Source organism: Methylobacterium jeotgali, assembly GCF_022179345.1.
GTDB lineage: Bacteria > Pseudomonadota > Alphaproteobacteria > Rhizobiales > Beijerinckiaceae > Methylobacterium > Methylobacterium jeotgali.
Genome location: NZ_BPQR01000085.1, coordinates 1 through 55426 on the forward strand (window position 1 = coordinate 1; position 55426 = coordinate 55426).

Below are 55426 nucleotides of genomic sequence, written 5' to 3' on the forward strand. Positions count from 1 at the left end.
GGGGATGAGAGGCCGCCGAGCGAGACCCAGGCGATGGCGTCCTGGCTCTCGCGCTTGATGAAGGTGTAGCCGGTCTGGTGCCAGGGCAGGACGGCGCTGGTCTTGTTGTCGAGGACGAGGTCGCCGCGGTCGGTGAGCAGGGTGAGCACGGCGTGGCCCTCGCCCTTCTCGTCGATGACCACGGTCATGCGCATGGCGCGCCGCGGCAGCCCGGCCTTGGCGAGCAGGTGGCGCTTGAGGAGCTGGAAGTCCTCGCAGTCGCCCGAGCCGTCCTCGGCGAGGTCCCAGCGGTCGGCGACGCCCAGATGCTCCATGTCGGTCACGGCGCGGATGCTGCGGTTGACCCGGCGGTTGACCGAGACGACGCTCGCCCAGACCTGCGCGGTCAGCGCGATCCGCGCCGGCTCGGAAGGGTCCACCGCGCACTCCGCCGCATACGCCTCGCAGAACGCAACCCACGCCACCAGAGGCTTGGCGGACCCCGTCACGGTGGCGACGGGAGCGGGCGCGGGAAGCGCGGCGAGACGCGTCTCCGTGGCGCTCGCCGGACCGGCCGCGAGCAGCGCCGCCACGACCCACGGCAGCGGCCTCGACCACCTGCCTCCGATGCGACGACCCTGAACGCCACGCATTTGAACCGATCCGTTAAGCTTTCATTAACGAAGCTCTCACGGCCGGGGCCCCGCGGCAATCGCCTGGTTAAGATTGGGTTAACGCCTTGCCTCCGTGGCGCGCCAGCGGCGGCGGCTCTGTCCACAACCTGCGCGGGCCGCATCCGCGGATTCCCCTCTCGACCGGCGCTCCCCGATGCGCGACATGCTTGAGGCGTGAGCCTCATCCTCCGCGCCCCGCGGGGCACGGCCCTCGGACAGCGCATGGTCGGAACCGTCCAGCCCTTCGGACACCGCCGGTGACGGGCGTGAGACCGGGGCCGCTCGCCTTCAGCCTGCCGGGGGTCGCGAGCCGCTACCGCGCCATGGCGCTGCCGGCCGAGGCCTTCGAGCCCGATCAGGTGCTGTTCGGGGCCGACGCGCAGGCGGGGATCGTCCGGCGCCTCCTTACCGAGGCCGGCGCGCCGCCCGTGTTCCTGCCGGCGCCCGAGATGTTCCACGCGCCGGAGACCTTCGCCCGTATCGAGCGCCTGCTGCCCGCGCCTTCGCGCACAGGCGGCCCTCCGCCCCACCTGCGCTTCGGCCCGTTGCGGGACTGCCGGCTCCTGAAGTTCGCCCCGAACGCGCATCTCCTCGCTGAGGCGCCGAGCCGGCGGGAGATCCGGATCAGCGCCAACCCCTTCGCTGCCCGTGCCGCGGTGCCGGCGGCCCTCGGCCGGGTGCTGCGCTACGCCTCCGACGCGATCCTGACCGGCCTTCACGGCGAGCGGCCGGAGCACGCGGATCTGCCCGCCGGCTTCCCGGCCGCGGACATCGCCGCCTGGGCCAGGGGTGCGGACGGCCCTCGGGAGGCGCAGGCCGCCCTCGCGAGCGGGCGGATCGAGCGCCGCGCCTTCGCGGCGCTCCCGGGCGCGGACCCGACGCCCGGCGCGCCGGGCCCGACGGTGGCGCTCCCCTGGAACCTCGCCGATCCCGGCAGCGCCGTGCCCGACATCGTGCTCGCCTTCGCCCGCTTTCCGGGGCCGGCGGAGACCGGCCTCGGCCTCACGCTCCTGCCCTACAACGAGGACGCGCTGGAGCCGCGCCTGACCCGGCTCGTCGAGGAGGCCGGCGCGGTGCTGGCGCGGCGCGAGGGCGATCTCGCGCGCAAGGCCCTGTTCGTGGCGCGGGTGCGCCGGCCGGTGCCCGCCCCGGCGCTGCGCCATCTCTTCCCCGGCGTGATCCTCGACGGCGGCGATCCCGAGCGCGCCTTCGTGGAGGCGCGTCTCCGGGCGCTCGGCCTGCCCTTCGTCACGCACGATCCCGCGCCGGCGGAGGGACCCGTCGACCCGGACCGGCGCCTGGAGCGGTTCGAGGAGACGCGGGGCGTCCGCCTGATCGAGACGGCGCGGCCCTCGCGCCGGGCCTGCATGGAGCTTCTCGCCGCCGCGCAGGCCCTGTTCGGGGAGGTCGCGGCCCCCTTCGCGCCGCCGATGCCGCCTGCCATCGATCCCGCCCTGTTCACGGGCGTGCCGGGAGGCCGCGCATGAGCGCCGCGGGCAAGGCCGTCGCGGCGCTGGCCGCCCGGATGGAGGTGGCGGACGCGCATCTCTACGTCGAGGCGACGCCGCTTCTGGCAGATGTCTGGACCGGCATCCCCGTCGTCGCCGCGGCGCTCTCCGAGCGCTTCCTGGCGCGGATGCCCGAGCGGGTCTCGTTCTTCCGCGACGATACCCTGATCGGGCACGCCGACATCGCCGAGCTGCTGGCGCGGCGCACCGGCGCCCTCCTCGCGCCCGAGATCATGGGGCGGACGCGCCCCTTCGCGCCCCTCGACCTCTACCGGTGCAGCGGGCCGGCGCTCGGGTTCTACCCCTCCGTGAAGCCGGTGCCGGGGATGTTCGACCGGGAGGTCAGCGTCGTCCACGACCTCTCGACCCTGGTGACGCCGGAGTTCCACGCCGCCCGCAACATCCGCTTCCACCTGGAGACGCTCCACGCCGAGGTGGCGAGCAACGATCTCACCCTCTGCGTCTCCGACGCGACGCTGGAGGACGTGGCCCACTATCTCGGCCCGCCCCGCAGCCGCCTCGCGGCGATGCCGAACGCCGTCGAGTGGTCGCCGGACCTCGCCCTGCGCTTCGAGGCCGAGTTCGGCGGGAAGCCCGCCGAGCCCTTCGTGCTGGTGCTCGGCACCCGCGAGCCGCGCAAGAACCACGCGCTGATCTTCGCGCTGATCGAGGCGAGGCCGGAGCTTCTCGACGCCTATCGCTTCGTCTTCGCCGGCCCGCCCGGCTGGCTGGAGGACCGGCTCGCCCTGCCCGAGCCCGTGCGCCGGGGCTTCGAGCGCGGGCGCATCCTGCACACCGGCTTCCTCGACGAGTTCGCCAAGTACGCCCTGCTGCGCCGGGCGCGTTTCAGCGTCTACGCCTCGCTCTACGAGGGCTTCGGCCTGCCGGTGCTGGAGAGCCTCTCGCTCGGCACGCCCTGCCTCTCCTCGCTGAGCTCGAGCCTGCCCGAGGTCGGCCGCGATGCGGCGCTCCATTTCGATCCGCTCTCGGTCGAGGACCTCTCGGACCGGATCGCGGCCGTCGCGGCCCTCGACGCGTCCGGCCGCCGGGCGCTGTCCCGCCGCTGCATCGAGGCCGCAGCGCACTTCTCCTGGGACGCCTCCTTCGCGATCCTGTGCGGACACCTCGCCCGCCTCGTCTGAGCGCGGGCGGCATCCGGTCTCGGGCGGCGCGTTGACTTCCGGAGTCGCGGCTCCTTAACTCGGGCTCACGCCGATCGACAGGGAGCGGACGCGACATGGGTGGACTTCGGGTGACGGGTCACGGCATCGATCTCGGGGACGCCCTGCGGGGGCGGGTCGAGGAGCGGATGGCGGGAACGATCGCGAAGTATCTCGACACCCACATGAGCGACACCTGCTCCGGCCACGTCACCCTGCGCCGCGACGGCACAGCCTATCGCACGGACTGCGTGCTGCACCTCGTCTCGGGGCTGACCATCGAGGCGTCCTCGGCCGCGCACGACCCGCGGGCGAGCTTCGAGCAGACCGCCGACCGTCTTGAGAAGCGCCTGCGCCGCTACAAGCACAAGCTCAAGGACCACGGTGCGGCCGAGCATAACGGCGCCACCGTCGAGGCGGCCTACGCCGTGTTCGCCGCACCCGTCCACGACGACGAGGAGGAGGACGACGACGGCGAGGCCGAGGGCGAGGCGCATCCGCCGGTCGTCGCCGAGAGCACCAAGACCCTGCAGCGGCGCTCGGTGAGCGAGGCCGTCACCGCCCTCGACCTCACGGGCGCGCCGGTGATCGTCTTCGTTCACGCTGGCACCGGACGCATCAACGTCGTATACCGGCGCAGCGACGGGGCGATCGGTTGGGTCGACCCGCTCGCCGCGGGCGCCTGACGGGCGGCCCGCCGGAGAGGAACCGGTTCCAGGCACGGCGCTTGAATCCGGGACGGGCCCACACGGAACGGTCGGGGCCGGTCACGCTGCGGCGGATTCGAGAGGCGCTAAGCGCGCTCCCGGACCCGCTTCCCATGGGGCTGATCTCGTCCATGCCGGTGCTCGAGTTCCTCGATCCGACCTCCGTCGTGGCGTCGCTGCGCGCGCGGGCCAAGAAGCAGGTGCTCCAGGAGCTGAGCGCCGAGGCGGTCCGCCACCTGCCGGCCCTCGACGAGCGCGAGGTCTTCGAGACCCTGCTCCAGCGGGAGCGGCTCGGCTCCACCGGCATCGGCGACGGCGTCGCCATCCCCCACGGCAAGCTCGCCCGGCTCGACCGCCTGTTCGGCCTCGTCGCCCGCCTGGAGCGGCCGGTGGACTTCGAGGCGCTCGACGGGCAGCCCGTCGACATCGCCTTCCTGCTGCTCGCCCCCGAGGGGGCGGGTGCCGATCATCTCAAGGCGCTGGCCCAGGTCGCGCGCATTCTGCGCGAGCCCGGCATGCTGGAGCGCATCCGGGGGGCCCGCGACAGCGCCGCGCTCTACGCGCTGCTCACCCGCACCACGGCGCCCCAGGCCGCCTGAGGGAGTTCCGATGCGCCCTCCCGCGTCCCGCCTCGCGGCGGCCCTGACCCTCGCCCTGCTGCCGACCGGCGCCATGGCCCAGGCCGGTGCCGACGGGACCTGCGCCCGCGACGTGCTCGTCGCCCAGTCCATGCAGCGGGTGGCGATCGACCAGCTCGAGCAGACCGACGGCGACGAGGCCAAGAGCTGCCGCATCTGGCGCCGGCACGTCGACACGATGCGGCGGGTGGCGAGCGTCTACGGCCGCTGCCTCTCGGGCTCCGAGCGCAACGAGCGCCTCGCTCAGGTGCAGGCCTCGGAGAAGGAGTTCGCGAGCGCCCTCAGGGAGCGCTGCAAGGGGCGCTGAGCCCCCTCTAGCGGGCCGCGTTGGCGACGAGCGGGCCGGGCAGGCCGTTCACGGGCTTGCGGCCGCCGAGCAGCACCGCCGCGCGGGAATGCTCCGGGTCGTTCTCGACGCGGGTGCGCAGCCAGGCCGCCAGGAACTTCACGTACTCGGACGCGAGCAGGCGCGCGGTCGCCGGCTGGCGCCACCACTGGTCCGGGTCGACCCCCTCCGACACGACGGGATGGGGCAGCACGCGCTCGCCGGCCCAGATCGCGTCCTCGTCCTTCAAGGCGTGCCCGAACTCGATGAGCGTGCGGGGCATGTGATAGTTCGAGGTCACCACGGCGACGGTCTCGAAGCGGTTCGCCCGCATCCAGCGCCGGGTCTCGATGGCGTTGCCGATGGTGTTGCGGGCCCGGTAGTCGAGGTCGACGCAGCAGGCGATCCAGTGGCGCTGGGTCGGGTTGAGCCGGGCGATCTCCTCACGGGTGGTGCGCTCGTTGACGCCGCTGATCAGGAGCCGGCGCCCGTGGCCTGCGGCGAGCAGCGCGATCGCGTCCTCGATGCGTTGCGACCCTCCGGTGAGAGCGACGATGCCGTCGGCGCGATCCACGGGGAAGCGCTCGGCCCGTTCCAGGAGCGCGACGAAGGCAAGGAAGCCGGCGAGGAAGGCCGCCCCGGCGAGGCCGCCGAGACCGAGCGCCGCGAGCGCCAGGCTCCGCCGCACGGAGAGCCGGATCGCGGGCCGCGGAAGGGCAAGGCGCCGGGGCGCCTCCGGAGCCTTCCAGGCCCAGCCGAAGGCCTCCATGGGGTTGTCGGTTGCGCGAGGCATCCGCGGCGTCATCCTCCGAGGCTGCGCGGCGATTACGGCGGTCGAAGGGCCATTTGCGTCCCGCAAAGGTGCACAAATGGTTAACGCACCCGCCGACCCGCTCGGGCGAAGGGCAAATTTGTCTCTTCCCGGCCCGGTTCCGGCCCGACCGGGGTCAGGCGAGGAAGCGCCGCACGGTAAGCCGCGAGACCACCCCCGTCACCACCGAGGCGATGACGCCGATGAGCAGGACGCTGGCATAGCCCCGCCAGCCGACATGGAAGCTGCCGAAAAGCGCTTCGAGCTCCTGCCCCGCCGGTCCCGAGCGCCAGGCGCGGGCCATGAGCCCGGCGAGCGCGAAGGCGGCCACGGCGCAGGCCGCCCCGATGGCGCCGCCCCGCAGGCCGAGGCCGAAGAAGCGGCGCTGGAAGGCGCGGGCGATGAAGTCGTCGTCGGCGCCGACGAAGTGGAGCACCTCCACCACCTCGCGGTTGCCGGCCATGGCGCCGCGGGTGGCGAAGGCCACCGCGAGCCCCGTCGCGACGAGCACCAGGGCGACGACGGCGATCCCGACGCCGACGAAGGTGTTGGCCATGGTCGAGAGCCGCTGGAGCCAGAGGGCGTGGTCGTCGAGGCTCGCGACCCCCGGCAGCGCCTCGGCGAGCGCCGCGCGCAGGTGCTTGAGATCCGCGGACGGGCTTTCCGACAGGCGGAGCGTGACGAGGCGCGGCACCGGCAGGTCCGAGAGGTCGAGCCCGCTGCCGAGCCAGGGCTCCAGCAGGCGCTCGGCTTCGGCCTTCGAGAACACCCGCGTCCCGGCGACGCCGGGCTCGGCCCTGGCCAGCGCCTCGGCCCTGGCGATGTCGGCCTCGACGTCGCGGCCGGGGCCGGGCCGGATCTGGATCGTCACCTCGCGGGCGACCGAGCCCTGCCACTCGCTCGCGCTCGTCGCGGCGATCTCGGCAGCGCCCGCGCAGAGGGCGGCGAGGAAGGTGAGGATGGCGATGACGGCGGCCAGCGAGCGGCTCGCGGCCGAATCGGTCGGCACCAGGGGCGCGTTGCGCCGGAGCGTCGGCGGCAGGAACGGCTCGGCGGTCGCCGGCGCGGCGGGGGAGGGGCTGCTGGCCATCAGTCCTCGACGTGCAGCCGACCGTCGCCGAGCACCATGCGGCGCGCCTCGACGAGGTCCATGAGGCCGTAATCGTGGGTCGCGATGATCACGGAGGTGCCGAGCCGGTTCAGCTCCACGAACAGCCGCAGCAGGCGCCGGCCGAGGCCGGGGTCGACGTTGCCGGTGGGCTCGTCGGCGAGCAGCAGCTCGGGCCGGGCGATCAGGGCGCGGGCGATCGCCGCGCGCTGCTTCTCGCCGCCCGACAGGAGCGGGGGCAGCACGTGCATGCGCTCGCCGAGGCCGACCCAGCGCAGCAGCTCCACGACCTCCGCCCGGTAGCTCGTCTCCGCCCGGCCCTGGACGCGCAGGGGGAGCGCGACGTTCTCGTAGGTGGTGAGGTGATCGAGCAGCCGGAAATCCTGGAAGACCACGCCCATTCGGCGGCGCAGACCCGTCAGCTTGGCGCTCGAGATGCCGCTGACCTCCTCCCCGAACACCGAGACGAGCCCTCGCGTCGGGCGCACCGAGAGCAGGATGAGGCGTAGCAGCGTGGTCTTGCCCGCGCCCGAGGGGCCGGTGAGGAACTGGAAGGAGCGCGGCGCGATGCGGAAGCTCACGTCGCGCAGCACCTCCGGCCCGAGGCCGTAGCGCATGCCGACGTTCTCGAAGGCGACGACGGGCGCCTCGGCCCCCGCCAGGAGGCTGTCGCGGGGAGCCCGCGTGATCGTGCCGGTAGCGGATGTCACAGCGGTCGTCGCGCCCGATCCTCGCAAGCCGCCGGAATGGGCGGCCGGGCCCGGCATTGCAAGCCGGGCGCGTGCTTCACGCCAGATTAACCATGCGGGCGCACAGAAGGAATCCTGCCCCTCATGCCCGCGCGCGGTCCGGGGCCGGGACGTCCCGCCATGATGCTCACCTGCCCGAGCTGCGCCAGCTCCTTCCGCATCGATCCCGACAAGCTCGGGCCGGAGGGACGCTCCGTGCGCTGCGGGGCCTGCCGCGAGACCTGGTTCGTGTCGCCGGCCGAGGTGATCGCCGCCCAGGCCGAGGCTCTCGGCGCCGCGCCGGCCTCCGCCTCCCCGCCGAAGCCCGAGCCCGACGCGGATCTCGATACGGATCTCGATGCCTGGGGCCTCGCCGAGGCCGCCGTCGCCGAACCCGCGCAGGGGGACGCGGCGCCCGCACCGCCGCCCGAGGCCGCCCCGCCCGGTCCCGTCCTCGACAACGTTCCCCCCGCCCCGCGCCGCAAGGGAAAGCCGCGGGGCCGGCCCGCGAAGAAGGCGCCCAAGCGCAAGGGTCTGTCGCCCGCCGCCGCGGCGGTGCTGGCGCTGATAGCCGCGCTGCCGCTCGCCTGCCTCGCCCGGGTGCCGATCGTGCGGGCGATGCCGCAGACCGCGGGGCTCTACGCCCGCATCGGCCTGCCGGTGAACCTGCGCGGCATCGAGATCCGCGACGTCGACGCCTTCCGCAACCCGGGCGGCCCCGGCCAGCCGGCGGAGCTGGTGATCGAGGGCGACATCCTCGGGGTCGCACGCGGCGATGCCCCGGTGCCGCCGATGGAGGTCGAGATCCGCGACGGCGACGGCCGGACCCTGACCAGCCTGCCGGTGCCCGCGCCCCGGGCGGTGCTCGCCGAGGGCGAGCGGGCGCGGTTCCGGGCCCGCTTCCTGGACTCGCCGGAGGCCGGCCGCTCCATCGAGGTCCGCTTCGCCGACGCGGAGCCCGGCACGGACGCCCGACGCGCCCACTGAGGCATCGCGCCGCCCGCGATTCGGGCGCGCCGATCCCGCGGGCGCCTGCTATAAGCGTGGCATGACAGTCCCGAGCCACCGCGTCCGCGTCCTATTCGACGAGACCGCCATCGCTAGGCGCAACGAGGAGATCGCCGCGGCGGTGCGGGATGCCGCGCCGCGAGACCTGCTCGTGGTCGCGGTGCTGAAGGGCAGCTTCATGTTCGCCGCCGACCTGCTGCGGGCGCTGCACCGGGTCGGGCTCGCGCCGCAGGTCGAGTTCGTGCACCTGTCGAGCTACCGCGAGGCGACGGTCTCCTCCGGCCAGGTCGAGATCCTGCGCGATGTGCAGAGCGAGGTTCGCGGGCGCGACGTGCTGCTCGTGGACGACATCCTCGAATCCGGCCGTACCCTGGTCTTCGCCAAGGACCTGCTCGCGGCGCGCGGCGCGCGGCGGGTGCTGACCACCGTCCTCCTCGAGAAGCCGGGCAAGCGGGCAGTGAGCATCGAGGCCGACTTCGTCGGCTTCACCTGCCCCGACGTGTTCGTGGTCGGCTACGGCATGGACGCGGCCCACGCCTTCCGGCAGCTCCCGTTCGTGGGCGTGGTCGACTATGCGAGCCCCGATCCGGGCCTGTTCGACGGCGCCTGAACCGCCGCGCTGCAACCTTTCGCCGCGGCGAAGCTTGACAAGCGGCTGAAGGCATTGCGTGTTTCGCGCGATCGGATGGGTGACGACGGGACGATGGCGCGCATTCTCCTCGTGGACGACGAAGAGACGGTCCGGGGCTTCCTGAAGCGCGGCCTCGAGATCGACGGCCATGCCGTGATCACCGCCATCGACGGCAGCGACGGGCTCGACCGCCTCAACGAGGCCGACGGCGGCTTCGACCTTCTGCTCACCGACATCCGCATGCCGCTCATGGACGGCATCGCCCTGGCGCTCGCCGCCAAGCGCGACTTCCCGGACCTGACGATCCTGCTGATGACGGGCTTTGCCGACCAGCGCGAGCGGGCCCGCGGCCTCGACGCCATCGTCACCGACGTGCTGACGAAGCCCTTCTCGCTCTCCGACCTGCGCTCCACGGTGAAGCGGGCGCTCGCCGCCTAAGGCAGGCGCCAGTCGATCGGGTCGCGCCCGCGGGCGGCGAGCCAGTCGTTCGCTGCGGCGAACGGGCGACTGCCCGGAAAGTCGCGGGCCCGGTTGAGGGGCGAGGGGTGGCCGCTCTCGACGATCCCGTGTCGGGCAGCGTCGATCAGCACCGCCCGCGCCCGCGCCTGAGCGCCCCAGAGCAGGAACACCGCGGGCTCGGGCCGGGCGGAGACCGCCGCCACCGCCTCGTCCGCCAGTCGCGACCAGCCGAAGCGCAGGTGTGCGCCGGCCTTGCCCGCCTCGACGGTGAGCGCGGTGTTGAGGAGGAGCACGCCCCGCTCCGCCCAGAGCGTGAGGTCGCCGGTGCGGGGGCGCTCATCCGGCATCGCCTCGGCGAGGATCACCTTGAGCGAGGCCGGCAAGCGCCCGGCGCCGACATGGGAGAAGGCGAGCCCGTTGGCATCGCCCGGCGTGGGGTAGGGGTCCTGGCCGAGGATCACCGCCTTGACGGCGGGCAGCGGCGTCAGCGCGAAGGCCCGGAAGATTCTCTGGGGGTCCGGCAGGACCCGCGCGCCCTCGGCGATCCGGGCATCGACCCGCGCCGCGACGGCCTCGGCGGCGCCGTCCGCGAAGAAGGGCAGGCGCGCCCAGTCGGAGCCCGCCGCGCGGAAAGCGTCGAGTGCGGCGCGGACCGGTCCCGTCATGGTGTGCTCGATCGCTCCGGTGACGGCTCTGCGAGGATGCGCCCGCCCGCCTCGGAGGAGAGCGGCGCGTGCCGCCGGAGATAGGCCATGACCTCGTTGGCGAGGAGCCGCCCGTCGCTCGGCGCGATCAGGGTGCGGCCCTGCTTGAACCTGGCATAGCCGTTGCCGCCCTCGTAGAGGAAGGAGTTGGTGGCGACCCGGTAGGTACGGGCCGCGTCGAGGGGCGCGCCGCCGACCTCGACGGAGACGATCCGGCGGCCGGGCGCGGCGGCGGGATCGAGCCGCACGACGAGGCCGGAGACCTGCGCCATGCGGCCGGAGGGCCGCCCGTAATCGGCGAGCCCGTGCTCCAGGGCGGCGCGGAGCCCGGCGCCGGTCATCGCGACGAGGGCGGTGGTGTTGCCGAAGGGCAGCTCGGTGAGGATGTCCCGCCGCGTCAGAACGGTGCCCGCCGGGTAGAGCCGGTCGCCGCGGATGCCGCCGCCGTTGGTGAGCGCGACCTCGGCGCCGGTCGCCTCCCGCAGGGCGTCGGCCACGAGGTCGCCGAAGCTCGATTCCCGCGCCCGCACGGTGGCGATGCGGCTGTCGAGGGCGATTCCGGTCTCGCCGGCCGGCACGTCGAGCTCGCGGGAGAGCGCGTCCTCGTAGCCGCGCACGCGGGCCAGGGTCTCCGGGTCCGGCGTCACCGCGGCGGTGTCGTGGACGCGGAAGCTCGGGCGCCAGCTCACCCGGCGGTCCCGTCCCTTCCCGGCGATCTGCGCGAACACGTCGACGGAGGTGACGTAGTGGGCGTCGACGCTCGACTCCACGACGGCGCAGGTGCCGTCGTAGCGCAGGAACAGGTCGTGGTCGTGGCCCGACAGCAGGATGTCGACGAGCCCCGATTCGGCGATGGCGAGATCGGTGGGCCGGGCGGTGTGGGCCACCGCGACGACGACCTCTGCGCCCTCCTCGCGCAAGGCGGCGCACTGGTCGGCGAGGCTCGCCAGCTCGGGGGCGAAGCGCAGGGACCCGCTCTGCGACTTCTCCGGCGTGCTCGAAAGCGCGATGCCGACGATCCCGACGCGAAGGCCGCCGAGGGTGAGGACGATCCGGTCCCGCAGCCCCGGCAGCGTCCCGCCGCCGGTGTCGCGGAGGTTCGCCGCGAAGACCGGAAAGCTCGCCTCCCGCACCCGCTCGGCGAAGATCTCGGGGCCGAAATCGAACTCGTGGTTGCCGGGCACGAACACGTCCGGCGGCGCGAGGTTGAGCAGCGCCACGATATGCGCGCCCCGGTCGAAGCCCGACATCAGGGAGGGGGAGAGCGTGTCGCCGGCATGCGCGTAGAGCATCGGGACGCCCCGCGCCCGCTCGGCCTTCACCACCGCCGCGAGCCGGGCAAAGCCGCCGCGGCCCTCGGCCTCGGCCATCTGGTAGACGTCGTTGACGAGGAGCAGGCTGAAGGTCGGCTCGGGTGCCGGCGCCGCCGGACCGCCCTCCTGCGCCGGGGCGGCGGACGGCAGGCCCGCGGCGAGCGCGCCCGCTCCGAGGCCGAAGGTCTGGCGGCGGCTGGGGCGCGTCATCGGTGGTGTATCCGGGTCCGCCCGCTTCCCGGGCGGGACGCGTATAGCGCGCTACTTCGACACGAAGGTGTCGCGCACCGCCTTGGCGTTGCGGCGGACCATCGGCCAGATCCAGGCGCCGGAGGCGAGGTAGGCGGCAGGCGGCATCGGCTTCAATTCGGCGGCGAGCCGCTGCGCGAGGCCGGGATTGCTGAGCGCCGGCACGGGCGCGTCGGTTTTGGCGTAGACCACCGTCGTGTCCTCCCGCCAGTAGTCCGGATGGGGCACGAGCCCGGCCCGGCGCGCGGTGAGGTCGAAGGTGTCGCGCACGAAGCCGTGGACATGGGCGAAGTGGAAGCGCTCATGGGGCGGCTTGCCGGTGGCGGCCATGTTCGGCACCGCCGCGTAGAGCACGCCGTCGGGCTTCAGCCAGCGGGCGAGGCGCTCGATCACGTCGGCGGGGTCGCGCAGGTGCTCCATGACGTGGTGGGTCGAGATCACGTCGAAGGAGGCCGGGGCGAAGGTGGCGTCGTCCGCGTCGTCGAGGACCTCGACGCCGTGATGCGTGCGGGCGTAGGCCGCGTAGTCGCGGCCGGGCTCGACGCCGATCACCTCGCAGCCCCGCGCCCGCGCCGCGGCCAGGAACTCGCCGGAGCCGGAGCCGAAATCGAGGAGGCGGGCGCCCGCCGTCAGCTTCGGCGCCAGCAGGCTCGCGCGGAACTCCGCCTCCCTCGCCGAGCGCTTGAGGTGGTGGGGCGGCGGGCCACCGGCGAAGGCGAGCTGGTAGTCCGCCCGGTAGGCGGTGGCGTAGTAGTCGGCGAGCTCGGGCACCGTCGGCATCGGATCGGTGCGGATCAGCCCGCATTGCTCGCAGGCGATGGAGCGCAGCACCTTGAGGCGCCGGTCGCTCTCGGCGACGACGACGCTCTCGGTCGATCCGCACAGGTTGCAGGCCGAGGGCGCGCCCTTGTACGGGTAGCCCGTGAACGGCATGAAGTGGTTGATGAAGTAGCGGGGAGACGGCATGTCGCGCCCTTCGGATGCGGCTTCGATGGCTGACTCCGAGCCCTAGTTCGATATGACAGCGCCGACAACCGTGGGCCCCGGCGCGGCCGCGGTCTTGGAGAGGGCGGACGCCGCGGGCGCCGTGAGAGCGATGAACGAACGCGTCGAACCGACCCTCCTCGCCGGCGCCGCCGCGATGCCCGCGGACCACCCCGCCATCCGCTGCGGCCGGGTGGGCGTGCTGATCATGAATCTCGGTACGCCGGAAGCCACGAGCTACTGGCCGATGCGGGCCTACCTCAAGGAGTTCCTCTCCGACCGCCGGGTCATCGAGGTGCCGCGCCTGATCTGGTGGCCGCTTCTCAACCTCATCATCCTCACGAAGCGGCCGGGGCCGAAGGGCCGGGACTACGCGAGCATCTGGAACAAGGAGCGGGACGAGGGGCCGCTCAAGACCATCACGCGGGGCCAGTGCGAGAGGCTCCAGGCGGCGATGGGCGATTCCGTCGTGGTCGACTGGGCGATGCGCTACGGCAAGCCGGAGGTGTCGGCGCGCATCCAGGCGCTGCTCGACCGGGGCTGCGACCGCATCCTGCTGGTGCCGCTCTATCCGCAATACGCGGCGGCGACCTCGGCCACCGCCTGCGACCAGGCCTTCAAGGCGCTCATGAAGATGCGCTGGCAGCCGACGGTGCGGGTCTCGCCGCCCTACCACGACGATCCCGTCTACATCGAGGCCATCGCCCAATCGATCCGGGAGGGGTTGGCCAAGCTCGACTTCGAGCCCGAGGTGATCCTGACCTCGTTCCACGGAGTGCCGAAGAGCTACCTCCTGAAGGGCGACCCCTACCACTGCCAGTGCGTGAAGACGGGCCGCCTCATCCGCGAGGCGCTTGGCTTCTCGCCCGAGCGGATGCGCACGACCTTCCAGTCCCGCTTCGGCAACGAGGAGTGGCTGAAGCCCTACACCGACGAGACCGTGCAGGCGCTGGCGAAAAGCGGCGTCAAGCGCATGGCGATCGTGGCGCCGGGCTTCACCGCCGACTGCCTCGAGACCCTGGAGGAGCTCGACGGCGAGAACCGCCACTACTTCGAGGAGAACGGCGGCGAGCGCTTCGCCTACATCCCCTGCCTCAACGACGGCGACCTCGGGATGCGGGTGATCGAGCACGTCGTCGCCCGGGAGCTCAAGGGCTGGGTGTAGGGGGGGCAGGCGCGACGCCCCCTCTCCCCGCGGGCGGGGAGAAAGGGACGCACCGCCGAGGCCCGCGTCAGGGCTTCTTCGGCTCGTCCGGCTTCGCGGGGGTGGCTGCGGCGCCGACGCGCTCGACCTTGGCGCCCTCGCGCAGCTTCAGGATGATGTCCTGCTGGGCCTTGCGGGTCAGGTACTGGTCGACCTGGTCCTTCATCTCGGAGAAGCTCGGCACCGGCTTGGTGCGCTTCTCCTCGACCTTGATGACGTGCCAGCCGAACTGGGTCTTCACCGGGTCCGAGACCTGGCCCACCGGCAGGGCGAAGGCGGCCTCCGCGAAGGGGGCGACCATGCGCTCCTTGGTGAAGAAGCCGAGATCGCCGCCCTCCGTCTTGGAGCCCGGATCCTTGGAGACCTCGGCGGCGACCTTGGCGAAGTCCTCGCCGCCCTTGAGGCGCTGGGCGATGGCCTTCGCGTCGGCCTCGTTGTCGACGAGGATGTGGCGGGCGCGCACCTCCTCCTCGGGCTTCATCGCCTTGGCGGTCTGGTCGTAGAGGGCCTTGGCAGCCTCGGGCGTCGCCGCCTTCTTCGACTCCCGCTCCAGGTACTCGTCGAGGAGGAGCTTGTCGCGGAAATAGGCGAGCTTGCGCTTGAACTCGGGGGTGTCGCCGACCTTGGCGGCCTCGGCCGCCTGCGCGCCGACCCGGAGGTCGACCATGTAGTCGACAAGGAGGTTCTTCTTCTGCTCCTCGTCCACCCCCGGCAGGGACAGGGCCGGATCGTCCGCCGCGACCGCGAGATCGCCCTGGGTGATCTTCGCGCCGTTGACGGTCGCCACCACGGTATCCGGCGCGGCCGGGGTCGGAGCCTGGGCGAAGGCCACGCCGCCCGGCAGGCTCAGCGCGAGGGCGAGCGCGCTGGCGCGCAGGGAGAGGACGGGCTTCGGCATGGCGTGGCGGTTTCCTCGGGTCGTCTTCGGGCCCCGCCCGTCGAGCGCGCGGGGTGAGCCGGCCCGCGCGACGCGGGCCAGGGGCGGCGAAAGAGGTGGCGTGCGCGGTCGCCGAACGCAAGTCGCGACCCGGCGAGCGCGATCGGTGCATTGCGAGCGATCGCCGCGAGCCTTCGTTAAGGCGGCCCCGCTAGCCTCGGCCCGGGTTCCATCGAGGGAGAGGGCGCATGCGCAGGCTGTCTATCGTCGCGGTCGTGGCCCTTGTCGGGCTCGCCGGCACCGCCGAGGCGAAGGGGCGCCGCTCCTTCGGCGGGATCTGGACCGCGACGCCGCCCCTGACCCTGCGCACCGGCCCGAGCCCCGCTGGCCTGAACGGTCCGGTGCCGGTGGCGGCGACGCCCGGCGCCATCGAGCTGCTGCCCCGCCGCGCCTCGGCCGATCCGGCTCCGGAGTCCCGCCCCGCGCCCGCCGTGGCGAAGCCGGAGGCGCCCTGGTGCGCCAGCGGCCGCATCACCGGCTCCGGCGCCGGCTTCTGCGAGATCAACTGAAGCGGCGCGGGCTCCGCGGGCCCGCGCTCTCCGACCCGAGCGCTGCGACATCGAGGCCGTCCGACCGCCCTTCCGGGGCGGCGCGGACGGCCCTTTCGCATGGACGCGCGCCGCGCCGGTCGAGCTGGCCGCAGGCCCGGCTCTTTCAGGTGCGCCCCCCGATATATACCTCTATAAGCGCGCCCAAACGCCGGCCGGTACGGCCCATCTCGACCACAGGTTCCCTTCGATGCTCGGTGCCCTCGCCAAGAAGATTTTCGGCTCGTCCAACGACCGGCGGGTCAAGGGCTACCGCCCGCGCGTCGCCGCGATCAACGCGCTCGAGCCGGAGATCCAGGCGCTTTCCGACGATCAGCTCCGCGCCCGCACCGAGGAGCTGAAGGCGGAGCTCGCGGCGGGCAAGAGCCTCGACGACATCCTGGTACCGGCTTTCGCCACCGTGCGCGAGGCGGCCAAGCGGGTGCTCGGCCAGCGCCATTTCGACGTGCAGATGATCGGCGGCATGGTGCTCCACGAGAGCGGCATCGCCGAGATGAAGACCGGCGAGGGCAAGACGCTCGTCGCCACGCTCGCCGTCTATCTCAACGCGCTGGAAGGCAAGGGCGTCCACGTCGTCACCGTCAACGACTACCTCGCCTCCCGCGACGCGGAGTGGATGGGCCGGGTCTACCGCTTCCTGGGGCTCTCGGTCGGCACCATCGTCCACGGGCTCGACGACGGGCAGCGCCGCGAGGCCTATGCCTGCGACATCACCTACGGCACCAACAACGAGTTCGGCTTCGACTATCTGCGCGACAACATGAAGTACGAGCTGGGGCAGATGTCCCAGCGCGGGCACAACTTCGCCATCGTCGACGAGGTCGACTCGATCCTCATCGACGAGGCGCGCACGCCGCTCATCATCTCCGGGCCCGTCGACGACCGCTCGGAGCTCTACGTCGCCGTCGACGCGATCATGCCGATGCTCGTGCCCGAGCACTACGACCTCGACGAGAAGCAGCGCACCGTCTCGCTCACCGAGGCCGGCAACGAGTTCGTGGAGGAGGCGCTTCGCGAGGCCGGCCTTCTCAAGGAGGGCGACCTCTACGACGCCCACAACGTCACCCTCGTCCACCACGTCAACCAGGCGCTGCGCGCCAACACCCTCTTCACGCTGGACAAGGACTACATCGTCAAGAACGACGAGGTCGTCATCATCGACGAGTTCACCGGCCGCATGATGCAGGGCCGGCGCTATTCGGAGGGGCTTCATCAGGCACTGGAGGCCAAGGAGCGGGTCACGATCCAGCCCGAGAACCAGACGCTCGCCTCGATCACCTTCCAGAACTACTTCCGCCTCTACAAGAAGCTCGCCGGCATGACCGGCACAGCCGCAACCGAGGCCGACGAGTTCGCGGAGATCTACAAGCTCGAGGTGGTCGAGATCCCGACCAACAAGGAGGTCGAGCGCGTCGACGAGGACGATGAGGTCTACCGGACCGTCGAGGAGAAGTACGCCGGCATCATCGCCGAGATCGACAAGGCGCACGCCCGCCACCAGCCGATCCTCGTCGGCACCGGCTCGATCGAGAAGTCCGAGTACCTCGCCGAGCTGCTCAAGAAAGCCGGCTACAAGCTTCTCGACTACTCCGACCCGAACGCGCTCACCGACGTCTACGCCGCTGCGCGAGAGGGACGGGTGACGAAGCGCTTCGCGGTGCTCAACGCCCGCTTCCACGAGCAGGAGGCCTACATCGTGGCCGAGGCCGGCGTGCCCGGCGCCATCACCATCGCCACGAACATGGCCGGGCGCGGCACCGACATCAAGCTCGGCGGCAACCTCGAGATGCGCATCGAGAAGGAGCTGGGCTCCGTGGCCGAGGGGCCGGAGCGCGAGGCCGCCATCGAGGCGCTCAAGGCCGAGATCGCCGAGAACCGCACCCGGGTGCTGGCCTCGGGCGAGCCCGCCGACCCGGAGGCGGGGCGCAAGCGCGACCTGCCCGGCGGCCTCTACATCATCGGCACCGAGCGCCACGAATCCCGCCGCATCGACAACCAGCTCCGCGGCCGCTCCGGCCGCCAGGGCGATCCCGGCCGCTCGAAGTTCTACCTGTCGCTTCAGGACGACCTGATGCGCATCTTCGGCTCCGACCGCATGGACGGGATGCTGACCCGGCTCGGCCTGGAGCAGGGCGAGGCGATCATCCACCCCTGGATCAACAAGGCCATCGAGAAGGCGCAGCAGAAGGTCGAGGCGCGCAACTTCGACATGCGCAAGAACGTGCTCAAGTACGACAACGTCATGAACGATCAGCGCAAGGTCGTGTTCGAGCAGCGCCGGGACTTCATGGCCCAGGAGAGCGTGCGCGACACCGTCGACGAGATGCGCCACGGCACCGTGGACGACCTCGTGGCCGTGCACATCCCCGAGAACGCCTACGCCGAGCAGTGGGACACGGAAGGCCTCAAGGCCCGCGTCGCGGAGGTGCTGAACCTCGATGAGCCCGTCGACGCCTGGGCCAAGGAGGAGGGCATCGCCGACGAGGAGATCCGCGAGCGCCTGCGCAAGGCCGCCGACGAGGCCTACGCGGCCCGCGTCGAGAAGAACACGCCCGAGCTGATGACCTATATCGAGAAGCAGGTCCTGCTCCAGACCCTCGACCATCTCTGGCGGGAGCACCTCGTCACCCTCGACCACCTGCGCCAGGTGATCGGCTGGCGCGGCTTCGCCCAGCGCGACCCGCTCAACGAGTACAAGTCCGAGGCCTTCGAGCTCTTCAACGGCCTCGTGGCATCCTTGCGCGAGCAGGTGACGGGCCAGCTCTCGCGCATCGAGATCATGTACCAGCAGCCGGAGGGCGAGGAGGGCGCGCCCGACGGCCTCGGAGCCCCGCCGAGCCTGCCGCCGATGTTCGCCCAGCATCTCGACCCGGTGACGGGCGAGAACGAGATGGCCCGCGCGCCCTTCGGCACGGGCAGCGACGGCGGGGGCGGTCCCGCCTACGGCTTTGCCGGCAGCGGGCTGGCGGCGGACGGTGCCGTGCTCGAGCGCGATCCCGAAGACGCCACCACCTGGGGTCGCGTCGGACGCAACGAGCCCTGCCCCTGCGGCTCGGGCAAGAAGTACAAGCACTGCCACGGCCGCTACGCCGCGGAGGCGTGAGGCCGGCCGTGAGTGGTGCGGTCGCCTACGCGGTCGAACCGGATCTCGACGCGGCCTCCTTCCAGGAGGTCCTCGTCGCATCCGGCCTCGCATCCCGGCGCCCGGCCGAGTTCCTCGAACGGCTCGGCCGCATGCTCGCCGGTGCCGACCTGGTCGTCACCGCCCGGATCGACGGGCGGCTCGTCGGGGTGGCGCGCACGCTCACGGACTTCTCCTTCTGCGCCTACCTCTCCGACCTCGCCGTCGCCCGCGACGTGCAGGGGCTCGGGATCGGGCAGGGGCTGATCGAGGCGACGCGGCAGGCGGCGGGGCCGGAGGTCTCCCTTCTTCTCACCGCCGCCCCCGGCGTCGAGGGCTACTACGCGCGCATCGGCATGCCGCGGGTGGCCCACGCCTTCCGCTACGACCGGGAGCGTTAGACCCCGCCTCGTCCCCACCGGCCGAAGCGGGCGCTGGCCGTTGCGATCGCGGCCCGGACGCACGTTGCCTCATCGTCCGAGGCGGTGGCGTGACGGTTCCGCGAGACACGCGGTGTCGGAGCGTGGCGGCCGGCATCCTTCGAAAGCGCTCGGCCGCGGGGGAACATTGCCGGCCCCCTGAGGTAGCCCGTCTGTGCGATCCCCGCGCAGACAGGAGACGACCGCCATGTTCATGAGGCTCGATCGCCTTCAGGCCGAACTGCCGATCCCGAAGAAGCCCGATCCGAACGCTGCCGCCGCGCTCCAAGAACTACTCGGGGGCAAGTACGGCGAGATGTCGACGCTCGGAAACTACATGTTCCAGAGCTTCAACTTCCGCAACAAGTCGAAGTTGCGTCCGTTCTACAGCCTTGTGTCGAGCATCTTCACCGAGGAGCTCGGCCACGTCGAGCTGGTCTCCAACGGCGTCGCGCTGCTCAACAACGGCCCCGGCGACGACACCGAGAACGTGGACGTCTCCCAGGCACCCTTCGAGGACATGAAGGACGTCCGTCTCGCCGGCGCGTTCTTCCAGAACGCCGGCGGCGCGACGCCGGTGAACTCGAACGCCCAGTCCTGGAACGTCGACATGGTGACGACGACGGGCAACCTGATCATCGACCTGCTGCACAACTTCCACCTCGAGTGCGGGGCGCGCCTGCACAAGCTGCGCGTCTACGAGACCCTGAAGGACCCGACCGGTCGCGAGGTCTGCGGCTACCTGCTCGTGCGCGGATCGGTGCACGCCCACGCCTACGCGCTGGCGATCAAGAAGCTCACCGGCGTCGAGATCGAGAAGATGCTGCCGACGCCCAACATCGTCCTCGACAAGATCCCCGAGTGCCAGAAATATCTGCAGGAGGGCTCGCACCGGCGCCTCTACACCTTCGGCTCGCCGGACTATCCGGAGATGGCCGGCGTCTGGTCGAACGACGAGGTGGCGCTGCCGGGCGATCCGCCGGGCAACCTCGAGATCGTCGACGGGGCGCCGGAGGGCGGCAAGATGGCCGAGCTCGACGGCAACTACGGCGCCTTCGTGCCCGACTACGCTCCCCAGGAGATCTTCGAGATCGCAAGCAAGCTCTACAAGAAGAGCCGCTAAGGCGCCCTCCGAAGATGATCAACCCGAGGCGCGGCATCCCTGCCGCGCCCGACACAGGCTGCCGCCGCGTCTGGACCGAGGTCTCGGCGGCCGACGGCTACGCTGGTTGCGTTCGCCCCTCGCCGCGCTCGATGCGATAGTGGATCGGCTTGAAGCGGCCGTTGTTCGATTGCAGGGCCGAGCACGCCGTGAGGCCGATGACGAGGTCCCTCTCGGCGACGAAGCTGATGTGATCGCCCGCCCGGCTCAGGGGCGGCTCGACCCTCAGCGCGCCGGTTGCGGCGTCCACCGGCACGTTCATGAAGCAGTTGAAGGCGACCGGAATCCGATCCGGCGCGATGCCGTAGGGCTGGAGAGCCGCGGCCAGGTTGCCGAAGCATCCCCGATGCGGATGGGCGTCGCCGTAGATGATGCGGAACGTGTCGGACGAGCAGGGCGTCAGCAGGAAGTCGTGGCGCCCGACGGTGTCCTCGACGATGCGCAGCAGCACGTTCGAGCGGTTCGAGTAGAGGGGGTCGCCCGTCGTCAGGTAGATCCGGCTCGCGTAGTCGAGGGTGCGCCCCGACGAGATCACCTCGTCGAGGTCGTGACGGTTGAAGGCCAGGAGGTCGGCCACCTGCTCGCCGCGCGGATCGATGACGGTGAGGCGATCGCCGCGATCGAGGGTGAAGGCCACGCCCGACCGGGGCTCGATCTCGTGGATGCCGCCCTCAGCGCACATCGGCTGCCCCCGCTTCGCTCCTGCGCGGCCGGAAGGGGCAGCGCCAATCCTCGTCCACGGCGCGACCGCTATACTGACGCGCCTCGGAGGCTTCGCCGTGGCGGGCCAGCATCGGATTGGTCGATCCGGCCAGAGCCTCGTCCCGCTGGAGGATGGACGCGCGCAGCTTCTCGTAGCGGCCGGCCTCGCGCAGCTGCTCGAACTGGGCGTGAAGGTTGAACACCAGGGCCGGCGAGGAGAACCGCCGCGCCGGCCGGCTGGCATGCGGGTGCAGGCCGACCACGAAGAACGCTTCGCCGGCAAAGCTCAGCGAGAAGTGCGGGTTGTCCGGCTCGCGCGCCACGCGCCCATCCCAGGGATGGCCGAGCCAGGCGTCCTTGTCGGCGAGCGACTGGATCCTGTCCCAGAGGTGCCGCTCGAAGCCCTCCTCGTCGAGGTCCGCGGGTCCTTCGAACACGACGGCGAAGCTCTGGAACAGGTCGGGCTGCCGGCGATAGCGAGCCGCGAAGGCGAGGAGGGCCGGGTAGATGCGCAGATCGTCCCAGGCGGATGTGATGTCGCGGGCGACCACGATCCGCATCTGGCCCTTCGACAGCGCCGATTTCGCGCCGACGCAGGGGAACCCGGCCTCTCGTATGAACGCGTGAAAAGCCTCCGTCTTGGGATGGCCTCGATCGTCGCGGGGAAACTGCATGGACACTCGGCACGCTGACGGGATGCTCCCGCCGGGCGGCGGGGAGTCTGCCAATCCCACCTCGCCCGAGTTGTTCCGACGCAATCCGAGAAGGCGGCATTTGCCCACAGGCGGGCGCCGGGTGAGCGTCGCGGGCTCGGCGTTCGAGGCTCGCGCTCTCTTCGGTGCCAACCTGGGCGGCGTTGGGGCCGCCGACGTTGAACGACATCATCACCCCGGAGACGGCGCCCGCGCCGATCAGGCCGGCGGTCCCGTAGTCACCCGTCAGGCCGGATGACCAGTTCATGTCGAAGCTGTTCAGCGAGATCGGGCCGGCCACCGACCCGGATGCCGGGCCGGTCTGGACGACGTCGAGCGCGCGGTTCGTGATAGCCATCTTCGGCAGGATGGTCACGCCGCTCTGCGCGTTCAGCACGAGGCGGTCCGAAAGGATCTCAAGGTTCCTCGAAACGCTGAAGGCGGTGTCGGCGCTGAAGTAAGGTCACGCCATTCTCGATGTTGATGCCGGGGCGCACGAAGCCCGCCGCGGACCGGACGGGGCTAACCGCTACGATTCATCTTTCGAGTATAAGACGGAGGTGCGGAAGGTCCGAGGGTTCGCCTCGACGGAACACCCCACCGTCCGGCGGACGCCACTAGGGCCAACACCGCGGCGTCGCCACAGGACCGAAAGAATTATTCCGAAAAATCAATATCTTGCGAGTGGTTTCTGGCGGAGGGAGCGGGATTCGAACCCGCGATACCGTTTCCGGTATACACACTTTCCAGGCGTGCGCCTTCAACCACTCGGCCACCCCTCCGACCTTTCCAGCCACGAGGGCCAAAGGTGGCGCTGGCCTTATCCATGCCGCGCCCGCGTGCTGTAACGGGCCGCTTCATGCGGCGCAAGGCTGTACACTGCACCGAATCACGCGAAGGACCGTGATGGTCTGCCGACAGAAGCGCGGTGCCGGCATCATCTCGTCCTTAAGCCCGAACAAGAGAACCGCCCCGCCCCGATCACGTAGCGGCTGCGTTGCATCGCCATGATTGACGTCGCTCAGATCGCACCCTAAAGGGTCACCAACGCAGGCCCTCGCGGCTGCGGGCCCAGGTGGCGGAATTGGTAGACGCGCTGGTTTCAGGTACCAGTCTCGCAAGAGGTGAAGGTTCGAGTCCTTTCCTGGGCACCATCAAGCAGCTAAGCGCTTGATTCGTCGGTAAGTTCAGTCAGATCATGTGGTTGGGGTCGCCCGAGTGATGCACACGGGTGATGCACATGGTCCTCGCGATGTCCCGTCCGCATAAGCACCCGACGACCGGCTTTTTTTTTATGTGCGCAAGCGCGTCCCGAAAGCGGTTGCCGCCGCCTATGGCCGGAAAACCGTTTCCTTCAGCCTTGGAACGCGTGACCCGGAGGAGGCACGACGGCTTCATGCCGCCGAGATAGCCAAGCTTGAGCAGGAGTGGGCTCGGCTTCGTAGCACGGAGGTCGACCCAGCGGGTGACGCGACTCAGCCCGGCGGAGACGGCGAGGGGATCCTTCGCAGCTTAAGCGAACGCGAAGCCGCCGTACGCGCGCAGTGGATGGCCGTTTCGACCTGATCTATGCTGCGGGCCGCAGCAGAGCGGATCGAGCATGAACGCGCCGGCCATCGCGGCACCTGAGAAGACGCCCTTCTGGTCGGCGCTCTTCACTGACCGGCGGATCGCCCCGGCCCTCGGGCTCGGCTTCACCTCCGGCATCCCGTTCCTGCTAGTCTACGCCACGCAGTCGGCTTGGCTATGCCTTCGCCTCGGTCGTGCTGATCACCTACATGTCGACGCTGGCGTCCACGGAGCACGCGGCGAGCCAATTCGGTCTGCTGACCTCGCTCTGTGCCTTCCCCAGCAGCGTGCTGGCAGGCTTCTCCGGCTTCATCGTCGAGCGGACGGGCTTCTCGTGGTTCTATCGTCCTGACCTCGTTGATCGGCCTGCCCGTGGCGCTGCTCGCGGTCTACGTCTGGGTCAAGGTCGGCATCTCCGACGAGACCGCGCCGCAGGCTGGCGCGAACTCCTGGCGCGAAGCGGCGGTACTGCCTTCACCTACTGCACCGCCGCTTTCCACCCGAAGCCCACGCTCCGAATGTCCTCTTAGACCGTGACGAGCCAAAATATGCGGAACTTAATTAGAGAATGCTCCTGAATGGACGATCGATTCCTAACGGTACTAAGTATGTATGTTGCGTGCTGCTCGCTATGACATCCAGCTTGGAAGTCGAAATGCACCGGTGCGATAAGGGTCAGGAGCAATCAAGATCTGATCGGCGGTATGATCTTGAATCTGAAAGAAGAGGTGGGGCATTCCAAGTGATGGATCGCCGACGACATTCGGATACGGAATAGCGGATTGGGTCGCGACATCGTATTGGATCGTGCCGACGACGCTGCGATAGATCGTGCGCCGGAGGCGCGCGGCCACGCGGCGGTTCTGCTCGAAATGGCCGGGAGGAGCGGTTCCTCCTTCGAGCGCCGCGGCGATCGCGTAATGGTGCAGAGCGACATAGGTCTGCGCGCCGACGCTCGGCGTCGAGCTGGCACCGAAGCGTGCTCGATAACGGTGCGCAAAGGCGTTGCCTATGGCATCGGGCAGCAGGCCGACGACAGTGCCGACGATGATCCCCTCGGCCGAGCGGCCCGTCGCGGCCGTGAATGCCGCGTGCATGGCGCCGTACTGAAGATAGACGAGGGCCGGGACCGGCGCGCGCATGAACTGCTGGTGGAACGCCGCGAGATCGCCTGCGAAGAAGTGGGTGTTGGCGATCACGTTGGGACGGCTTTCCCGGATCAGGGAGAGGGCCTGCGACCAGTCGGTGCGCGGCGTTCGCACGACTTTCGGACCACAGCAGACCTCCCAGCCGAACTGGGGGGCCGCGGTCGCCATCGCGTTGGCGATGACGATGCTGTAGGGCGCCGATCCCGAGATGATGGCGATGCGGTTGCTTGCAGGGCGCCACTGCCCGGTCTCTCTTAGCCAGGAAATGAATTTGATGAAGCCTTGCCCGTACCAGTACTCCGCCGGATCGCTCATGAAACAGCCGAAGTACCGGTCCGGATTCGAGGTGATTGTGTCGTGGTGCTGAAGCAAGGTGTTGTGGTGGATGTAGAGGATACCGGCATCGGCGATCGGCTCGTATTCCGAGTTCTGCGGGCCGATGTTGTAACCGCAGATGATCGCATGGGCGCGATGGAGGTGGATCAACACCTGCGCGCCCGCCACGACCGCCTCGGCATTCTGGCGGCCGGTGTCGACGAACACCGGAGCGACCGGCCGGCCGAGGATGCCGCCGGCGGCGTTGATCTCCTCGCTGGCCAGGGTTAGCCCGTTGCGGAACTCGATGCCGTCGGCGGACGAGGCGCCGGTGAGCGGCACGAGGCTGCCGATGGGGATCGGAGCGGACTCGCTCATCACTCGCCTCCTTGATGGGATTGGGGCTCGGCGGGGAGCATCTCGGTGGTCTCGTAGAGGAGACGATGCATGAGGACCCTAAGGCCCGGCGGGCTGATCGGCTTCGTCAGCACCGGGAAGCCGAGATCCCGGATGCGGGCGTGGCTTTCCGGGTCGGCATCGGCCGTCACGATCACGCAGGGCAGGTCCGCCCCGAGATGGGCGCGCAGCCGGGCGCAGACCTCGGTGCCGCGCTCGTCGCCCGACAGCCGATAGTCCGAGAGGACGAGGAGCGGCTCCAGCGCCCCGCTTTCGATCGCCGCTTCGACCTCGGCGAGGCGGGCGCAGGCGGTCACTTCCATGCCCCAGCGCTGGAGCAGCCCGGTCAGCACGCGGCGCAGATCCGCGTCGTCTTCGATGACGAGCACCGGCAGGCCGGCGAACTGCCCGGCCAGCATCTCGCTGATCTCGGTCTCGGCCACCTCGCTCTGCCAGACGTCGCCGAGCGGCACCTGGATCGAGAAGGTCGAGCCTTCCCCGAGCCGGCTCTCCAGCAGGATGGGATGGCCGGCCAGCTCACTGATGCGCTTGGCGATGCTGAGCCCGAGACCGAGCCGCTTGCGCTGACCGTCCTCTGCCCGCCCGACCCGGTAGAACTCCTCGAAGATGCGCTCCTGCTCGTCCGGCGCGATGCCTGGACCGGTGTCGCGGACTTCGATCCGACAATGGGTTCCGTCGCCGACACAGGCAACGGTCACGCGACCGACGGGAGTGTAGGTGATCGCGTTCGCGACGAGGTTGGCGAGCACCCGCTCGAGCAGGGCCTTGTCGGTGACGATGGGCAGCGCGCAGGGCAATACGTCGAGGATCAGGCCCTTGTCGCGGGCGAGAGGCTCGAATTGTATGCGCAGGCGGTCCAATAGCGTAGCGGCGGGGAAGGTGGTCTTGCGCGGCACAATGTTGCCAGCGTCGAGCTGACCGATGTGCAGGAGCGCGCGGATGAGGTCTTCCATGACCTCGACCGACACGTCCATGGCGTGCAGCGCTTCGCGCCGCGCCGCCTCGTCGCTCAGTGATAGGCAGGTGTAGATCAGGATCTTGAGGGTCGCGAGCGGCTGACGCAGATCGTGGTTGGCGGCGCGCAGAAAGCGCGACTTCGTTAGATTGGCAGTCTCCGCAAGGTCCTTGGCGGCCTGCAACGCCCGCTCCCCGCGCTTCAGGCGCGTGATGTCCTGCACCGACAGGACGAGCCGCCCAACCTCGTCCCGGCTTGGCAGGAACTCCAAGACGCGTCCATCGGCCATCGCCACCTCGCGGGCTTCCTCGTGCCAGAGCGCGGCCGCGAGGTCCGCGGCCCAGCGCTGAGGCTTGGTCTCGACCACGGCCTCATGGGTGCGCGCCAGCGCCAACAGGAATGCGTCGAGAGCCTCTCCCGGCGACAGGGTCTTTGACGCCCGATCGAACAAGGCCTTGAGTCGACCATTGGCGGCAATCAGTCGCCGGTCGCTCGCGAACACCGCGAGACCGAAGTGAGCGCTCTGCAGCGCCTCCCAGATCGCGTCGAGGTCGAGCGGCGACGACCGAGCCGGGGCGGGGGGGAGGCTCACCGGACCTCGCCGTCCGGCGCGCGGACCCGTCCGTCGCGCAGTTGGGTCACCGCGTAATGCATCAGCGCGGAGCGATCTTCGACGCCGAGCTTCTTCATGATGCGCGTGACGTGGACGCGGACCGTGTGCGGGCTGAGCCCGAGATCGCCCGCGATGCGCGCGATCGAGCGTCCGCCGCCGAGGAGCGCGACGACCTCGACCTCACGCCGGGTAAGAGCGGTCTTCTCCGCCGCCGGGGCCTCACCGGCGGCGGGCGGCATCGGTCCGCCTTCCAAGATCCGGCGCGGAAACGAGACCTGTCCGGACAGGACAAGGGAGAGCGCCGTCACGATCTCCTCCGGCTTGGCGGATTTCGGGATGTAACCAACGGCGCCGAGCTGGATCGCCCGCATGATCCGCTCGCGGTCCTCATGCACCGAGATGACGACGATCGGCACGTCGGGATGGCGCCGCCGCAGGTGCTCGATCTCGCCGTCCCCCCGTATGCCGGGCATGACGAGGTCGATCAGGAGGAGGCCGATGTCGTCGCGGGCGCGCAGATGAGTCTCAACCTCGGTGAACGTTTCCGCCTCGATCACCTCGATGTCACCCTGCACGCCGCGCAGGACCTGCCTCAGGGTCTCCCGCACGATCCAGTGATCGTCGGCCACCACCACGCGCATTGTTCTGCGCCTCCCGTGCTGCGAAGCGTCCTTCAAGCGCGCCTCTCGGAACTGCCATAGACTGGATGCAGCGATCGGGCGACCGTGGTTCCGGCATCGGATCAGGCGACGGCATACGCCTCCGTCGAAGGCGATTCGTAAGTGAATAATCATTTTGATTATATCACTCCGCGGCTCTGATCCAGGTCAATCTGGAGGCACCGGTTCGGTCGCAGCAACAGTCCGGTATCGCATTCTCGCCAAACGTCAAACTATTTCAATATTTTAGCTCCGAGACTATCGCGACCCTGCAGGACCTCCGGGCGATGCGAGTTTTGGCATACTGCCTAATTAGTATCGGTAGAACTTTTTTCGCGAGAGGAATTGACACGTAGCCATAAAGATTATTCCATTTGTTGGTCAGGGGCGACTTTCCGGGGCGGATCCCGTCCGGAGGCGGCACCCTTTTCCCGGCGGCGCGCTGGATATGTCCGGAGGTTTTCGATGAAGGATCGTACCGTCGATCGCAGACAGGTGGTCCAGGGCTTGGCCGCGGGCGCCGCACTGGCCGCGGGTGGGGCGGGTCTCGCATCCGCCGTCTTCCCGACTCCCGCCATCGCCAAGCCGTCCGGGGAGCCGATCGTCCTTGGGCTGACGATCTCGCAGACCGCAGCCGCGGGCGTCGCCGACCATCAGGATCACTTCAACGGCTCGACGCTGGCGATGGAGGAGATCAACGCGGCCGGCGGCATCCTCGGCCGGCCCCTCCAGTTCAAGGTCGTCGATGTCGACCTTCTCAACGCCGAGAGCTGCCAAGCGGCGATCCGCAGCCTCGTGGACCAGAAGGTCCACGCCATCTCCTCGCCGTTCCTGTTCGTCCCGATTCCGGCCATGGACGCCTCGGTGGCGTATGGCTGTCCTTACGTGAACGGCAACACCCAGCGCGCCGCCACCGATCTCACTGCCGCGCACCCTGACAAGTACGGCCACATCTTCCAGATGGACCCGTCCGAGGTCTATTACGGCGAAACATTCCCGATATTTCTCCAGGATCTTGAGAAGAGCGGCGCTTGGAAGCCGAAGAACAACAAGGTACACATCGTCCAAGAGCAGATTGCCTACAATCAGACGATCTCACGCTCGTGTCAGGAGGCGCTCAAGAAGAGCCGCTTCGAGCTCGCCGCGGTCACCGACATCCAGTACCCCGTCCAGGATTGGGGGCCGGTCATCCAGAAGATCAAGGAGGTCGGCGCCGGCACGGTGATGATCGACCACTGGGTCGCCGCAGAGTACGCCGCCTTCGTCAAGCAGTTCCGCTCCAATCCTTTGAAGGACAGCCTCGTCTATCTCCAGTACGGCCCCTCGCAGCCGGAGTTCCTCGAACTCGCCGGGCGCGCCGCGGAAGGTTTCGTCTGGAGCACGGTGCTCGGCGTCTATGCGGACGAAAAGGGCAAAGCCTTCCGCGATAAGTACAAGAAGCGCTTCCCCGGCAAGGTCATGGGTCTGTGCTACACCGGCGCCGGCTACGACATCGTTCACATGATGAAGGACGTCTGGGAGAAGACCGGTAAGCCGGAGGATTTCAAAGCGAACTGCGCCGCGTTGCGCGAAGGCGCGTTCCGGGGCGTCTGCGGCTGGTCGATCATGGGCAACAAGCGCCAGGAGGCGGTGCAGTACCCGGTCGGGACGCAGGACGTCGAGAAGGGCATGAGCCAACTCTACTTCCAGGTCCAGAGCCGGGAGAGCAAGATCATCTATCCCTTCGCTCTTAAGGAGACCGAATACAAGACCGTGCCCTGGGCATGAGCGTGCTCGGCATCGGTACCTCCGAGGCTGGCGCACCGCTCTTCGCCTGCTCCGACATCGCGCTCGACCTCGGCGGTCGGGAGATCCTGAAGGGCATCTCGCTCGCCGTTGCACCGGGCGAGGTGCTCGGCATCATCGGCCCGAACGGAGCGGGCAAGACCAGCTTGTTCGAGGTGCTGAGCGGGCGTACCGCTCCGAAGCGCGGCCGCGTCACCTTCGAGGGCCGCGACATCACCGGGCTGAAGCTCTACGAGCGGGCGCGCATCGGCATCGGCCGCACCTATCAGACCCCCGTCGTGCCCGAGGATCTCACGGTCGGCGAGGTTCTGAAGGGCGCCCGGCAGGCCTACGCACCCTACCTGACCCGCCACCACGCCGAGTGGGGCCTGGAACTCGTCCATCTTGGCGTGGACGAGGCCCTACCGGCGAGCCGGCTGGAGACGCTGAACCGGCGCAAGCTGCTTCTCGCCTGTCTGCTCATGCGCCGGCCCAAGTTGCTGCTCCTCGACGAGCCGGCGGCCGGGCTCATCAACGCCGAGGTCGATGAACTCGATCACCTGATCCGCTTGCTCTCGAAGGAGATGGGCATGTCGATCGTGATCGTAGAGCACCGGATCGAACTCCTCGAGACCATCGCCGACCGCGTCATGGTGATGGATGCGGGCGAGAAGGTCGTCGAGGGAAGCCTCTCGACCGTGCTGGCCGATCCCCGCGTCCACGCCGCGTATTTCGAGCACATCGAGGAGGGCGAACTGGCATGATCGGCTTCCTGGCACGGCGACGTCCCCCCGAACCCGAATCGGACGGTTCGATCCTCGCGATCCGCGGCCTCTCGGCCGGCTACGGCCCGATGCGGGTGATTCACGATCTCGACCTGATCGTGCGGGCCGGCGAGCGCCTCGGCATCGTCGGCCTCAACGGCCACGGCAAGTCGACGCTGTTCCTCGCCATCGCCGGCTTGACCGGCTGGCAGCGGGGCTCGATCCGCCTCAACGGCCGCGAGGTCGGCGGTTCGCGCAGCCAGGGACCCGGCCGCTACACCCACCACGTCGTGCGCCAGGGCCTCGCCCTGATGCCGCAGGGCGACGAGATCTTCCACGGTCTCACGGTCGAGGAACACCTCGACAGCGGTGCTTTCACGCCGCGCTCCTGGCGCGAACGGGCCCCGCGCAAGGAGCGCGTGCTGGCGATCTTCCCGCCGCTGCGCAAGCTGATGGCAACGCCGGTCGGACGCCTCTCGGGAGGCGAGCGGCGCATGGTCTCCCTTGGGCGAGGACTGATGGCCGACGCCTCGCTGTTCCTCGTTGACGAGCCCTCCCTCGGCCTCGCCCCGAAGATCGGCAAGGGCGTGATGGACGCGCTGATGGGCCTGGAACTCGGCAACTCCGCCATGGTCATCGCCGAGCAGAACGTGGCCCTCCTCGAAGGCCGGGTCGACCGCATCCTCGGCATGCATGTCGGCCAACTCAAGGGCGAGGCCTCGACCTCGCTCGCATCGCAGACCAAGCGCGAGTTGTGAGGTCACCGTGGATATCGGGTTCGTCATCGTCTCGGCCGTCACGCTGGCTTGCGTCTATGGCACGCTGGCCATCGGCCTCTCTATCACTTGGTCGAGTCTCGGCCTCGTCAACATGGCCTACGGCGTCACCTTCGCGGCCGCCGGCTACGGTGCTTGGCTCGTCGCCGAGCAGTTGCAGGCGATCGATGCTCTCGCCGACATGACGCTCGTCGTCGGCCCCGTCGTCATCCTGGCCGGCATCCTCACCGGCGCCGTCTGCGGGCTGATCGTCTGCGCGATCGCGTTCATCCCGATCCACGACAAGCCGAACTTCACCGTTCGCGGACTGATCGCGAGCCTCGCGCTGAGCCTGATCGGCACGCAGTTCCTGCTTCAGGTCTTCGGCCCGCGCGCCAAGAATCTGCCGCCCCTGTTCGGGGATTGGGAACTGCCACTCGGCAATGTCGTCGTCACCGCCGACAAGGGCGGCGCCATGGTGACCTCCGTCGTCATGCTGGCCCTGGCACTCCGCTGGATGCGGTCGAGCCGGCGCGGTCTCGAGATCCGCGCCATGATGATGAACCCGCATGCCGCCTCCCTCGTCGGCATCGGCGTCCGGCGCACCGGTTTCTACGTCATGGCACTGACGGGCGGGCTGGCTGGGCTGGCCTCGGTGCTTCTGTCGCAGACCTACTTCATCAGCCCTTTCAGCGGCCTCACCCCACTCATCAAGGGTTTGAGCGTGGCGCTGCTGGGCGGCCTCGGCAGCGTCGGCGGGGCGATCGCCGCCGCGATCCTCCTCGGCATCAACGAGGCGCTGACCTCCGCCCTGCTCGGCGGACAATACGTCCTGATCACGCAGTTTCTGCTCATCATCCTCGTTCTGCTGGTCCGCCCCCGCGGGATCGCCGGCATCCTGGACAAGGCGCGGGAGGCGTGACCATGGGCGAAGTCTGGAAGAACCCGCTCACCCCCTGGCGGGGTGACGCGGAGCCCGCGGAAGCAGCGAGCGATCCCTGGCGGGATCCCGGTGAGGTCTGGCGCGCCAAGCGTGCCTCCTCCGTTCCGATGCACAAGGTCGGACGCCTGCGCTACTTCTGGAAGGCGCAGGGCCACGGCGAGCGGACCTGGAACCGTCTTCGCTACTGGCCGACCAGGCGGCGCGTGCTCGACATTCGCGGCGAGTACAACCCAAAGATCCTCCGGCGCGAGAAGACCATCCTCGACCGCCGCCCGATCTACTGGGCGCTCAGCTTCCTCGCCATCCTGCTCGCGCCGCTGATCGTTCCCGGCGATCTGCAATCGACGCTGATCAGCGCCGGGACGGTGTTCCTGATCTACGCCGCGATCAACCTGTGCTGGACGCTGATCATCGGCACAGCCGGCATCTTCTCGCTGGCGACGATGGCGGTCGTCGGCGCGGCGGCCTACGGCGCGGCGGCGATGTCGGTCTTCTACGGCTGGCCCTGGTGGACGCTGCCCTTCGTCGGGGCCGGCATCGGCCTCGTCTTCGGAGTGGTGATCGCACTGCCCGCGACCCGCCTCGACGGCTTCTACTACGCGCTTTTGACGCTCGGCCTGAACGAGCTGTGCCGGGTCTACGTGGTGCAGTCGCGCACCTTCGGCTCGGCGACCGGCGGCCTCTATGGAGCGGATTCCTTCATTCCCGCCGGGCTCTCCCCGTTCGGCGAGCTTGCCACCGGTTACTACGCGGCCTTCGCCCTGATGCTCGTCGCGCTCGCGCTGTTCCGGTTCGTTCATGGCAAGCGCCTCGGCCGCATCCTGCGGATGGCGCCGGAGAAGCGGGAGGCCTTCGCCCAGGCCGTCGGAATCAACTACCGGGCCGCACGCATCCAGGTCTTCATCCTGTCCTCTGCGGCGCTCGGGCTGATCGGCGGCTTCTATGCCTCCTACTTCCGAGGTGCCTCGCCATCGCTGTTCTCCTTCGACGCGGTGCTGCTCGGCCTCGCCATGCTGGTGATCGGCGGCATCGGCCGCTCGGAAGGGGCTGTCGCGGGCACCTTCATCGTCATCCTGATCGACAAGGTCTTCCTGTCCCTCGGGCCGATCCGCCTGATCGTCATCGGCCTGATCATGCTCGGCGTGGTGCTGTTCCTCAAGAATGGACTCTTCGGGATCAAGCAGCAGTTCCGCGCCTGGCGGAACAAGAAGAAGAGTGAGAACCGCTCTTCGCGAGCGGAGAAAGGTGGAGAGATGCTTCCGGAAGAGGCGACCGAGACCGAAGACAAGGACCTCATCTACGCGCGACGGTTCGACAAGATGCAGCGCGACTATCTGAAGACGATCGTCTCCGAGCGTCTGATCGAGGAGCACCAACGTAATCCGCTCGGACAGCACAGCGAGCCGCTCGAGCGCCTGCTCATGTACTTCCGGCGCCAGCCGCAGGTCGACAAGTACGCGATCACCGTGATCGAGCCGTTCAAGGCCTACCGGATCGTGGCCCTGTCCGGCCACCGCGGCGTCGCCCCCCGGCTCGTCGAAGAGAAGACCTACCCCACTGAGGCCGAGGCCTACCACGCCGTGTTCCTGCGCCGCGTGCAAGATCTGCTTGAGTACTAAAGTTGGACTCCTTTACAACTCGCGACAGGAAAGCCTGATGTCTCAAGTCAAGCTGTTCGGCTACACAGATCGCATCTCTGCAAAGCCTGGCGAGCGCATCGATGTTCACGTCAACGCCGATGGTACGGACACGGCGGAGGCCCAACTCGTGCGCCTCGTCCACGGCGACGCTCATCCCTCGGGGCCGGGCTATATCGAGGAGGAGGTCGCCTGCGAGGCGAACGGGCCGTGGAAGGTCTGGAAGCAGTACACGCAGGTCGGCTCTTTCCTGCGTGTCGCCGACCCGCACCAACGCCTCGCGCCGGACGGCAGCTTCACGGTCTTCACGTATCTCTGGTCGACGTTGCCGATGGTGGGCCTGCGCCAGTCCCTGGTCGGGCGTTGGGACATCCGCTCGAACAAGGGCTTCGGCTTCGGCATCAACCGCAAAGGCTTCCTCGAGTTCTGGGTCGGCGACGGAAGCGATGTCGACTACGTCGCCGCCGAGGCGCCCCTCATCGCACGTATCTGGTACTTCGTCGCCGTCTCCTACGATGCCCGCACGGGCCGCGCCGAGATCTTCCAGGAGCCCGTCGTCAACCGCTACAACTCTCTCCTCGGCAAGGTCGTGCCGATGGACTATCGCTCCCACGTCGCCGAGACTCTTCGGTTCCGGCCGCGGCACGATCCGCAGACCCCCTTCCTGATCGCCGGCGCGCAGGACTGGCACGAGGCGCGCGGCCATTTCGTCGGCCAGTGCTTTTGCGGCAAGCTCGACCGCCCCGGATTGTACGGACGGGCCCTGAGCCGTGAGGAGATGGCTGCCCTCCAGGCCGGGCAGCGCCCTGCCGATGGCCTCCTCGCGTTCTGGGATACGACCGCCGGCTACACCGAACGCGGCATCGGCGACACGGTGATCGACACCGGCCCGCACGGTCTCGACGCGGTCGGCTACAACCGACCGGTCCGCGCCCAGACCGGCTACAATTGGAACGGCCGCAACGACTGCTTCCGCCTCGCTCCTCAGGAATATGGCGGCGTCGAATTCCACGTCGATACGATGATCGACAGCAACTGGAGCGTGACGCGGACCCTAACGCTGCCCGACGGCCTCAAGAGCGGCGCATACGCGATCCGCCTGCGGGCTGGGCCCGGCCGGGGACTGGCCGAGGAATACGTCGTATTCTTCGTGCGCGCCAAGGTGCCGAAGGCGCCGGTCGCCTTTCTGGTCCCGACGGGCAGCTATCTCGCCTACGCTAACGAGCATCTGAGCTTCGACGCGCAGATCATCCAGCCGATGACCGGCCAGCCGCCGATCGTCGACGAGATCGACATCGAGATGTACAAGAACCCGGATTTCGGGCTCTCGACCTACGACAGTTACGAGGACGGCGCCGGCGTCTGCTTCAGCTCCTTCCGCCGACCGATCCTGAACATGCGGCCCAAGTATCGCATGTCGAGCATGGGCACGACGTGGCAGTTCCCGGCGGACCTCTCCGTCATCGCCTGGCTCGACCAGTCCGGCTTCGACTACGAGGTGCTGACCGAGCAGGACGTGCATCAGGAGGGGCTCGCCGCACTGAAGCCGTACCGCTGCGTCCTCTCGGGCACGCATCCCGAATACATCTCCGAGCGCGTCCTCGACGCCACCGAGGACTTCATCGCTGAGGGCGGCCGGTTCATCTACATGGGCGGCAACGGCTATTACTGGAACGTCGCCTACCGTGACGACGAGCCTTGGATCATGGAGGTCCGCAAGCTCGATTCCGGCATGCGCGCCTGGGCGGCGCGCCCCGGGGAGCACTACCTCCAGACGACCGGCGACAAGAGCGGCCTGTGGCGCAATCGCGGTCGCCCGCCCCAGAAGACGCTCGGCGTCGGCTTCATCGGCGAGGGGTTCGAGAGCGGCAAGCCGTTCCGCCGTATGCCGGACAGCTATCACCGCACCGTGTCCTGGATCACGGAGGGGATCGAGGGCGAGATCATCGGTGATTTCGGCCTCGCGCAGGGTGGCGCAGCGGGGCTGGAGCTCGACCGCTACGATCTCAAGCTCGGCACCCCGCCGCACGCCAAGATCATAGCGTCTTCCGGCGGGCACACCGACAATTACGTTCTATCGGTCGAAGAGGTGCTCTACGCCTATCCGGGCATGACCGGAACCCAGGATTACCGCATCCGGGCCGATATGGTGTTCTTCACCGCCCCGAACGGTGGTGCCGTGTTCTCGGCCAGCTCGATCGCCTTCGGCCAAGCTCTTCCGGTCGACGGCTTCAAGAACTCGGTTGCCAAGCTCCTTACGAACGTGGTCGGCGCCTTCGCGAAGAACGGCCCGGTTCCGGGTGAAGCCTGGATCTCCGACGAGAAGCAATGGCGATAGAATCGAGCCGGGATTAGGGCCCTTCCGATCTCTGTGCGAACAGTATCGAACATACGTCATCGATCTTGAGATGAACGCATTCAAGCATCCGTTCAATATTGATCTCTTGCAAGTGAGACTAGGAGTTTAACAATCATGAACACAATCACAGATGTCGCAAAATCTTTCTTCGATGCCTGTGAATCGGGCGGTGGATGGGAGGCCTGCAAAGCCTATTGTACGCCGGACGCGATCTTCTCGGCCCAGGCGGATGCCCTCGCAAACGTGACGACTTTGCAGGAATACACGGATTGGATGAAGGGTCTTCTGACCTTCGTTCCCGATGGATGCTTCTTGGATTGAAGCGGACTTGCCGATAAGTTCGGCCCTCGCCACCACGCCTAGACTATGGCGCTCATCGTCAGGGCGGGCAACGTCGTTCGCGCTCGGTCTACCGGCGGCTGAACTGATGTCGGGGCTCCGGCGGTCGTCCTCCGCCGCTCGCCGGCCCTGCGCCTCATCGCGGGCCATGCCGATCTTGAAGCGGAGCTCGCCCACCGCGGTGTCGATGACGCGAATCGCATCGCTACGATTGGCGGGGCCGATGCCCCCCCCAGTCCGGCCGCTGCTCCCTACAGGCGAGGAAGTAGCCTCGGAACTCGGCCAGATCCGCATCGGTCCAGTCGGCGAGCGCCTTGCCGTAGGGCCGCGGGGTGAACGGCGAGACCTCCTGCGAGAAGCTGTCCTGCAAACGAAAGATCCCGGACGATGAACGGTCCGCGTGAGTGCCGGGTGTCTCAGATGTAGGTAGAGGCGAGGGCTGGCGGGCCTTCGAGTGCGTGGGCGAGCACCTCTAAGCCGTGCGTAATCTGCTGCCGGGTCGACGGACCGCCGAGGCAGAGTCGCACAGCCTCCGGCGGGGTCCCAGCCACGCAGAAGGGGTCGCTGCCGACAACGCCGAGCCCCGCCGACCGTCCCTGGCTGGCGAAGGCCGAACGTGTCCAGCCTTCCGGCAGTGTGATCCAGACGTGGAAGCCGTGCGGATCGGCGATGTAGGTCTCGGCCGGAAGTAGTGAGGCGACGATGCGCTGGCGCGCGGCCGATTCCTCGCGGACGAACTGCACGACCGCATCCGCGGTGCCGTCCATGATCCAGCGCGTCGTCAGTGCCGTCGAGATCGGCGACGCCATGACGGTCGCGGCCCGCAGCGCACCCGCGAGCGGCAGGGCGGACCGGGCGCTCGGGGCGACCAGGAAGGCGAGGCGAAGCCCGGCGCCCAGGCACTTGGCCAAGCCTGCCACGTAGTACGTGATCTCGGGCGCGAGCTCGGCGAAGCTCGGCGGCGGGGCCGGGCAGATGCGCGCGTAGGCGTCGTCCTCGATGATGCTGACGGCATAGCGCCGCGCCACCGCGATGATAGCCTCCCGCCGCGTGCGGGACAGGGTCGCGGTCGTGGGATTCTGCAGCAGCGGATTCAGGTAGATGGCCTTCGGGGCGACACGGGTGCAGGCCGCCGCGAAGGCGTCCGGATCGACCCCATGGCGGTCCATGGGCAGGTCGACGAGGCGCAGCCCCAGATGTGCCGCGAGCGCGCGGATGCCTGGATAGGTGATGCGCTCGGCGCAGATGGCGTCACCCGGCCGGGCGACCTGACCCAGCACACTGGACAGAGCGCTGTGCGCACCGGGGCAGATCAGCAGGTGCTCCCGCGCCGTCTCGACCCCGCGGCCCTTCAGCCACCGCAGCGCCGCCTCCTTGTCGTCGTCGGTCCCGCCGAAGCCCTGGTAGCGCAGAAGGTTGGCGAGGTCGCCGGAGAGTTCCGCGAACGAGGCCTGCATGCGCGACCGCAGGGCCGGCGCGTCGGGCTCGGGCGGCAGGTTCATGGTGAAGTCGACCGGCCCGACCCGCGGCGCGCCTGCGGCGTTGCCCGAACGGGCGGAGAGCGACGGATCGACCACGAAGGTGCCCTGGCCGACACGTCCCTCGATCAGGCCGCGCTTATGCGCCTCGACATAGCCGCGGGACACCGTCGTGAAGTTCAGGTCGAGCGCCTCGGCGAGGGCGCGCTGTGTGGGCAGACGCGTGCTGGGCATAAGGCGCCCGGTCCGGATGTCGTCCGCCAGGGCCTCCGCGATGGCCAGATAGTGCGGCTTGCCCCAGCGCTTCAGGTCCGGCGTCCAGCCCCCGGCTATGACGTCGTGAGGGCTCGTCGTCCCTCCTATCTTCGTAGCCTTCATCCGCCCTGCGCCTGTACATCAGCATGCGATCAATGTTCGATTGTATGGCTAGCAAGCGTCGTACCGCAACGAGTCCTCGAAAAGCCTCCCCTCGCTTTCCATACAATGCCAGCAATCACTGCATCTTGAACGGGCAAGCGGTGTTTACGGAACGCGCACATGTTGATTTCGAAACAATCTTGGTCCAGCTCGATGCGCCACAACCGTAGCCAGGTCATTGATCATGTGATTGTACGCATACTACATCGGCACATTGATCGGCACATTGATCGGCAAGTCTCTGGCACGCCGCTTGCCATGAAGGCCTCGTGACCGCTCGCAGTCCTGCCTGCCGGGGTCCCATCCTTCAAGGAGAGAGCCATGCCTGCCGTGAACCGCGAACCCCACAAGAAGGGCGACTTCCTGGTCGATTACGAGGAGAAGGTCTTCGAGGACGTGAAGGCCGAGCCGGGGCAGAAGGCGCTCGTCACCTTTCACACGGTCGCTTTCGAAGGCTCCATCGGCCTCGTAAACCTGCTCCAGGCCACCCGCCTGCAGCGCAAGGGCTTCGACACCTCCATCCTGCTCTACGGCCCTGGCATCACGCTGGGCGTCCAGCGCGGCTTCCCGCGGCTGGGCGACGAGGCCTTCCCGGGGCACCTGAACTTCAACAACCAGCTTGAGAAGTTCATGGCCGAGGGCGGCAAGGTCTACGCCTGCCGCTTCTCGACCCAGGCCCTCTACGGCCACGGCGAGGCGGCCTTCATCGAGGGCATCCGCATGATCAACCCCCTCGACGTCCTCGACTGCATCCTCCTGCACAAGCGCGACAACGCGGTGATCATCGACACCTGGACCGTCTGAGCGCGCCTTCGGGTCCGTCGACCGGGACGTCGCATCCGGCGGCCGCACGCGACGCGGCCGCCGTCACAGCCGGAGGATCATCCATGTCAGAGAACCGGATCGTGCGGGCTGCCGCCGTCCAGATCGCGCCGGACCTCGACCGGCCGGACGGCACCCTGGAGCGCGTGCTCAACGCCATCGACGAGGCTGCCGCCAAGGGCGCGCGCTTCATGGTCTTCCCCGAGACCTTCGTGCCCTACTACCCCTACTTCTCCTTCGTGCTGCCGCCGGCCCTGCAGGGCGCGGAGCACCTGAAGCTCTACGAGCGGGCGCCCACGGTACCAGGCCCGCTGACCCAGGCAGTCGCGGCCGCCGCGCGCCGCCAGGGTGCCGTGATCGTGCTGGGGGTCAACGAGCGCGACCATGGCTCGCTCTACAACACGCAGCTCATCTTCGACGCGGACGGCAGCCTGAAGCTCAAGCGACGCAAGATCACGCCGACCTACCACGAGCGCATGATCTGGGGTCAGGGCGACGGCGCCGGCCTCGACGTGGTGGAGACCGCGGTCGGCCGCGTCGGGGCGCTCGCCTGCTGGGAGCACTACAACCCGCTCGCCCGCTACGCGCTCATGGCGCGTCACGAGGAGATCCACGCGGCCCAGTTCCCGGGCTCGCTCGTCGGCCAGATCTTCGCCGACCAGATGGAGGTGGCGATCCGCCACCACGCGCTGGAGGCGGCCTGCTTCGTGGTCAATGCCACCGGCTGGCTCACGGACGAGCAGGTGGCGCAGGTCTGCCCGGACGAGCGCCTGCGCGGCGCCTGCCGCGGCGGCAACTGCACCGCCATCGTCTCGCCCGAGGGCAAGCACCTCGCCGATCCTCTCGGACCCGGCGAGGGCATCCTGATCGCCGACATGGACCTCGCGCTCGTGACCAAGCGCAAGCGCATGATGGATTCCGTCGGCCACTACGCCCGCCCCGAGCTCCTCAGCCTCCTCCACGACGACCGTCCGGCTTCGTTCGTGCACCAGCCGATCCGTTCCCAGACCGTTTCCCGGAGCCTCGACCATGAGCAGCAGCCCGCTTCCGACGAGCCTTCCCACGCTCCCGCCGGTCGTGGCGGGCTTGATCGGGATGCCGACGGAGCGCCTGATCAACGCGTTGCAGTCCTACGGCGTTAGGCTCGCCGACAGCCGCGCCGGGGCGCCGAGCCGCCGCGGCGGGGCGGGTCCCTCCGACCACAAGGCGATGACCATCGCGGGCCGAACCGTAATGGTGCCGGTCCATACCGAGACCGCCTTCGTGTCGCCGTTCCTGGTGCGCCGCCCGGACGCCAACGGGGTCTCGGTAATCGAGCACGACGGCGTCGTGATCGGGCAAGCTACTTTCCCCGGGAAGCCCCGCTTCTACGCGCTCTCGACCTTCGACGGCGTGCCCTACTCGAAGATCGCCGTGCTGCACGGGCAGGACGTGCTCGCCACCACCGTGCTGCAGACCTGCATCCGCTACGCCAGCCGCACCAAGACCTGCCAGTTCTGCTCCATCGGCCAGTCGCTCGCCGCCGGCCGCACAGTGGCACGCAAGACGCCGGAGCAACTAGCCGAGGTCGCCCGCGCCGCCGTGCTGCTGGACGGCGTCAAGCACATGGTGATGACGACGGGGACGCCGAACGCCACCGACCGGGGCGCCGCCGTGCTCTGCGAGAGCGCCTTCGCCGTGAAGGCGGCCGTGGACCTCCCGATCCAAGCCCAGTGCGAGCCGCCCGACGACGACCGCTGGTTCGAGCGCATGAAGGCATCCGGGGTCGACGCGCTCGGCATGCACTTGGAGGCCGTCACTCCGGAGGTGCGTGCCCGCATCATGCCCGGCAAGGCGAGCGTGCCGCTCGAGCGCTACTACGAGGCCTTCGGGGCGGCCGTGCCGGTCTTCGGTCGCGGCCAGGTCTCGACCTACATTCTGGCCGGGCTCGGCGACGCGCCGGAAGCGATCCTCGGCATGGCCGAGCGCCTGATCGGGATGGGGGTCTACCCGTTCGTGGTGCCCTTCGTGCCGATCTCGGGCACGCCGCTGGAGAGCCACCCGGCGCCCGGCCCGGACTTCATGCACGCCATCCTGAAGCCGCTCGCGGACATGCTGGCCGGCGCGAACCTGCGCTCGACCGACATCAAGGCGGGCTGCGGGCGCTGCGGCGCCTGCTCGGCGCTTTCCACCTACGAGAGCGCGGGGGTGGCGGCATGATGTTCGACCCCGTCCCGCCGTTCCGGCCGAGCCACTTCCGCGTGAAGTTTGCGGTCGCGCCCTGGGAGCGGCGCGCCTGCGCCGCGCTTCGCCGGCGGGTGTTCTGCACCGAGCAGGGTATCTTCGAAGGTGACGACCGCGACGCCATCGATGCGCACGCCATCCCGATCTGCGCCCTGTCGACGCTCGGCGGCGACGCCGACGCCGTCGTCGGCACCGTCCGAATCCACGAGGTGGCCGAGCGGCCCGGCGAGTGGTGGGGCTCGCGCCTCGCCGTCGCCGAGGCCTCCCGCGGCACGGCCGCCCTTGGGGCCGGCCTCATCCAAGTCGCGGTCTCGTCCGCCCATGCGAGGGGTTGCACCCGCTTCCTCGCCCACGTGCAGGAGCAGAACGTGCCGCTGTTCGAGGCCCTGCACTGGGCAAGCCTTGACGCCGTCGACCTGCATGGGCGGCTGCATCACCTGATGCGGGCGGATCTTTCCGCCTACCCGCCGATGCACAACCCCGAGCACGGCCTCGTCACCTTCCGCCGGGCTGCGTGATGACGGCGGTCATCGACATCCAAGCCCTGGCCCGTCAGATCCGGGACGCACGCGGCGTTGCGCATAAGCGCGACATCGACTCGGTGGTCGCTCGCCTCGGGCTGGGCGGCCGGCACGCAAGGGTGCCGGTCGGCGACGACTGCGCGGCCATTCCCGATGGCGACGGCCACCTGCTGCTGGCCATCGAGGGCTTCCTCGACAGCTTCGTCGCCGCCGACCCGTACTTCGCGGGCTATTGCGGGATTATGGTCAACCTCAGCGACGTGGCCGCGATGGGCGGGCGCCCGCTCGCGGTGGTCGATGCCCTGTGGAGCCGGGACGCGGCTGAGGCGGGTCCGATCCTGGCCGGCCTTCGCGACGCCGCGACGCTCTACGGCGTGCCGGTGGTGGGCGGCCACACCAACACGCGCGCGGCTGCCGGCAACCTCGCGGTCGCCGTACTCGGCCGGGCGGGCCGGCGCCTGCTGACGAGCTTCGACGCGGCGCCGGGCGACGACCTCGTCGCGGCGATCGACCTGTGCGGCCGCTTCCGCGAGCCGCACCCGTACTGGGATGCCTCGACCGGCGCGGCGGGGGAGCGCCTGCGCGGCGACCTCGCTCTGCTGCCGGGGCTCGCCGAGGACGGCCTGGCCGAAGCTGCCAAGGACATCAGCATGGCGGGCGTCGTTGGCACGGCCCTGATGCTGCTCGAATGCTCGAACGTCGGCGGCGTCATCGACCTCGACGCGATCCCACGGCCCGAGCACGTCCCGCTCGCGCGCTGGCTGACCGCCTTCCCGAGCTTCGGCTACCTCCTCAGCGTCCGCCCCGACCGCACGCCGGCCGTGTGCGCGCGCTTCGCGGAGCGCAGCATCGCAGCCGCATCCATCGGCCGGCTCGACGCGAGCCGGGTCGTCCGGGTGTGCGATGCCACCGGTGCGGAGGCGGTGGTCTGGGACTTCGTGGCCAGCCCGCTGATCGGATGCGGCCAGGATAGCACGGGGGGCGCATCATGACGGCCCTGCGCATCGCTGTCCTGACCCATTCCACCAACCCGCGCGGCGGCGTCGCCCACTGCCTCGCCCTGGCCGAGGCCCTGTGCGCCCTGGGGCATGAGGCGGTGGTGCACGCGCCGGACCCTGCCGGCCGAGGCTTCTTCCGGGACGCAGCCTGCCCGACCGTGTCGGTCGCCGCTCAGTCCGTCGCGGGTTCCACGGTTGACCTCGTGCGGGCGCGCATCAACGACTATCTGCGTCACTTCTCGACGCCGGCCGCCTGCGAGTTCGACGTCTTCCATGCCCATGATGGCATCGGCGGCAACGCGCTCGCGACCCTCAAGCACCGGCGCCTGATCCCAGGCTTCGTGCGGACGGTCCACCACATCGACAGCTTCTCCGACCCGCGCCTCGCCGAGTGGCAGGACCGTTCCATCCGCGAGGCCGCGCGCCTGCTCTGCGTCAGCCGCGCCTGGGCCGACTGGATCCGGGACGACCTCGGCACCGAGGCCGATGTCGTCGGGAACGGGGTCGACCTCTCGGTCTATGGCGCCGAGCCCTCCGAGGCGGACGCGGCCGTTCGGGAGAGCTGGGGTCTCGGCCCTGGGCCGTTGATCCTTGCCGTCGGCGGCTTCGAGGAGCGCAAGAACACGCTCGGCATCATCGAGGGTTTCGCCCGGCTGCGCTCGCTCTACCCACAAGCGCAGCTCGTCGTCGCGGGCGGTGCTTCGCTTCTTGACCATGCCACCTACCGAGCCCGCTGCCGCGCGGCCCTGGTGGCGCACAGGCTTGCCGTCGGCCCCGGCGGGGCCGTGGTGGAGACGGGTCCCGTCCCGCAAGCCGAGATGCCGGCCCTCTACCGGGCCGCCGACGCACTGGCATTCCCCTCTTGGAATGAGGGGTTCGGGCTCTGCGTGCTGGAGGCGATGGCCTGCGGCACGCCCGCCATCGTGTCCCGGCAGCCGCCCTTCACCGAGTACCTGGCGGCGAGCGACGCCCTCTTCGTCGATCCAGCCGATCCCGGGGCCATCGCGGACGCGATGGCCGACGCCCTGGCGCCGGGCACCCGCGCGCGACTGCAAGCCGCCGCCCCTGCGCGGGTCGCGGCGCACTCCTGGCGGGCCTGCGCGGAGCGCCACCTCGACGCCTACGCGGCCTGTGTCCGCACCCGACAGGAGCCGATCCATGCCTGAGATGCGCTTCCACGTCCGCTGGCCCGACGGCCGGCAAGAGGCCTGCTACTCGCCCTCCCTCGTCGTGAAGGACTATCTCACGCCGGGCCAGAGCTACGCCCTCGACGACTTCGTCGAGAAGTCCCGCACGGCCCTCACCATCGCGAGCGAGCGGGTGCGCGAGAAGTACGGCTTCGCGTGCTCGTCCGCGATGGACCAGCTCGCCCGCATCGAGGCCGCCGCGAAGCGGCATGCCTCCGACGGTCGAGTCACCGTCGAGTCCTTCGAACCCTGACCGCCGCCCCCTTCCGGACCCTCACGGAGCCAGAGCCATGACCTCCACGACGCGTCACGTCCCCGTCGTCATCGTCGGCGGCGGCCAAGCCGGTCTCTCGGTCAGCTACCACCTCAAGCAGCGCGGCATCGAGCACCTCGTCTTCGAGAAGAAGACCGCCGCCCACACTTGGTCGACGCAGCGCTGGGACACGTTCTGCCTCGTCACGCCGAACTGGCAGTGCGACCTACCGGGTCACCGCTACGACGGGCCGGACCCGGACGGGTTCATGAAGAAGGACGAGATCGTCGCCTATCTCAAGGCCTTCGTGGCCAAGGTGAATCCGCCGATCCGCGAGGGCGTAGCGGTCACCCGAGTGGAGCGGCGCGAGGACGGCATCTTCTCGGTCCAGACCTCGGAGGGGGACTACACCGCCAACGAGGTCGTCGTCGCGTCGGGCGGCTACCACACGCCGATCATCCCGCGCATGGCCGAGAAGCTGCCGGGCTCGGTCACGCAGATCCACTCCAACCAGTACCGCAACCCGGACCAGCTGCCCGCGGGCGAGGTGCTGGTGGTGGGCTCGGGCCAGTCGGGCGCGCAGATCGCCGAAGATCTCCACCTCGCCGGCCGCAAGGTGCACCTCGCGGTGGGCGACGCGCCCCGGTGCGCCCGGTTCTACCGCGGCCGCGACGTCGTCACCTGGCTCGCCGACATGGGCTACTACGAGATGACCGTCGACAACCATCCGCTGCGCGACGGCGTCCGCGACAACACCAACCACTACGTGACCGGTCGCGACGGCGGGCGCGACATCGACCTGCGCCGCTTCGCTACCGAGGGCATGCGACTCTATGGCCTGATGGAGGATTACCACGACGGCGCCTTGCGTTTTCGCGACGACCTCAAGCGCTCGCTCGACGGGGCCGACCGGACCTACAACGGCATCAACGCGGCCATCGACAAGTACATCGCCGAGAAGGGCATCGATGCCCCGGTGCAGGAGCACTACACCCCGGTCTGGGAGCCGGGCGAGCCGGTCACAAGCCTTGCCCTCGACGGCTCCGGCATCACCAGCATCGTCTGGTGCATCGGCTTCACGCCGGACTTCCGCTGGCTCGACGCCTCGGTGTTTAACGGTGCGGGCAGCCCCAAGCACAGGCGCGGCGTCACCAATGAGGACGGCGTCTACTTCATCGGCTTGCCGTGGCTGAACACCTGGGGCTCCGGACGTTTCGGGGCGGTCGGCCGTGACGCCGAGCACGTCGTGCAGGTCATCCAGAAGCGCCTCGGCGCCGAGCGGTTCGCCCTGAAGTTCGCGATCTGACACAGCCAACACTTGCGCCTTGAACATCCCGCGACCGGCATCTGTACCCCAAGGCCCGCAAGTCTGATCCGCGGCCGGCACCGCCCCAAGGCTTTGGCAGGGCCGAAGCCGGGTTCGGGCCGGCGGGTGAGCCGCCCGTCTACGCGGCGTTCCAGAGGATCTCCCTGCAGGGCGGGAATCTCGGTGGCGTTTGCGAGAACGAGGCGTTGGACGTGCGCTCCACGGTCACGTACCTCTCGGAGGGGAAGCGCCTCGCCGCCACGAATATGATTGACGATGCCGCCGGCCATCACGACGGCGGGGAAAAGCGCTCCGCACGCGGCCTAGCCCCGAAACAAAAGCGCGGCCGCGCCGAGAAGCTGGGTAACGCCCACGGCGTACATGAACCAGGGTGCGTAGCCGAAACTTTCGGAGTTCGGGACCTCGAACTCGGACGCCGCGAGCTTCTTCCCGGCCGCGCCCACGAAGACCGCCGTAAGCAGGAGCCGGAGCGCACGCTCGCCGAGGCGCCACCCGTTGGGTGGCGTCTTCACAAGCGGCACGGTCAGCGCCTCGCGACCGCACCGGCGGCAGGCGCGAGCGGCAAAGGCGTCAAGGACTGCCGGTCGGCGGGGTCGTGAGGGAACATACGGCCTCGTGCGAAGGCAGCGGCATTGACCAGTCCCATTGTGATGAACCCGGCCGATAAGGCGGCGAAGGTGCCGACGAGGCCGAGCCCGAGGGCCGCCGCAGCCCATGCACCGCCCAGGGCCACACCCATACGCAGGAGGCTGGCTGCGAGCGGCCATCCGACGCGACCCGCGCCCTGGGCGGCGAAGTACAGGGCCAGTCCGGCTCCGAAGAAGCCGTAGAATGGACCCACGACCCGCAAGTAGAGGGAGCCGATGGCAAGCATCGCGGGATCGTGCCCGAAGAGGCCTAGCCAAGCTCCCGGATACACGGCGGACACCAGTCCGATGAGCTCAGTCAGGGCGCCGGCGAAGATGGCCCCGGTCAGGGCTGCCTGACGTGCGCGGGCGCGGTCGCCGGCTCCAAGCGCCGTGCCGACGATGGCGGCGATGGGCGAGCCCAGACCGAAGACCAGGGGCACCAGCAGGTACTCAAGCCGCGCGCTGGTCCCGTACCCGGCCACGGCTGCCGGCCCGGCCGCCCCGACGAAGGCGGTGGAGGCGATGACCGTGACGTTGGAAGTCATGCTCGCGATGCCCGAGAGCACGCCGATGCGAAGGATTTCACGAGAGGGTGCCCAGGTCAGTCTTGGCAGGCGTCGGCCTGGGCGCAGCACGCCTCGCCAGGACCACAGGTATCCCGCGAAGATCGCGGAGCCCACGGCGTAGTAGGCCACGAACGCCACGCCTCCACCCACGATCCCAAGCTTTGGGAGCGGTCCCCAGCCGGAGATCAAGGCGGGTGAGAGCGGGATCAGCACCACAGCCCCGACGCACGTGACCACGGCCGGGAGCGCCATGTTGCCGGTGCCGCGGATCACCGCCGCGAGCGCGTTGAACAACCAGACGAGGACGGCTCCGCCAAGCACGACGTTCGCGTATGCCGTCGCGGCCATCAGCGAACCGCCGGTGCCGCCCATCATCGCGTAGAGGGACGGTCCGAACGGCAAGGCGATGAGGCTCGTCAGCACCCCGAGGCCGATACCCAGAGCCGATGCATGCCATGCCAGTAGACCGGCTTCCTCCCTGCGCCCAGCGCCAAGCGTGCGCGAGACCGCGGATTGGATCCCGCCTCCCATGCCTCCGGCAGAGAACATCTGGACCAGCATTACCACCGGGAAGACGAGGGCCATGCCTGCGAGGGCGTCCGTCCCGAGCGTCGCGACGAAATACGTTTCGATCAGACCAATCGAGGTCTGGACTATCATGACGAGAATGTTCGGCGCCGCCAGCCGTACCAGGGTCGGCATGAGCGGCGCTTCCAGCAGCCGCCGCGTGCGCAGGTCCAGGACGCCCCGATCGGTATCGTCGGAAACATGGGGCCGGACCGATGCGGCCCCCGTCACAGGTCGCTCGCGCGATCCCGAGCCGGGACTGAAGCGAACTTCGCATCGACCTGAAGCGCGTTCACCTTCGCTTCGAGATTCGCCAGACGCCTGTCGAACAGATCGCCTTCCGTAATGGCCAGCGCAGCCTCTACCTCGCGCAGCCTGTCCCAGGCGCGGTGCCACGTCTCAGGCTCGAACAGACTACCGACCGTCATCGTGCCCATTGCCGAAACTCCGAGGTTGGAGTGATCCGCTGGCCATGGCGTCGGGCACCCGAGCCGAGCCTGCCGTCGCCTTGTAGTGAATATAGATTTTACATATAATATATTTTCTCGACAGGCAAGTGTTCCGGGAGACAGGATTGTGTCATCTCCAGCAATGGGGCGGGACCGCATCAGTCCCCTCTACGCACGGGCGGCTCCGACCCACCCCTGACCGACTCCCGAGCCGCCTGGATCAGTTCCTGCGCCACGGAGGGATTGTCGACCGCCCGTGCCAGCACGACCGCGCCGACCAAGGTCGAGAGGTGAGCCAATGACTTCTGCCTCCGGCGCTCCTTCGACGTGCGGGGCATCAGATCGGCGAGGAGTCCGGCGAGGTGCTCGACCCCTTGGGTGAAACGAGACCGCACTAGGCTGCCGGGCGGTTCGCGCGCGACGTCATTGGCCAGGGCGGCCAAGGGGCAGCCTCTGCCTGGGGACATCACGTGCCCGACGGACAAGTAATTCTCGATCAGGGCATCCAGCGTGCCGCGATGTTCCTCGGCCAGCGCGGCCTCGAACGCCTCGACCGCCAGAGCGTCCTTGTTGGCGAACTGGCCGTAGAATCCACCATGGGTCAGACCGGCAGCCGCCATGATGTCCACCACGCCGACACCGTTGAGGCCGCGCTCCCGGAAAAGGGAGGACGCGACCTCGACAACGCGCTCCCGGTTGAGCTTAGCCTGTTCCTGGGAAACCCTCGGCATGTCCCGCTTCCTCGACGTCAATGCCCCCGACATATATGCTTTGCATCATATATATATGAAGGGCGGGCCGACGACCAGTTTAAGATACGAAGATGGTCGGCAGAGGGATCAGCGACGGCCAGCAGATGCCGACCCAGCAAGCCTGATGCGTCCGAAATGACGGCCGGCGCCATCTCCTATGGAGGGGTCGGGCCACGGCGGATCAGATCAGCTTGTACCTCATCAGTTGCAGCACCGCTTCAATCTGCTTGGCGGGGCGCGGCCTCGCCTGGAAGCGAAGGATCTCGACGAGCGACCAGAGCGCGCCGCGGTTCGTCCTCAGCCCCGCGGCGTTCAGGGCATCGGCGAGCATACCCGGTTCGGTTATCCCGTCCGCCCGAAATCGGTCGATCATGATGCAGACGCGGGCAGAATTTTCGAGCTTTCTGTTGACGCGGCTGGACATGGCTTTCTTCTTCGACGTGTTGCTTTCGAGATGGCAACACCGCGCACCGATCCGGTACGGGTGAGCGCGCGGTGTGGCGCTCGATCTCGGGACGTCCCACGGACGGGACGTCGATGGCATTCATGTACGCCTCATGCCCCGGTTGGCGCCGGCGACGTGTCGGCTCCGGCGGCGCTCTTCCTTTCGCGCGGTTCCCGCGCCACCCTGAACCAGAGGGCATAGAGCGCGGGGAGGAACAGCAAGGTCATCAGCGTCCCGACGCCCACGCCGCCGATAAGCACGTAGGCGAGTGCCCCCCAGAACACCGAATGCGTCAGCGGGATGAAGGCGAGCATCGCGGCGGCCGCCGTCAGGATCACAGGGCGGGCCCGGCGAACCGTCGACTCGACGATGGCGTCGTAGTCCCTCAAGCCCGCCGCCTGGTCGTGGTGGATCTCGTCCACGAGGATCAGGGTGTTGCGCATCAGGATGCCCGACAGCGCGATCAGGCCGAGGATCGCGTTGAAGCCGAAGGGCTGGTGGAAGGCGAGCAGCGTCGGGACGGCGCCGACAAGGCCTAGCGGCGCCGTGGCGAACACCATGAACATCGTGGTGAACGAGCGTACCTGCAGCATAATGACCGTCAGCGTCACGATCAGCATGATCGGGAACACCGCAACGAGTGCGTTCATCGCCTTCGCGCTCTCCTCCACCGACCCGGCCGTGTCGATACGGTAGCCCGGCGGCAGTTTCGCCTTGATGGGGTCGAGCAGCGGGTAGACCTGCGCGTGGATGTCCGGCGGCTGGAGGCCGTCGAGCACGTCGCCCTGCACGCGGATGTAGGTCTCGCGGTTGTACCGCTTCAGTACGGCATCCTCGTTCCGGCTCTCCAGATGGGCGACCTGCGAGACCGGGACCTGGCGTCCGTCATGGGTGGTCAGCGTCAAGTCGCCGATGTCGCCGAGCGAGCGGCGCTCGGGACCGGGGCTGCGGAGGACGATGTCTACCGAGCGCAGGTTTTCGCGGACCTGGGTCGCCGGCGTCCCGTTGAGGTAGCTCTGCAACTGCTGGCCGGCCTCCTTGGGCGTCAAACCGATGAGGCGCAGGCGCTCCTGGTCGAGGGCGAGGCGCAGGGTCGGCGTCTTGTTGCCCCAGTCGAGATGCACGAGGCGCATGTTGGGATTGGATGTCATGACGTCGCGCACCTCGGCGGCGATGCCGCGGATGACGTTGAGGTCGGGCCCGACCACGCGGAAGGCGACGGGGAAGCGCACCGGCGGCCCGAACACGATCTGCAGCACGCGCACCCGTGCCTCGGGAAAGCGACCCTCGTCGACGAGCTTGCGGACCTTGACCCGAAGTGCGTCGCGGGCATGCGAGTCGGCGGTTTGCACGACGATCTGCGCGAAGGCAGGGTCGGGAAGCTCCGGGTCGAAGGACAGGACGAAGCGCGGCATCCCCTGGCCGATGTAGCTCGTGATCTCGCGTGCTTCGGACAACTGCCGGACGGCAGCCTCGACCTTCTTCACGCTGGCTTCGGTAGTGGCGAATGCGGAGCCGGTCGGCAGCGTCACCTCGACGATGAGTTCGGGGCGCTCCGAGTTGGGGAAGAACTGCTTCTCGACCTCGCCCATGCCGACGACGGCCGCCGCGAACAGCGCCACGGTGATGCCGGCGGCCATCCACTTGTGATCGACGGAGAGGCGCACGATCCGGCGCAGGCGCTCGTAGTTCCTGGTGGCGTAGATCGCTGCGTGGCCTCCTTCGACGCGTCTGATGTTGGGCAGTAGCTTGACGCCGAGGTACGGCGTGAACGTCACGGCCACGATCCACGAGACGATCAGCGAGAAGGCCACAACCCAGAAGATGTTGCCTGCGTACTCACCCGCGGTAGAGGCCGCGAATCCGACCGGCAGGAAGCCCGCGATGGTGACGATGGTGCCGGTCAGCATAGGCGCTGCGGTCGAGCGCCAGGCATGGGTCGCCGCCTCGATCCGGTCGTAGCCCTCCTCCATGCGCACGACCATCATCTCGATGGCGATGATGGCGTCGTCGACGAGCAGGCCGAGCGAGATGATGAGGGCGCCGAGCGTGATGCGGTCGAAGTCGCGGCCGGTGACCATCATCACGACGAACACGGCCGAGAGGGTCAGCGGCACGGCGAGCGCGACCACGATGCCGACGCGGAAGCCCAGCGCCACGAGGCTGACGAAGATCACCACGCCGAGCGCGGTGAAGAACTTCACCATGAACTCGTGGATGGCGTCGTCGATGACCTTCGCCTGGTCGGTGATCTTGGTGAAGGTGATGCCGGTCGGGAGTTCGTGATGGATCGAGACCTCCTCGGCGTTCAGCGCCGCGCCAAGGGTGAGGCCGTTGTAGCCGGGTTTCATCACGAGGCCGAGCACCAGCGCCGGTTCGCCGTCGTTGCGGATCGCGAAGGTCTTCGGGTCCTCGTAGCCGCGCTTCACCTCGGCGATGTCGCCGAGCTTGAGGCTGCGGTCGCCTGCCGCCACGGGAAGGTTGCGGATCGCGTCGAGACTGTCGATGGTGCCATCGAGGCGCAGGTAGACCCGCGGGCCGTCGGCCTCGACGAAGCCGGCCGGCGTGACGTCGTTCTGGTTGGCGAGCGCGGCCAGGAGCTGCTGGCCGGTGATACCGAGCGTGGCGAGGCGCTGGTAGGAGATCTCGACAAAGATCTTTTGCGCCTGCTCGCCGAGGATGTTGATCTTCTCTACGCCGGGTACGCGCAGCAGGCGCTGGCGCAGGTCCTCGGCGCGCAGCACCAACGCCCGGTGCGGCAGGCCTTGTGCTTGGAGCGCGTAGAGGGCGAAGTAGACGTCCGAGAACTCGTCGTTGAACAGTGGGCCGAGCACGCCGCGCGGCAGGCTGGAAGCTTGGTCGGATAGCTTCTTCCGGGTCTGGTAAAACTCGGACGGCAGCTTGGCCGGTGGCATGTTGTCCTTGAAGAACACCTTCATGAGCATCAGGCCCGGGCGGACGGTCGTCTCGACCCGGTCGTAGTAGACGAGTTCCTGGAGCCGCTTCTCCAGCGGGTCGGCAACCTGCCGCTGGATCTCGTCGGTGGTCGCACCGGGCCATGCGGCCGACACGACCATCGTCTTGACCGCGAAGGTCGGATCCTCGGCACGGCCGAGCTTCTCGAAGGCGAAGAAGCCGGCGCCGACGAGCGCGATCAGTAGGAATAGCGTGACGGCGCGCTCGCGCACCGCCAGGGCCGAGAGGTTGAAGCGGGAGGCGTTCATCGGCCGGCCTCCGCGACGCCGGCGCCGGCTTGGCGGACCTTTTCGCCGGACTTGAGCAGATGGGCGCCGAGCGAGACGATACGGTCGCCGGGGCTCAGGCCGGCGGCGACCTCCGCGCTCTCCTCCGACAGCCGCGACACGGTGACGGGCTGCGCTGCGACGGTCTGCGTGTCGGAGTCGTAGCGCCAGACGGCCGGGCCGCCGCCCTGGTCGAACAGGGCCCCAAGGGGCACCGACACCGATGCCGCCCCCTGGACCTGCACGGGCTTTAACCGAAGGGTGACGGTGGCCCCGAGGGGGGCGGTCTCGCCACCGCCGGAGAGGATGTAGCGGGCGCGATAGGTACGGGTCGCGGGGTCGGCCGTGGCCGACAGCTCCCGAAGCTGGGCCGGGTAAGTCGTCTCGCCCTCGGCATAGAGCGTGGCCGAAGCCGTCCCCTTCGCCAGTTGCCGGTTGCCTTCGGGCAGGAAGACCTCTGCCTCGCGGGCGCCGTTGCGTGCGAGCTTCACCACCGTCTGCCCGGCCGCGACGACCTGGCCCGGCTCGCTCGGCACCTCCATGACGACGCCGTCGGCATCGGCCTGGAGCTCGGAGTAGCCGGCCTGGTTGGCGATCTGGCTCGCCTGGGCCTCGGCGTTGGCGAACTGGGCGATGGCCGCGTCGGCGGCGGCCTTGTTCTGGTCGTAGGTCTGCTTCGAGGTCCATCCGTCGCCGACGAGCTTGCGGCTACGCTCCTCGTCGGCCTTGGCCTTGATCATCTGCGCCCGGGCCGCTTCCACTGAGGAACGGGCCGCGTTGAGGGCCAGGGTGAAGTCCGTCCGGTCGAGGCGCATCAGCGGCTGGCCGAGGCGTACGTGGTCCCCCGGATCCACGAGGCGCTCGAAGATCTTGCCGCCGACCCGGAAGCCGAGGTTGCTCTCGGTGCGGGCCCGGACGACGCCGGTATAGCGCGCGACGGCCCCAGCGGAGGGCGCGACCTCGGCGACCTGCACCAAGGGCGGCTCCAGCGTCACGGCCGTCTGGGCCGGCGAACACGCCGAGACGGCCAAGCCGGTGACTACGATGATGAGTCTCGCATGCATCGCTAGTTCCCCTTGGGCAATCGACGGTTTGATATGACGCCCATAATCTATTATGAGCGTCATCTATCGTCAATGTCCTTCCTACCCGCCAAGTGCAGATCCCAGACGGATCGGTCTTCGCAACCCGCGCGGGGCAGTCGGCGAGGCCAGGGACGACGAGAGGTCCTCCGAGCTCAGGGTGTTGCCGATGTCAGTGCCGGTTTCCCGACCGTCGAGACGGTCCGTCCTCATGTCCTCCCTGGCCGGGGGCTCGGGCCTGATCGCCCAAATCGGGCCGGGCGAAGGATCGCAGGCCACCGAGACTAGGAGCTATGGCAAGGGCCTTCCGCCGCCCGACCAGATGGTCACCGTCGAGCGCCGAGGCGAGGTCTGCCTGATCGGCATCAACAGGCCGCAGGTTCACAACCGGGTCGATCCCGAGGCGTTCAGCGCCCTGGCCAGAGCCTACGCCGCTTACGATGCCGACGACGGACTTCGCGCTGCGGTACTCTTCGGTCACGGAGAGAGCTTCTCGCGCGGGATCGACGTAGACGCCTTCGCCGAGGTTCTGCGGACGGGAAAGGCGCGGGTACCCGATGCGGACGGGATCGATCCATTGGGGCGGCGTGCTTTCCTGAGCAAGCCGCTCGTCGCGGTCGTGCATGGCGACACCTGGAACATGGGCCACGAACTCTTCCTCGTGGCCGATATCCGCATCGCGTCCGCCGAGACGCGCTTCGCGCAGGACGAGAACACCCATGGACGCTTCCCAGGGGGAGGCTCGACGGTGCGGTTTCCGCGCGAGGCCGGCTGGGGCAACGCGATGCGGTACATGCTGACCGGTGATCATTGGGGTGCCGAAGAAGCCCGCCGCATGGGGCTGGTGCAGGGGATCGCCCCAGATCCGCGCGCCGCCTTGGAACTCGGACTGGACGTGGCCGGCAAGATCGCTCGTTGCGGCCCCCTGGGCATCAGGGCCACCTTGGCCTCGGCTCGCATGGCGGTCCGCCAGTCGGAAGGCACGGCGTACTCCCATCTTGGGGAGCAATACCGGGCCCTATATCGCACCGAGGATTTCCTCGAAGGTCGGAAGGCCGAAGCCGAGGGACGGGAGCCGGTCTACCGCGGGCGCTGAGACCGGTCGCGCGCCGCGAAATGCCGATTTTGGTCAAGCGCCGACGGCACGGGCGAGCTTATCGCGATCCTGTTCTCCGCCCATGACGGCGTGCACGGGCGCGAGCTCTGGACGACGGACGGAACCATCGCGGGAACCCATCTCGTAGCCGACACGGACCCCGGCCTGTATTTCGGCCTGCCGAGCAATTTCGTCGGGCTCGGCAACGGGCTCGCCGCCTTCCAGGCCATCACGCCCGCCTCGGGCGTCCTTGCCGGAGGGACCTGGGTGACGGACGGCACCACGGCCGGGACGCGGCCGTTGGTCGTCCCCCTTCAGGATGGCGGGGCGGTGGCGACCCTCGGAAACGGCCAGGCCCTGGCCGTCAACTACGATGCGAGCCACGGTAACGAGCTGTGGCTCCTGGATGCCAATAGCGGGATCTGGTTCCTCGCCGACCTGTTCCCCGGTACGAGGACGAATGCCGGTAGCGTGAGTACGACCGTCAATAGTTCCAATCCTCACAGCTTCATCACGTTGGGCGGAGACCATGTCCTGTTCGTGGCACAGAACAGGTATGCCAGCGACACGCTGTGGTCCTACGATCACGGCACGGTCAGCCTCGTGCGGGACAACTCGTATCAATCGAACGGTACGCTGCGCTTGTCCGAGGTCGACGACCTGACCGCGATCGGCAACGGGCGCGCCTTGTTCGCTTCGGCGAACGCCCCCGGCGCCGTTCAGCTCTGGGTATCGGACGGGACGACGCCGGGAACGGCGCCGATCTTCGATTTCGGCCCCCTCGCGCGCGGCCAGTACGGCACCGACGGTTCGATCGGCAGCATCGTCGCGCTCGGCGACGGGCGTGCCCTCGTCAACGTGACGCTGCTCGGCGTATCCCACCTCTACATCACGGACGGGTCCACGGCCGGAACGTACGTGGTCGCCGACGGGCTTCGCATCACCTCCGGGGCGATGGGTGCCGAGCCCGGAAGCGGCGTCGTGGACCTCGGCGGGGGCCGCTTCATGTTCGCTGGCCGGAGCGATACCGCCGGAGGCGGCCTTTGGGTCACGGACGGCACCTTCTTCGGCACGCATCTCTCCGACGATCCGAGCAACGCGAGCCTGGCTCCGGCCGAGCTCACCCTCGTCAACCTCCTCCCCACCGCGCCCCAGCCGCCGCTCGTCGCGCTCCTGCACGACACCGGTGCCAACGGCACCGACCGGATCACCAGCGACCCGACGCTGGTCGTCACGCCCTCCCGGGCCGGGGACACCTTCCTCTACGCCCTCGACGGGGGCCTGCCGTCCTCGACCGTGCCGGTCCTCGCCCGCGACGGCTCCGCGGACGGCGTGCACACCGTAGCCGTGCAGGAGCGCAACCT

Annotated in this window: 54 protein-coding genes, 2 tRNA genes and 1 pseudogene (1 of these 57 cut by a window edge); 34 read left to right on the top strand and 23 right to left on the bottom strand. The window is 69.0% G+C overall.

Going from position 1 to position 55426, the window contains the following annotated elements; all coding sequences use genetic code 11:
• Window positions 1–632 (bottom strand): transglutaminase-like cysteine peptidase (locus tag MFF04_RS20335; RefSeq protein ID WP_238278607.1); only part of this gene is annotated, 632 nt, incomplete at its 3' end.
• A gap of 278 nt (window positions 633–910) precedes the next feature.
• Here MFF04_RS20335 and MFF04_RS20340 point away from each other — a divergent pair.
• From MFF04_RS20340 to MFF04_RS20360, 5 genes are all read left to right on the top strand, one after another.
• Window positions 911–2140 carry a hypothetical protein gene (locus MFF04_RS20340; protein ID WP_238278609.1) on the top strand — a complete coding sequence of 410 codons (1230 nt, stop codon included), beginning with the start codon at window positions 911–913 and terminating at the stop codon, window positions 2138–2140.
• A complete protein-coding gene (locus MFF04_RS20345; RefSeq protein WP_238278612.1) occupies window positions 2137–3303 on the top strand; it encodes a glycosyltransferase family 4 protein in 1167 nt (388 codons plus the stop codon). The genes MFF04_RS20340 and MFF04_RS20345 overlap by 4 nt, the downstream gene beginning before the upstream one ends.
• 95 nt (window positions 3304–3398) lie before the next feature.
• Complete coding sequence (gene hpf / locus MFF04_RS20350) at window positions 3399–4007, top strand: ribosome hibernation-promoting factor, HPF/YfiA family (protein WP_238278614.1); 609 nt, start codon at window positions 3399–3401, stop codon at window positions 4005–4007.
• A gap of 152 nt (window positions 4008–4159) precedes the next feature.
• Window positions 4160–4627 (top strand): PTS IIA-like nitrogen regulatory protein PtsN, encoded by a 468-nt coding sequence (ptsN, locus tag MFF04_RS20355; protein WP_238278703.1) that lies wholly within the window; start codon window positions 4160–4162, stop codon window positions 4625–4627.
• Window positions 4628–4637: 10 nt separating this feature from the next.
• Window positions 4638–4973 (top strand): hypothetical protein, encoded by a 336-nt coding sequence (locus MFF04_RS20360; RefSeq protein ID WP_373320129.1) that lies wholly within the window; start codon window positions 4638–4640, stop codon window positions 4971–4973.
• Window positions 4974–4980: 7 nt separating this feature from the next.
• Here MFF04_RS20360 and MFF04_RS20365 read toward each other — a convergent pair whose 3' ends face one another.
• The 3 genes from MFF04_RS20365 to MFF04_RS20375 form a co-directional block, all read right to left on the bottom strand.
• Window positions 4981–5784 (bottom strand): YdcF family protein, encoded by an 804-nt coding sequence (locus tag MFF04_RS20365; protein WP_238278616.1) that lies wholly within the window; start codon window positions 5782–5784, stop codon window positions 4981–4983.
• Window positions 5785–5938: 154 nt separating this feature from the next.
• Window positions 5939–6892 (bottom strand): cell division protein FtsX, encoded by a 954-nt coding sequence (locus MFF04_RS20370; protein WP_238278618.1) that lies wholly within the window; start codon window positions 6890–6892, stop codon window positions 5939–5941.
• Entirely contained in the window at window positions 6892–7527 is a 636-nt protein-coding gene (locus tag MFF04_RS20375) for a cell division ATP-binding protein FtsE (RefSeq protein WP_238278707.1), read from the bottom strand. The genes MFF04_RS20370 and MFF04_RS20375 overlap by 1 nt, the downstream gene beginning before the upstream one ends.
• Before the next feature lie 252 nt (window positions 7528–7779).
• On the opposite strand from MFF04_RS20375, the gene MFF04_RS20380 reads away from it, so the two are divergent.
• From MFF04_RS20380 to MFF04_RS20390, 3 genes are all read left to right on the top strand, one after another.
• Window positions 7780–8625 carry a zinc-ribbon domain-containing protein gene (locus MFF04_RS20380; RefSeq protein ID WP_238278620.1) on the top strand — a complete coding sequence of 282 codons (846 nt, stop codon included), beginning with the start codon at window positions 7780–7782 and terminating at the stop codon, window positions 8623–8625.
• A gap of 61 nt (window positions 8626–8686) precedes the next feature.
• Window positions 8687–9256: a hypoxanthine phosphoribosyltransferase gene (gene hpt / locus MFF04_RS20385; protein ID WP_238278622.1), complete on the top strand. Its 570-nt coding sequence runs from the start codon at window positions 8687–8689 to the stop codon at window positions 9254–9256.
• Window positions 9257–9349: 93 nt separating this feature from the next.
• Complete coding sequence (locus MFF04_RS20390) at window positions 9350–9715, top strand: response regulator (RefSeq protein ID WP_238278624.1); 366 nt, start codon at window positions 9350–9352, stop codon at window positions 9713–9715.
• Here the strand turns inward: MFF04_RS20390 and MFF04_RS20395 are convergent.
• The 3 genes from MFF04_RS20395 to MFF04_RS20405 are packed head-to-tail and all read right to left on the bottom strand — an operon-like array spanning window position 9712 to window position 12968.
• The gene (locus MFF04_RS20395) at window positions 9712–10401 is read right to left on the bottom strand and encodes a uracil-DNA glycosylase (RefSeq protein ID WP_238278626.1); all 690 of its coding nucleotides are present in this window, start codon (window positions 10399–10401) and stop codon (window positions 9712–9714) included. The genes MFF04_RS20390 and MFF04_RS20395 overlap by 4 nt on opposite strands.
• On the bottom strand, window positions 10398–11963 hold the full coding sequence (locus MFF04_RS20400; protein ID WP_238278628.1) for a bifunctional metallophosphatase/5'-nucleotidase: 1566 nt from the start codon (window positions 11961–11963) through the stop codon (window positions 10398–10400). The genes MFF04_RS20395 and MFF04_RS20400 overlap by 4 nt, the downstream gene beginning before the upstream one ends.
• Window positions 11964–12014: 51 nt before the next feature.
• Window positions 12015–12968: a class I SAM-dependent methyltransferase gene (locus tag MFF04_RS20405; protein ID WP_238278631.1), complete on the bottom strand. Its 954-nt coding sequence runs from the start codon at window positions 12966–12968 to the stop codon at window positions 12015–12017.
• A 130-nt stretch (window positions 12969–13098) separates the two neighbouring features.
• Here MFF04_RS20405 and hemH point away from each other — a divergent pair, with 130 nt between their 5' ends.
• The gene (hemH, locus tag MFF04_RS20410) at window positions 13099–14151 is read left to right on the top strand and encodes a ferrochelatase (protein ID WP_238278633.1); all 1053 of its coding nucleotides are present in this window, start codon (window positions 13099–13101) and stop codon (window positions 14149–14151) included.
• A 67-nt stretch (window positions 14152–14218) separates the two neighbouring features.
• Here hemH and MFF04_RS20415 read toward each other — a convergent pair whose 3' ends face one another.
• Entirely contained in the window at window positions 14219–15088 is an 870-nt protein-coding gene (locus MFF04_RS20415; RefSeq protein ID WP_238278636.1) for a peptidylprolyl isomerase, read from the bottom strand.
• Between the two features lie 227 nt (window positions 15089–15315).
• Here MFF04_RS20415 and MFF04_RS20420 point away from each other — a divergent pair, with 227 nt between their 5' ends.
• The 4 genes from MFF04_RS20420 (at window position 15316) to MFF04_RS20435 (ending at window position 20338) form a co-directional block, all read left to right on the top strand.
• Window positions 15316–15636, top strand: coding sequence for a hypothetical protein (locus MFF04_RS20420; RefSeq protein WP_238278638.1), 321 nt, complete (start codon window positions 15316–15318; stop codon window positions 15634–15636).
• Window positions 15637–15865: 229 nt separating this feature from the next.
• Entirely contained in the window at window positions 15866–18778 is a 2913-nt protein-coding gene (gene secA / locus MFF04_RS20425; protein WP_238278640.1) for a preprotein translocase subunit SecA, read from the top strand.
• A gap of 8 nt (window positions 18779–18786) precedes the next feature.
• Window positions 18787–19197: a GNAT family N-acetyltransferase gene (locus MFF04_RS20430; RefSeq protein ID WP_238278642.1), complete on the top strand. Its 411-nt coding sequence runs from the start codon at window positions 18787–18789 to the stop codon at window positions 19195–19197.
• Window positions 19198–19423: 226 nt separating this feature from the next.
• Window positions 19424–20338: a manganese catalase family protein gene (locus MFF04_RS20435; RefSeq protein WP_238278644.1), complete on the top strand. Its 915-nt coding sequence runs from the start codon at window positions 19424–19426 to the stop codon at window positions 20336–20338.
• A 97-nt stretch (window positions 20339–20435) separates the two neighbouring features.
• Here MFF04_RS20435 and MFF04_RS20440 read toward each other — a convergent pair whose 3' ends face one another.
• Together MFF04_RS20440 and gntA are read right to left on the bottom strand one after the other, a co-directional pair.
• A complete protein-coding gene (locus MFF04_RS20440; RefSeq protein ID WP_238278646.1) occupies window positions 20436–21059 on the bottom strand; it encodes a DUF1989 domain-containing protein in 624 nt (207 codons plus the stop codon).
• The gene (gene gntA / locus MFF04_RS20445; RefSeq protein ID WP_238278648.1) at window positions 21049–21753 is read right to left on the bottom strand and encodes a guanitoxin biosynthesis heme-dependent pre-guanitoxin N-hydroxylase GntA; all 705 of its coding nucleotides are present in this window, start codon (window positions 21751–21753) and stop codon (window positions 21049–21051) included. The genes MFF04_RS20440 and gntA overlap by 11 nt, the downstream gene beginning before the upstream one ends.
• 284 nt (window positions 21754–22037) lie before the next feature.
• Here gntA and MFF04_RS20450 point away from each other — a divergent pair, with 284 nt between their 5' ends.
• On the top strand, window positions 22038–22232 hold the full coding sequence (locus MFF04_RS20450) for a hypothetical protein (RefSeq protein WP_238278649.1): 195 nt from the start codon (window positions 22038–22040) through the stop codon (window positions 22230–22232).
• A 231-nt stretch (window positions 22233–22463) separates the two neighbouring features.
• Here the strand turns inward: MFF04_RS20450 and MFF04_RS20455 are convergent.
• A tRNA-Ser gene (locus MFF04_RS20455) sits at window positions 22464–22553 on the bottom strand.
• A 287-nt stretch (window positions 22554–22840) separates the two neighbouring features.
• Here MFF04_RS20455 and MFF04_RS20460 point away from each other — a divergent pair.
• The 3 genes and pseudogenes from MFF04_RS20460 to MFF04_RS20465 all read left to right on the top strand — a co-directional run.
• Window positions 22841–22925, top strand: a tRNA-Leu gene (locus MFF04_RS20460).
• 142 nt (window positions 22926–23067) lie between these two features.
• The gene (locus MFF04_RS22000; protein ID WP_306424004.1) at window positions 23068–23337 is read left to right on the top strand and encodes a DUF6538 domain-containing protein; all 270 of its coding nucleotides are present in this window, start codon (window positions 23068–23070) and stop codon (window positions 23335–23337) included.
• A 179-nt stretch (window positions 23338–23516) separates the two neighbouring features.
• A pseudogene (locus MFF04_RS20465) lies at window positions 23517–23781 on the top strand (AmpG family muropeptide MFS transporter); the annotation flags it as partial.
• Window positions 23782–23969: 188 nt separating this feature from the next.
• On the opposite strand, the gene MFF04_RS20470 reads toward MFF04_RS20465, so the two are convergent.
• Genes MFF04_RS20470 through MFF04_RS20480 form a run of 3 tightly spaced genes read right to left on the bottom strand, consistent with a single transcriptional unit; the run spans window position 23970 to window position 27429 of the window.
• The gene (locus MFF04_RS20470; protein ID WP_238278651.1) at window positions 23970–25181 is read right to left on the bottom strand and encodes an ABC transporter substrate-binding protein; all 1212 of its coding nucleotides are present in this window, start codon (window positions 25179–25181) and stop codon (window positions 23970–23972) included.
• Window positions 25181–26767 carry an ATP-binding response regulator gene (locus MFF04_RS20475; RefSeq protein WP_238278653.1) on the bottom strand — a complete coding sequence of 529 codons (1587 nt, stop codon included), beginning with the start codon at window positions 26765–26767 and terminating at the stop codon, window positions 25181–25183. Before MFF04_RS20475 ends, MFF04_RS20470 begins: the two co-directional genes overlap by 1 nt.
• On the bottom strand, window positions 26764–27429 hold the full coding sequence (locus tag MFF04_RS20480) for a response regulator transcription factor (protein WP_238278655.1): 666 nt from the start codon (window positions 27427–27429) through the stop codon (window positions 26764–26766). The genes MFF04_RS20475 and MFF04_RS20480 overlap by 4 nt, the downstream gene beginning before the upstream one ends.
• A 483-nt stretch (window positions 27430–27912) precedes the next feature.
• On the opposite strand from MFF04_RS20480, the gene MFF04_RS20485 reads away from it, so the two are divergent.
• From MFF04_RS20485 to MFF04_RS20515, 7 genes are all read left to right on the top strand, one after another.
• Window positions 27913–29214, top strand: coding sequence for an ABC transporter substrate-binding protein (locus MFF04_RS20485; protein WP_238278657.1), 1302 nt, complete (start codon window positions 27913–27915; stop codon window positions 29212–29214).
• On the top strand, window positions 29211–29975 hold the full coding sequence (locus MFF04_RS20490; RefSeq protein ID WP_238278659.1) for an ABC transporter ATP-binding protein: 765 nt from the start codon (window positions 29211–29213) through the stop codon (window positions 29973–29975). Before MFF04_RS20485 ends, MFF04_RS20490 begins: the two co-directional genes overlap by 4 nt.
• Window positions 29972–30733 carry an ABC transporter ATP-binding protein gene (locus MFF04_RS20495; protein ID WP_238278661.1) on the top strand — a complete coding sequence of 254 codons (762 nt, stop codon included), beginning with the start codon at window positions 29972–29974 and terminating at the stop codon, window positions 30731–30733. Before MFF04_RS20490 ends, MFF04_RS20495 begins: the two co-directional genes overlap by 4 nt.
• 7 nt (window positions 30734–30740) lie before the next feature.
• Window positions 30741–31652 (top strand): branched-chain amino acid ABC transporter permease, encoded by a 912-nt coding sequence (locus MFF04_RS20500; RefSeq protein WP_238278664.1) that lies wholly within the window; start codon window positions 30741–30743, stop codon window positions 31650–31652.
• 2 nt (window positions 31653–31654) lie between these two features.
• Window positions 31655–33292: a branched-chain amino acid ABC transporter permease gene (locus MFF04_RS20505; protein WP_238278666.1), complete on the top strand. Its 1638-nt coding sequence runs from the start codon at window positions 31655–31657 to the stop codon at window positions 33290–33292.
• A gap of 37 nt (window positions 33293–33329) precedes the next feature.
• Window positions 33330–35648: a N,N-dimethylformamidase beta subunit family domain-containing protein gene (locus MFF04_RS20510; RefSeq protein ID WP_238278668.1), complete on the top strand. Its 2319-nt coding sequence runs from the start codon at window positions 33330–33332 to the stop codon at window positions 35646–35648.
• 135 nt (window positions 35649–35783) lie between these two features.
• Window positions 35784–35990, top strand: a complete 207-nt coding sequence (locus MFF04_RS20515) for a hypothetical protein (RefSeq protein WP_238278670.1) — start codon at window positions 35784–35786, stop codon at window positions 35988–35990.
• A 223-nt stretch (window positions 35991–36213) separates the two neighbouring features.
• Here the strand turns inward: MFF04_RS20515 and MFF04_RS20520 are convergent, their stop codons facing one another.
• Window positions 36214–36378 carry a hypothetical protein gene (locus MFF04_RS20520; protein ID WP_238278672.1) on the bottom strand — a complete coding sequence of 55 codons (165 nt, stop codon included), beginning with the start codon at window positions 36376–36378 and terminating at the stop codon, window positions 36214–36216.
• A gap of 46 nt (window positions 36379–36424) precedes the next feature.
• The gene (locus MFF04_RS20525; protein WP_238278674.1) at window positions 36425–37864 is read right to left on the bottom strand and encodes an aminotransferase-like domain-containing protein; all 1440 of its coding nucleotides are present in this window, start codon (window positions 37862–37864) and stop codon (window positions 36425–36427) included.
• 360 nt (window positions 37865–38224) lie between these two features.
• On the opposite strand from MFF04_RS20525, the gene MFF04_RS20530 reads away from it, so the two are divergent.
• The 8 genes from MFF04_RS20530 (at window position 38225) to MFF04_RS20565 (ending at window position 45213) form a co-directional block, all read left to right on the top strand.
• Window positions 38225–38707, top strand: coding sequence for an MSMEG_0572/Sll0783 family nitrogen starvation response protein (locus tag MFF04_RS20530; protein WP_012452016.1), 483 nt, complete (start codon window positions 38225–38227; stop codon window positions 38705–38707).
• Between the two features lie 83 nt (window positions 38708–38790).
• Window positions 38791–39867 (top strand): Nit6803 family nitrilase, encoded by a 1077-nt coding sequence (locus tag MFF04_RS20535; protein ID WP_238278676.1) that lies wholly within the window; start codon window positions 38791–38793, stop codon window positions 39865–39867.
• Window positions 39821–40924: an MSMEG_0568 family radical SAM protein gene (locus MFF04_RS20540; RefSeq protein ID WP_238278709.1), complete on the top strand. Its 1104-nt coding sequence runs from the start codon at window positions 39821–39823 to the stop codon at window positions 40922–40924. The genes MFF04_RS20535 and MFF04_RS20540 overlap by 47 nt, the downstream gene beginning before the upstream one ends.
• A complete protein-coding gene (locus MFF04_RS20545; protein WP_238278678.1) occupies window positions 40921–41466 on the top strand; it encodes an MSMEG_0567/Sll0786 family nitrogen starvation N-acetyltransferase in 546 nt (181 codons plus the stop codon). Before MFF04_RS20540 ends, MFF04_RS20545 begins: the two co-directional genes overlap by 4 nt.
• Window positions 41466–42461 (top strand): sll0787 family AIR synthase-like protein, encoded by a 996-nt coding sequence (locus MFF04_RS20550; protein ID WP_238278680.1) that lies wholly within the window; start codon window positions 41466–41468, stop codon window positions 42459–42461. The genes MFF04_RS20545 and MFF04_RS20550 overlap by 1 nt, the downstream gene beginning before the upstream one ends.
• Window positions 42458–43633 carry an MSMEG_0565 family glycosyltransferase gene (locus tag MFF04_RS20555; protein ID WP_238278682.1) on the top strand — a complete coding sequence of 392 codons (1176 nt, stop codon included), beginning with the start codon at window positions 42458–42460 and terminating at the stop codon, window positions 43631–43633. The genes MFF04_RS20550 and MFF04_RS20555 overlap by 4 nt, the downstream gene beginning before the upstream one ends.
• On the top strand, window positions 43626–43907 hold the full coding sequence (locus MFF04_RS20560) for an MSMEG_0570 family nitrogen starvation response protein (RefSeq protein ID WP_238278684.1): 282 nt from the start codon (window positions 43626–43628) through the stop codon (window positions 43905–43907). Before MFF04_RS20555 ends, MFF04_RS20560 begins: the two co-directional genes overlap by 8 nt.
• A gap of 37 nt (window positions 43908–43944) precedes the next feature.
• Window positions 43945–45213, top strand: coding sequence for an MSMEG_0569 family flavin-dependent oxidoreductase (locus MFF04_RS20565; protein ID WP_238278686.1), 1269 nt, complete (start codon window positions 43945–43947; stop codon window positions 45211–45213).
• A gap of 323 nt (window positions 45214–45536) precedes the next feature.
• Here MFF04_RS20565 and MFF04_RS20570 read toward each other — a convergent pair whose 3' ends face one another.
• The 7 genes from MFF04_RS20570 to MFF04_RS20600 all read right to left on the bottom strand — a co-directional run bounded on the left by MFF04_RS20570 (window position 45537) and on the right by MFF04_RS20600 (window position 52948).
• Window positions 45537–45755 (bottom strand): DoxX family protein, encoded by a 219-nt coding sequence (locus tag MFF04_RS20570; protein ID WP_238278688.1) that lies wholly within the window; start codon window positions 45753–45755, stop codon window positions 45537–45539.
• A 2-nt stretch (window positions 45756–45757) separates the two neighbouring features.
• The gene (locus MFF04_RS20575; protein ID WP_238278712.1) at window positions 45758–47170 is read right to left on the bottom strand and encodes an MATE family efflux transporter; all 1413 of its coding nucleotides are present in this window, start codon (window positions 47168–47170) and stop codon (window positions 45758–45760) included.
• Window positions 47171–47223: 53 nt separating this feature from the next.
• Window positions 47224–47433 (bottom strand): hypothetical protein, encoded by a 210-nt coding sequence (locus tag MFF04_RS20580; protein ID WP_238278690.1) that lies wholly within the window; start codon window positions 47431–47433, stop codon window positions 47224–47226.
• Between the two features lie 170 nt (window positions 47434–47603).
• Window positions 47604–48176 carry a TetR/AcrR family transcriptional regulator gene (locus MFF04_RS20585; protein ID WP_238278692.1) on the bottom strand — a complete coding sequence of 191 codons (573 nt, stop codon included), beginning with the start codon at window positions 48174–48176 and terminating at the stop codon, window positions 47604–47606.
• Between the two features lie 202 nt (window positions 48177–48378).
• Window positions 48379–48621 (bottom strand): hypothetical protein, encoded by a 243-nt coding sequence (locus MFF04_RS20590; RefSeq protein WP_204275029.1) that lies wholly within the window; start codon window positions 48619–48621, stop codon window positions 48379–48381.
• Window positions 48622–48752: 131 nt separating this feature from the next.
• The gene (locus MFF04_RS20595) at window positions 48753–51866 is read right to left on the bottom strand and encodes an efflux RND transporter permease subunit (protein ID WP_238278694.1); all 3114 of its coding nucleotides are present in this window, start codon (window positions 51864–51866) and stop codon (window positions 48753–48755) included.
• Window positions 51863–52948, bottom strand: coding sequence for an efflux RND transporter periplasmic adaptor subunit (locus tag MFF04_RS20600; RefSeq protein ID WP_238278697.1), 1086 nt, complete (start codon window positions 52946–52948; stop codon window positions 51863–51865). The genes MFF04_RS20595 and MFF04_RS20600 overlap by 4 nt, the downstream gene beginning before the upstream one ends.
• 229 nt (window positions 52949–53177) lie before the next feature.
• On the opposite strand from MFF04_RS20600, the gene MFF04_RS20605 reads away from it, so the two are divergent.
• Window positions 53178–54062 (top strand): crotonase/enoyl-CoA hydratase family protein, encoded by an 885-nt coding sequence (locus tag MFF04_RS20605; protein ID WP_238278699.1) that lies wholly within the window; start codon window positions 53178–53180, stop codon window positions 54060–54062.
• 90 nt (window positions 54063–54152) lie between these two features.
• Window positions 54153–55426 carry part of the coding region annotated (locus MFF04_RS20610; protein ID WP_238278701.1) for a hypothetical protein on the top strand (this coding region is incomplete at its 3' end). Its footprint extends 365 nt past the window's final position, so 1274 of the 1639 annotated nt are shown.

Excerpts from the sequence above, each read along its gene's own strand:
- MFF04_RS20345 (WP_238278612.1), top strand. The coding sequence starts at position 2,137 with ATGAGCGCCGCGGGCAAGGCCGTCGCGGCGCTGGCCGCCCGGATGGAG.
- hpf (WP_238278614.1), top strand. The coding sequence starts at position 3,399 with ATGGGTGGACTTCGGGTGACGGGTCACGGCATCGATCTCGGGGACGCC.
- ptsN (WP_238278703.1), top strand. The coding sequence starts at position 4,160 with ATGCCGGTGCTCGAGTTCCTCGATCCGACCTCCGTCGTGGCGTCGCTG.
- MFF04_RS20360 (WP_373320129.1), top strand. The coding sequence starts at position 4,638 with ATGCGCCCTCCCGCGTCCCGCCTCGCGGCGGCCCTGACCCTCGCCCTG.
- MFF04_RS20365 (WP_238278616.1), bottom strand. The coding sequence starts at position 5,784 with ATGCCTCGCGCAACCGACAACCCCATGGAGGCCTTCGGCTGGGCCTGG.
- MFF04_RS20370 (WP_238278618.1), bottom strand. The coding sequence starts at position 6,892 with ATGGCCAGCAGCCCCTCCCCCGCCGCGCCGGCGACCGCCGAGCCGTTC.
- MFF04_RS20375 (WP_238278707.1), bottom strand. The coding sequence starts at position 7,527 with ATGCGCTACGGCCTCGGGCCGGAGGTGCTGCGCGACGTGAGCTTCCGC.
- MFF04_RS20380 (WP_238278620.1), top strand. The coding sequence starts at position 7,780 with ATGATGCTCACCTGCCCGAGCTGCGCCAGCTCCTTCCGCATCGATCCC.
- hpt (WP_238278622.1), top strand. The coding sequence starts at position 8,687 with ATGACAGTCCCGAGCCACCGCGTCCGCGTCCTATTCGACGAGACCGCC.
- MFF04_RS20390 (WP_238278624.1), top strand. The coding sequence starts at position 9,350 with ATGGCGCGCATTCTCCTCGTGGACGACGAAGAGACGGTCCGGGGCTTC.
- MFF04_RS20395 (WP_238278626.1), bottom strand. The coding sequence starts at position 10,401 with ATGACGGGACCGGTCCGCGCCGCACTCGACGCTTTCCGCGCGGCGGGC.
- MFF04_RS20400 (WP_238278628.1), bottom strand. The coding sequence starts at position 11,963 with ATGACGCGCCCCAGCCGCCGCCAGACCTTCGGCCTCGGAGCGGGCGCG.
- MFF04_RS20405 (WP_238278631.1), bottom strand. The coding sequence starts at position 12,968 with ATGCCGTCTCCCCGCTACTTCATCAACCACTTCATGCCGTTCACGGGC.
- hemH (WP_238278633.1), top strand. The coding sequence starts at position 13,099 with ATGAACGAACGCGTCGAACCGACCCTCCTCGCCGGCGCCGCCGCGATG.
- MFF04_RS20415 (WP_238278636.1), bottom strand. The coding sequence starts at position 15,088 with ATGCCGAAGCCCGTCCTCTCCCTGCGCGCCAGCGCGCTCGCCCTCGCG.
- MFF04_RS20420 (WP_238278638.1), top strand. The coding sequence starts at position 15,316 with ATGCGCAGGCTGTCTATCGTCGCGGTCGTGGCCCTTGTCGGGCTCGCC.
- secA (WP_238278640.1), top strand. The coding sequence starts at position 15,866 with ATGCTCGGTGCCCTCGCCAAGAAGATTTTCGGCTCGTCCAACGACCGG.
- MFF04_RS20435 (WP_238278644.1), top strand. The coding sequence starts at position 19,424 with ATGTTCATGAGGCTCGATCGCCTTCAGGCCGAACTGCCGATCCCGAAG.
- MFF04_RS20440 (WP_238278646.1), bottom strand. The coding sequence starts at position 21,059 with ATGTGCGCTGAGGGCGGCATCCACGAGATCGAGCCCCGGTCGGGCGTG.
- gntA (WP_238278648.1), bottom strand. The coding sequence starts at position 21,753 with ATGCAGTTTCCCCGCGACGATCGAGGCCATCCCAAGACGGAGGCTTTT.
- MFF04_RS20450 (WP_238278649.1), top strand. The coding sequence starts at position 22,038 with ATGTCGAAGCTGTTCAGCGAGATCGGGCCGGCCACCGACCCGGATGCC.
- MFF04_RS20470 (WP_238278651.1), bottom strand. The coding sequence starts at position 25,181 with ATGAGCGAGTCCGCTCCGATCCCCATCGGCAGCCTCGTGCCGCTCACC.
- MFF04_RS20480 (WP_238278655.1), bottom strand. The coding sequence starts at position 27,429 with ATGCGCGTGGTGGTGGCCGACGATCACTGGATCGTGCGGGAGACCCTG.
- MFF04_RS20485 (WP_238278657.1), top strand. The coding sequence starts at position 27,913 with ATGAAGGATCGTACCGTCGATCGCAGACAGGTGGTCCAGGGCTTGGCC.
- MFF04_RS20490 (WP_238278659.1), top strand. The coding sequence starts at position 29,211 with ATGAGCGTGCTCGGCATCGGTACCTCCGAGGCTGGCGCACCGCTCTTC.
- MFF04_RS20495 (WP_238278661.1), top strand. The coding sequence starts at position 29,972 with ATGATCGGCTTCCTGGCACGGCGACGTCCCCCCGAACCCGAATCGGAC.
- MFF04_RS20505 (WP_238278666.1), top strand. The coding sequence starts at position 31,655 with ATGGGCGAAGTCTGGAAGAACCCGCTCACCCCCTGGCGGGGTGACGCG.
- MFF04_RS20510 (WP_238278668.1), top strand. The coding sequence starts at position 33,330 with ATGTCTCAAGTCAAGCTGTTCGGCTACACAGATCGCATCTCTGCAAAG.
- MFF04_RS20515 (WP_238278670.1), top strand. The coding sequence starts at position 35,784 with ATGAACACAATCACAGATGTCGCAAAATCTTTCTTCGATGCCTGTGAA.
- MFF04_RS20525 (WP_238278674.1), bottom strand. The coding sequence starts at position 37,864 with ATGAAGGCTACGAAGATAGGAGGGACGACGAGCCCTCACGACGTCATA.
- MFF04_RS20530 (WP_012452016.1), top strand. The coding sequence starts at position 38,225 with ATGCCTGCCGTGAACCGCGAACCCCACAAGAAGGGCGACTTCCTGGTC.
- MFF04_RS20535 (WP_238278676.1), top strand. The coding sequence starts at position 38,791 with ATGTCAGAGAACCGGATCGTGCGGGCTGCCGCCGTCCAGATCGCGCCG.
- MFF04_RS20540 (WP_238278709.1), top strand. The coding sequence starts at position 39,821 with ATGCCGACGGAGCGCCTGATCAACGCGTTGCAGTCCTACGGCGTTAGG.
- MFF04_RS20545 (WP_238278678.1), top strand. The coding sequence starts at position 40,921 with ATGATGTTCGACCCCGTCCCGCCGTTCCGGCCGAGCCACTTCCGCGTG.
- MFF04_RS20550 (WP_238278680.1), top strand. The coding sequence starts at position 41,466 with ATGACGGCGGTCATCGACATCCAAGCCCTGGCCCGTCAGATCCGGGAC.
- MFF04_RS20555 (WP_238278682.1), top strand. The coding sequence starts at position 42,458 with ATGACGGCCCTGCGCATCGCTGTCCTGACCCATTCCACCAACCCGCGC.
- MFF04_RS20560 (WP_238278684.1), top strand. The coding sequence starts at position 43,626 with ATGCCTGAGATGCGCTTCCACGTCCGCTGGCCCGACGGCCGGCAAGAG.
- MFF04_RS20565 (WP_238278686.1), top strand. The coding sequence starts at position 43,945 with ATGACCTCCACGACGCGTCACGTCCCCGTCGTCATCGTCGGCGGCGGC.
- MFF04_RS20580 (WP_238278690.1), bottom strand. The coding sequence starts at position 47,433 with ATGGGCACGATGACGGTCGGTAGTCTGTTCGAGCCTGAGACGTGGCAC.
- MFF04_RS20585 (WP_238278692.1), bottom strand. The coding sequence starts at position 48,176 with ATGCCGAGGGTTTCCCAGGAACAGGCTAAGCTCAACCGGGAGCGCGTT.
- MFF04_RS20590 (WP_204275029.1), bottom strand. The coding sequence starts at position 48,621 with ATGTCCAGCCGCGTCAACAGAAAGCTCGAAAATTCTGCCCGCGTCTGC.
- MFF04_RS20595 (WP_238278694.1), bottom strand. The coding sequence starts at position 51,866 with ATGAACGCCTCCCGCTTCAACCTCTCGGCCCTGGCGGTGCGCGAGCGC.
- MFF04_RS20600 (WP_238278697.1), bottom strand. The coding sequence starts at position 52,948 with ATGCATGCGAGACTCATCATCGTAGTCACCGGCTTGGCCGTCTCGGCG.
- MFF04_RS20605 (WP_238278699.1), top strand. The coding sequence starts at position 53,178 with ATGTCCTCCCTGGCCGGGGGCTCGGGCCTGATCGCCCAAATCGGGCCG.